Origin of the sequence: Rhodococcus sp. 06-462-5 (assembly GCF_002258315.1) — a bacterium.
Lineage (GTDB): Bacteria > Actinomycetota > Actinomycetes > Mycobacteriales > Mycobacteriaceae > Rhodococcoides.
Genome location: NZ_NOYD01000050.1, coordinates 1 through 57671, shown reverse-complemented (window position 1 = coordinate 57671; position 57671 = coordinate 1). Strand labels below are relative to the sequence as shown.

General features: G+C 65.1%; 48 protein-coding genes, 1 pseudogene and 1 riboswitch (1 of these 50 running past the window's edge). Of the genes and pseudogenes, 29 read left to right on the top strand and 20 right to left on the bottom strand.

The window, feature by feature from the left end:
* Positions 1-549 carry the final stretch of a cation:proton antiporter family protein gene (locus CH251_RS22060; RefSeq protein WP_094615088.1) on the top strand. The gene continues 1125 nt to the left of window position 1, outside the view, so only the last 549 of its 1674 coding nucleotides appear in the window; the start codon falls outside the window, past its left edge; the stop codon is at positions 547-549.
* Positions 546-1043: a DUF6328 family protein gene (locus tag CH251_RS22055; protein ID WP_094615087.1), complete on the top strand. Its 498-nt coding sequence runs from the start codon at positions 546-548 to the stop codon at positions 1041-1043. Before CH251_RS22060 ends, CH251_RS22055 begins: the two co-directional genes overlap by 4 nt.
* Before the next feature lie 36 nt (positions 1044-1079).
* Here CH251_RS22055 and CH251_RS22050 read toward each other — a convergent pair whose 3' ends face one another.
* The 4 genes from CH251_RS22050 to CH251_RS22035 form a co-directional block, all read right to left on the bottom strand.
* A complete protein-coding gene (locus CH251_RS22050) occupies positions 1080-2120 on the bottom strand; it encodes a diguanylate cyclase (RefSeq protein WP_143537808.1) in 1041 nt (346 codons plus the stop codon).
* A 545-nt stretch (positions 2121-2665) separates the two neighbouring features.
* A complete protein-coding gene (locus tag CH251_RS22045; RefSeq protein ID WP_094615085.1) occupies positions 2666-3817 on the bottom strand; it encodes a GNAT family N-acetyltransferase in 1152 nt (383 codons plus the stop codon).
* Positions 3818-3864: 47 nt separating this feature from the next.
* Positions 3865-4443 carry a hypothetical protein gene (locus CH251_RS22040; RefSeq protein ID WP_094615084.1) on the bottom strand — a complete coding sequence of 193 codons (579 nt, stop codon included), beginning with the start codon at positions 4441-4443 and terminating at the stop codon, positions 3865-3867.
* 207 nt (positions 4444-4650) lie between these two features.
* Positions 4651-5124 carry a hypothetical protein gene (locus CH251_RS22035; RefSeq protein WP_094615083.1) on the bottom strand — a complete coding sequence of 158 codons (474 nt, stop codon included), beginning with the start codon at positions 5122-5124 and terminating at the stop codon, positions 4651-4653.
* An 80-nt stretch (positions 5125-5204) separates the two neighbouring features.
* Here CH251_RS22035 and CH251_RS22030 point away from each other — a divergent pair, with 80 nt between their 5' ends.
* The 5 genes from CH251_RS22030 to helR all read left to right on the top strand — a co-directional run bounded on the left by CH251_RS22030 (position 5205) and on the right by helR (position 11622).
* Positions 5205-5699, top strand: a complete 495-nt coding sequence (locus CH251_RS22030; protein ID WP_094615082.1) for a hypothetical protein — start codon at positions 5205-5207, stop codon at positions 5697-5699.
* Positions 5696-6085 (top strand): transcriptional regulator, encoded by a 390-nt coding sequence (locus CH251_RS22025; protein ID WP_094615081.1) that lies wholly within the window; start codon positions 5696-5698, stop codon positions 6083-6085. Before CH251_RS22030 ends, CH251_RS22025 begins: the two co-directional genes overlap by 4 nt.
* 496 nt (positions 6086-6581) lie before the next feature.
* Complete coding sequence (locus CH251_RS22015; RefSeq protein WP_094615303.1) at positions 6582-8777, top strand: EAL domain-containing protein; 2196 nt, start codon at positions 6582-6584, stop codon at positions 8775-8777.
* Positions 8778-9147: 370 nt separating this feature from the next.
* A complete protein-coding gene (locus CH251_RS28005; protein ID WP_256979233.1) occupies positions 9148-9270 on the top strand; it encodes a hypothetical protein in 123 nt (40 codons plus the stop codon).
* Between the two features lie 174 nt (positions 9271-9444).
* Positions 9445-11622 (top strand): RNA polymerase recycling motor ATPase HelR, encoded by a 2178-nt coding sequence (helR, locus tag CH251_RS22010; RefSeq protein WP_094615079.1) that lies wholly within the window; start codon positions 9445-9447, stop codon positions 11620-11622.
* Here the strand turns inward: helR and CH251_RS22005 are convergent.
* Positions 11583-12482, bottom strand: coding sequence for a LysR family transcriptional regulator (locus tag CH251_RS22005; RefSeq protein WP_094615078.1), 900 nt, complete (start codon positions 12480-12482; stop codon positions 11583-11585). The two genes, helR and CH251_RS22005, sit on opposite strands and share 40 nt — an antisense overlap.
* A gap of 73 nt (positions 12483-12555) precedes the next feature.
* On the opposite strand from CH251_RS22005, the gene dapA reads away from it, so the two are divergent.
* From dapA to CH251_RS21975, 6 genes are all read left to right on the top strand, one after another.
* Positions 12556-13500, top strand: a complete 945-nt coding sequence (gene dapA, locus CH251_RS22000; RefSeq protein ID WP_094615077.1) for a 4-hydroxy-tetrahydrodipicolinate synthase — start codon at positions 12556-12558, stop codon at positions 13498-13500.
* 6 nt (positions 13501-13506) lie between these two features.
* Positions 13507-15891, top strand: a complete 2385-nt coding sequence (locus tag CH251_RS21995) for an excinuclease ABC subunit UvrA (protein WP_094615076.1) — start codon at positions 13507-13509, stop codon at positions 15889-15891.
* 6 nt (positions 15892-15897) lie between these two features.
* Positions 15898-16464, top strand: coding sequence for an isochorismatase family protein (locus tag CH251_RS21990; protein WP_094615075.1), 567 nt, complete (start codon positions 15898-15900; stop codon positions 16462-16464).
* A gap of 7 nt (positions 16465-16471) precedes the next feature.
* Positions 16472-17149, top strand: coding sequence for a GAP family protein (locus tag CH251_RS21985; RefSeq protein ID WP_094615074.1), 678 nt, complete (start codon positions 16472-16474; stop codon positions 17147-17149).
* A gap of 23 nt (positions 17150-17172) precedes the next feature.
* A complete protein-coding gene (locus CH251_RS21980) occupies positions 17173-17973 on the top strand; it encodes a HugZ family protein (protein ID WP_094615073.1) in 801 nt (266 codons plus the stop codon).
* Positions 17974-18070: 97 nt separating this feature from the next.
* On the top strand, positions 18071-19474 hold the full coding sequence (locus CH251_RS21975; RefSeq protein WP_037189268.1) for an NAD(P)/FAD-dependent oxidoreductase: 1404 nt from the start codon (positions 18071-18073) through the stop codon (positions 19472-19474).
* Positions 19475-19550: 76 nt separating this feature from the next.
* On the opposite strand, the gene CH251_RS21970 is transcribed toward CH251_RS21975, so the two are convergent.
* From CH251_RS21970 to CH251_RS21935, 8 genes are all read right to left on the bottom strand, one after another.
* Positions 19551-20219 carry an urease accessory protein UreD gene (locus CH251_RS21970; protein ID WP_094615072.1) on the bottom strand — a complete coding sequence of 223 codons (669 nt, stop codon included), beginning with the start codon at positions 20217-20219 and terminating at the stop codon, positions 19551-19553.
* A 6-nt stretch (positions 20220-20225) separates the two neighbouring features.
* Positions 20226-20930 (bottom strand): urease accessory protein UreG, encoded by a 705-nt coding sequence (ureG, locus tag CH251_RS21965; RefSeq protein WP_094615071.1) that lies wholly within the window; start codon positions 20928-20930, stop codon positions 20226-20228.
* 40 nt (positions 20931-20970) lie between these two features.
* Positions 20971-21627 carry an urease accessory protein UreF gene (locus CH251_RS21960; protein ID WP_094615070.1) on the bottom strand — a complete coding sequence of 219 codons (657 nt, stop codon included), beginning with the start codon at positions 21625-21627 and terminating at the stop codon, positions 20971-20973.
* Complete coding sequence (locus CH251_RS21955; RefSeq protein WP_094615069.1) at positions 21627-23348, bottom strand: urease subunit alpha; 1722 nt, start codon at positions 23346-23348, stop codon at positions 21627-21629. Before CH251_RS21955 ends, CH251_RS21960 begins: the two co-directional genes overlap by 1 nt.
* Positions 23348-23980, bottom strand: a complete 633-nt coding sequence (locus CH251_RS21950; protein ID WP_094615068.1) for an urease subunit gamma — start codon at positions 23978-23980, stop codon at positions 23348-23350. Before CH251_RS21950 ends, CH251_RS21955 begins: the two co-directional genes overlap by 1 nt.
* An 85-nt stretch (positions 23981-24065) precedes the next feature.
* Positions 24066-25325, bottom strand: a complete 1260-nt coding sequence (locus tag CH251_RS21945) for an aldolase/citrate lyase family protein (RefSeq protein WP_094615302.1) — start codon at positions 25323-25325, stop codon at positions 24066-24068.
* A gap of 5 nt (positions 25326-25330) precedes the next feature.
* On the bottom strand, positions 25331-25792 hold the full coding sequence (locus CH251_RS21940) for a PaaI family thioesterase (protein WP_094615067.1): 462 nt from the start codon (positions 25790-25792) through the stop codon (positions 25331-25333).
* 225 nt (positions 25793-26017) lie between these two features.
* The gene (locus CH251_RS21935; protein WP_094615066.1) at positions 26018-26779 is read right to left on the bottom strand and encodes a hypothetical protein; all 762 of its coding nucleotides are present in this window, start codon (positions 26777-26779) and stop codon (positions 26018-26020) included.
* Positions 26780-26961: 182 nt separating this feature from the next.
* Here CH251_RS21935 and CH251_RS21930 point away from each other — a divergent pair, with 182 nt between their 5' ends.
* From CH251_RS21930 to CH251_RS21920, 3 genes are all read left to right on the top strand, one after another.
* A complete protein-coding gene (locus CH251_RS21930; protein ID WP_094615065.1) occupies positions 26962-28437 on the top strand; it encodes an iron ABC transporter permease in 1476 nt (491 codons plus the stop codon).
* An 83-nt stretch (positions 28438-28520) separates the two neighbouring features.
* The gene (locus CH251_RS21925) at positions 28521-29531 is read left to right on the top strand and encodes an iron chelate uptake ABC transporter family permease subunit (RefSeq protein WP_256979268.1); all 1011 of its coding nucleotides are present in this window, start codon (positions 28521-28523) and stop codon (positions 29529-29531) included.
* Complete coding sequence (locus CH251_RS21920) at positions 29528-30397, top strand: ABC transporter ATP-binding protein (RefSeq protein WP_094615064.1); 870 nt, start codon at positions 29528-29530, stop codon at positions 30395-30397. Before CH251_RS21925 ends, CH251_RS21920 begins: the two co-directional genes overlap by 4 nt.
* Positions 30398-30407: 10 nt before the next feature.
* Here the strand turns inward: CH251_RS21920 and CH251_RS21915 are convergent, their stop codons facing one another.
* Both CH251_RS21915 and CH251_RS21910 read right to left on the bottom strand, forming a co-directional pair.
* Positions 30408-32975, bottom strand: coding sequence for a bifunctional lysylphosphatidylglycerol flippase/synthetase MprF (locus CH251_RS21915; RefSeq protein ID WP_373454980.1), 2568 nt, complete (start codon positions 32973-32975; stop codon positions 30408-30410).
* Positions 32976-33043: 68 nt separating this feature from the next.
* Entirely contained in the window at positions 33044-34345 is a 1302-nt protein-coding gene (locus tag CH251_RS21910) for an esterase family protein (RefSeq protein WP_094615300.1), read from the bottom strand.
* Positions 34346-34545: 200 nt separating this feature from the next.
* On the opposite strand from CH251_RS21910, the gene CH251_RS21905 reads away from it, so the two are divergent.
* From CH251_RS21905 to gndA, 4 genes are all read left to right on the top strand, one after another.
* A complete protein-coding gene (locus tag CH251_RS21905) occupies positions 34546-34962 on the top strand; it encodes a BlaI/MecI/CopY family transcriptional regulator (protein WP_032398122.1) in 417 nt (138 codons plus the stop codon).
* A gap of 23 nt (positions 34963-34985) precedes the next feature.
* Positions 34986-35942, top strand: a complete 957-nt coding sequence (locus CH251_RS21900) for a M56 family metallopeptidase (RefSeq protein WP_094615062.1) — start codon at positions 34986-34988, stop codon at positions 35940-35942.
* Between the two features lie 277 nt (positions 35943-36219).
* Complete coding sequence (locus CH251_RS21895) at positions 36220-37953, top strand: DEAD/DEAH box helicase (protein WP_094615061.1); 1734 nt, start codon at positions 36220-36222, stop codon at positions 37951-37953.
* 158 nt (positions 37954-38111) lie between these two features.
* Positions 38112-39563: an NADP-dependent phosphogluconate dehydrogenase gene (gene gndA / locus CH251_RS21890; protein WP_094615060.1), complete on the top strand. Its 1452-nt coding sequence runs from the start codon at positions 38112-38114 to the stop codon at positions 39561-39563.
* Positions 39564-39629: 66 nt separating this feature from the next.
* Here gndA and CH251_RS21885 read toward each other — a convergent pair whose 3' ends face one another.
* A complete protein-coding gene (locus tag CH251_RS21885) occupies positions 39630-40100 on the bottom strand; it encodes a DUF4262 domain-containing protein (protein WP_094615059.1) in 471 nt (156 codons plus the stop codon).
* Positions 40101-40246: 146 nt separating this feature from the next.
* Here CH251_RS21885 and CH251_RS21880 point away from each other — a divergent pair, with 146 nt between their 5' ends.
* The 9 genes from CH251_RS21880 to CH251_RS21840 all read left to right on the top strand — a co-directional run bounded on the left by CH251_RS21880 (position 40247) and on the right by CH251_RS21840 (position 52769).
* A complete protein-coding gene (locus tag CH251_RS21880; RefSeq protein ID WP_256979232.1) occupies positions 40247-41551 on the top strand; it encodes a DEAD/DEAH box helicase in 1305 nt (434 codons plus the stop codon).
* Entirely contained in the window at positions 41548-42441 is an 894-nt protein-coding gene (locus tag CH251_RS21875; protein WP_094615058.1) for a DMT family transporter, read from the top strand. Before CH251_RS21880 ends, CH251_RS21875 begins: the two co-directional genes overlap by 4 nt.
* Before the next feature lie 11 nt (positions 42442-42452).
* Positions 42453-43889: a GuaB1 family IMP dehydrogenase-related protein gene (locus CH251_RS21870; RefSeq protein ID WP_094615298.1), complete on the top strand. Its 1437-nt coding sequence runs from the start codon at positions 42453-42455 to the stop codon at positions 43887-43889.
* Positions 43890-44234: 345 nt separating this feature from the next.
* The gene (locus CH251_RS21865) at positions 44235-45614 is read left to right on the top strand and encodes a hemolysin family protein (protein WP_094615057.1); all 1380 of its coding nucleotides are present in this window, start codon (positions 44235-44237) and stop codon (positions 45612-45614) included.
* On the top strand, positions 45607-46743 hold the full coding sequence (locus CH251_RS21860) for a hemolysin family protein (RefSeq protein ID WP_094615056.1): 1137 nt from the start codon (positions 45607-45609) through the stop codon (positions 46741-46743). The genes CH251_RS21865 and CH251_RS21860 overlap by 8 nt, the downstream gene beginning before the upstream one ends.
* Positions 46744-47658, top strand: coding sequence for a 3-methyladenine DNA glycosylase (locus CH251_RS21855; RefSeq protein ID WP_094615055.1), 915 nt, complete (start codon positions 46744-46746; stop codon positions 47656-47658).
* 64 nt (positions 47659-47722) lie between these two features.
* Complete coding sequence (locus CH251_RS21850) at positions 47723-49897, top strand: malate synthase G (protein ID WP_094615297.1); 2175 nt, start codon at positions 47723-47725, stop codon at positions 49895-49897.
* Between the two features lie 67 nt (positions 49898-49964).
* On the top strand, positions 49965-51626 hold the full coding sequence (locus CH251_RS21845; protein WP_256979231.1) for a substrate-binding and VWA domain-containing protein: 1662 nt from the start codon (positions 49965-49967) through the stop codon (positions 51624-51626).
* 3 nt (positions 51627-51629) lie between these two features.
* Positions 51630-52769 carry a metallophosphoesterase gene (locus tag CH251_RS21840; protein WP_094615053.1) on the top strand — a complete coding sequence of 380 codons (1140 nt, stop codon included), beginning with the start codon at positions 51630-51632 and terminating at the stop codon, positions 52767-52769.
* Positions 52770-52829: 60 nt separating this feature from the next.
* On the opposite strand, the gene gcvP is transcribed toward CH251_RS21840, so the two are convergent.
* The 4 genes and pseudogenes from gcvP to CH251_RS21820 form a co-directional block, all read right to left on the bottom strand.
* Positions 52830-55682: an aminomethyl-transferring glycine dehydrogenase gene (gene gcvP, locus CH251_RS21835; RefSeq protein WP_094615052.1), complete on the bottom strand. Its 2853-nt coding sequence runs from the start codon at positions 55680-55682 to the stop codon at positions 52830-52832.
* A gap of 193 nt (positions 55683-55875) precedes the next feature.
* A riboswitch (glycine riboswitch) is annotated at positions 55876-55973 on the bottom strand.
* 11 nt (positions 55974-55984) lie between these two features.
* Positions 55985-56542 carry a MerR family transcriptional regulator gene (locus tag CH251_RS21830; protein ID WP_256979263.1) on the bottom strand — a complete coding sequence of 186 codons (558 nt, stop codon included), beginning with the start codon at positions 56540-56542 and terminating at the stop codon, positions 55985-55987.
* 397 nt (positions 56543-56939) lie between these two features.
* Positions 56940-57413 carry a bifunctional nuclease family protein gene (locus CH251_RS21825; protein ID WP_037189246.1) on the bottom strand — a complete coding sequence of 158 codons (474 nt, stop codon included), beginning with the start codon at positions 57411-57413 and terminating at the stop codon, positions 56940-56942.
* A 99-nt stretch (positions 57414-57512) separates the two neighbouring features.
* Positions 57513-57671, bottom strand: a pseudogene (locus tag CH251_RS21820) (MerR family transcriptional regulator); the annotation flags it as partial.

Here is a 57671-nt window from a genome sequence, read left to right as displayed (position 1 = left end):
CTGCATCCGGAGGAACGGTCCGGTGACGCCGGCGACGCCGAGGTCGTCGTGATCGGGATGGGGCGAGTCGGATTCGCGGCCTATCAGAGGCTCACCGATCACTACCGTCTCGATGTGGTGGGTGTCGACTACGACGGGCCCCGCATTCGTCGCCTCGCCGATCGAGGACTGCGAGTCATCGAAGGGGACGCAACCGATCTCGATTTCTGGAATCAACTGCGGCACTCCGAGTCGGTCCGCATTGCCGTGCTCGCGATGCCACGTCACGGTGCCAACGTCACAGCACTCGCCTGTCTGCGCGAATCCGGGTTCAGTGGAACAGTCGCAGCCGTGGCTCGGTACGACGACGAAGTGCAATGGGCCAAGGAGCACGGTGTGGACATCGCGTTCAATGTCTACGCAGGTGCGGGATTGGAGTTGGCGGATCAGGTGGGCACCACGTCCCCCAATCCCGTGGGCGAGAAATTCGACCCCGACCTCGGTACCTCCGAAACCGAGACGTTCCCTCGACCGGCAACGGAACCGGTACCTCTCGAGGAGCGTCCGTGACCGACGCGCCCGACCCACCCAACGCCGAGTGGAACACGCAGGCCAGGGGAGAGACGCCTACTCAGCAACTCGACCGCAACTGGCTCGGTCTACTCCAGGAACTGCGCGTCGAACAGACCGGGGTACAACTGCTGACCGGGTTTCTGCTGACCCTGCCGTTCCAACAACGTTTCGACGACGTCTCTGCGTTCGGCCTCGCGGTGTATCTGGTCACCGTGAGTGCTTCGATCATCGCAACCATCCTGCTGATCGCACCGGTGGGTATGCACCGAATTCTGTTCCGTCACAAAGAAGTCGGTGTACTCGTACGGGTCGGCAATCGACTCGCGATCGCAGGCCTGTTCATGCTCGGCATCGCACTGGTGGGAGTAGTGGCTCTCACGTTCGACTTCGTGGTAGGTCCGCTCGTCGGCATCGCAGCGGCACTGGTCGCGCTGAGCCTTCTCCTTGCATTGTGGGTGGCACTGCCACGGTGGTACTTGAAATCTCGATGACGTTGCGGTGGTGAGAGATTCGCTCGGGGTGCACTCTCATGTCGGCCAGCGACCACGTTTCGCGCGATACATCTCCGAGTCGGCGACACGGAGTACGTCGTACGCGGACTGTCGCACATCACTGTCCGCGTCGATGTGTACCGCTGCCGACCCGACGCTGACGGTGAGCCCAGACAACATCCGGGCCTGTTTCAGGCTATCTACGAGCTCTGCAGTTCGGGCAGCGAGGTCGGCAGGCCGACCGACGGCGATGCACGCGAACTCGTCTCCGCCCAGTCGTGCGACGATCCAGCGGTTGGCCGCCAGCGCCCGCAGATGCTGTGCCACATCGACGAGGACGGCGTCGCCGGTGTGGTGTCCGTAGTTGTCGTTGACGCCCTTCATTCCGTCGACATCTGCGGCGACGGCGGACATCACCTTCGGTTCGACATCCGGCGTTGTCATCGCGGTGGCAGCTACTGCAGCGAACAACCCGCGCCGATTGTGCAGACCGGTCAGCGGATCGACCAGCGACTCCCGTGCGCGAGATCGGAGCTCGCTCACGTACACCACCAGAATGAGTGGAGACGCGAACATCAACAGCATGGTCAGACTGTGTGCGGCGACGACCCAGCCGCTGGCGACGTCTGCGCGCACCGACAAAACGGCCACCACCGCAAGAACGACGGTGGCGAACACCATGTGCACGAGACAGGGGAGTAGCGGCACCGCCACCACGGCAAAAGTGGTGATGACGGCGAACAGAACTGTGCCGCCGATCGCTGTCAATGTCGTGTCCTTCAACAACAGACTGGCGGCGATCGACACATCCGAATACACGATGAACGCAGTCAGCAGACGCGGACCAGGCCATCGACCCAAGAACCAGCCCAACGCGACCGGAAAAGCGGTCAGACTGATCACGACCACCACATGAACTCGCCAACCGCTGTATTCCTCGGACGGTGCGCTGAGCAATCCGATGAGACCGATCGACAACGTGCCCAAGCCGACGAGTAGCCGAATGACGCCGGTTCGAGTCGCGTCCAGATCCAGCAGCCCCGACCCCGGGTTGTCCCTGTGCTGTTGTGACGACATACATCGACCCTTGGCCGAGACGAACGGACGAACGGCAGACATCGAGTGACCTTCGGCTGGTATTTGCACCGAGCAATTCCCGGACAGTAGCAGAAACATGCAATTCGACTACTGGATCGGTCGATACCGACCGAAATGACTGTTTGCGTCACGATCGCCGTGGAACAGGAACTAACTGTAGCCACCACTCACTACCGTAAATCGTCACTGTGACGTTTCGCGGTGATGCAACGGGAGTCCGAGCAGCGACCCGAGAGACGGCCCGGATTCGTTGGAATCCACGCGATCCATGCATTCACAGCGACGAGCCGCGCCGGACAACGACGGAGTGCCCGCCGCGACGATCGAGAAACTGCTTCATCGCGGGTAAAACGGTCGACGTAGGCGCATGCTGGGCATTTCAGCTCACGCCAACCAGATCACCACGTCGACCAGCAAAGCAGCTTCCGAGCTGCGGCCCATGTTTTGCCGATAATCAGCATTATGTCAACTAATCGACTGAACCCAGTGCCGGCGCTGCCCCACGACTGTTCAGACGGATCTGCCTAGACGGATCGCAGAAAACAGCGCGCAGACTCTTGCCGTTCAGCGTCGTAGTCTTCCCACTTCGCTGAAGGGACATCCTGATGCCCGACCTCGACGAAATTGCGTTTGACGAAGAACTCCGCGGCTTCACTGCTGACGGTGACCGCGAAAAGATTCGCGATGCCCCTTGTGCGGCAGACCTCCAGCAGTCCGTCCATCAGCAGGCCACCCGCTCCCAGTCCGGAGAACTCGGCGACTGTGATCAGACCCGACACTTCGCCGAATCCTGTTCCGGCGTAACGGTCTACCTCCAGCCCGACGATACCGGCGAGGTGGCCGGTGCGCAGCACCCGCGCACCGAGTCCTCCGACCGCCATCCTGGCAATCTCGATCCGACTGCGCTGCTTGAGAACCCCTTCTCGCACTCCCTGTGCGACCAACGCTTCTATCGCAGGGAAATCGTCGACCTGCAGCGAGGCCAAGTGAAGGTAGCGCCCCTGGGTGAGGACGGTCCCCCGGCCGTCGAACGTGAACAGCTCGAATTCGAGATCCTCGCCGCGGCACAGGTTTACGCTGTATGCACCGCCGGCAAGTGCCGCCTCGGCCGCGGACGGGAAATCGTCGAGACCCCGTTCGGCCAGATGAGCGACCAGTCGCTCGCGGTGCAGGTCGATGTCGGCGAAGCTACGAGGAGGATCGCCCCAACCTCCGCCCGGGTCGGTCAGGACCATCTTCGAAGCCCGCACGCTCGCAGACACAGTGCCTGCGGTGCGCGCGACGGCGGGCGCCTCCGCCCCGATCACGACGCATTCCGAGTCTGCGATAGCGAGCCACAAACGGGCGACGGACTCGTCGTTCCAGACAGCCCCACTCACCATGGCCACACCACCGACTGCAGCGGCGACTTCCGGAACGTAGTCGGCCGGAACCACGAAAATGAAGCGCGTATCACCAGTACCGAACTCCCCGACCGTTCGCTTCACCGCCTCGAGCGCCGCGATGCTCAACACGGGAAGGGCGATCACGATCGTGACCCCGCGGAACTCCTCGATGAAGAAGTCGCGCTCGGCGACAGGAACCCCACTGGACGTCAGCTCGATCGCCACCTCGCGCGGTACCGCTGGCCGCGGCCGCAATTTCCGTGGGTTCGCGCGTAGGTCGTAGTTCGTCATGGTGGGTCCCAGTGTGGACTGCTGGCCGACACCCCGCAACGTCCGAATCAGTAGGTGTAGTTGATACCTCGGGAGAACGTGAATCCGCCCGTTGGTGCTGTGCATCCGATTATGTCGTCGGGCCCTGACTGGCACACCACGCCCTCGACCGACAGCACCTGGCCGAATTCGAGCACCGGCGCGTTCGCATCCACGTAGATGCCCTGCGTCGTGCACATGCTTTCCGAGCCCGCCGCGGTGACGCGAACTGCGACCTTGTCGTTTTCGGCCATCGAGCACTGGGGTCCCTCGAAGGGATTCCTGCCGTCCACGGCCTGACATCCCACTCGCCCCTCGGGACCGTCGGCGTCCCAGATGCCGCAGTGGATGTTACCCGTCGGCGAAGTGAAGTTGTACTTATCGCTCCCCGTCCGGAACGTCGCGGGATCGACGTTGCCCGGTTGGTCTAACGACGGCTGCAAGGTCGCACCGCCACCACCCGGCACCAGATCCGCTGCTTCCTCCGGCGTTCGCGTCGGCGGAGCGACTGCTGATTCCTGTGGCGATTCGACCTCGCCCTGAGTCGGCGGCTCGGCCACAACCGACGACTCGGTGGTCGTCTCCACGGGCGAGGTCGTCGTCTCCACGGGCGAGGTCGTCGTCCCAGCGGGCACAGACGTAGTTTCCGGCGGGGCACTGGTGTCCGAATCGCCACTCGCACAACCACCGAGAGCCAACCCGCACAAAGTCGCAACCAGAACAACGGACTTACGAGCAATCGTCATATTTACTCTTCTCTTTTCGGTAGTCGACACGAACGTCTCGGCGTGAGCGACTGGTTCGATCGGCATCGTTCAGCGGGCCGGCACTTCGAAGGTGGGACTCGGTGAATGCGCGGCACTTGTTCTGAAGGTGACCGTAAGCGGCCCCTCCCCTGTCTCGATGTCCAGGTAAGGGTTTGCCACATTGGGGCCTTGGAACCGCCAGCTCGCCACACGATGCTCGACGGTTCCGCCGGCGCCGGTGTCCTGGTTGTGCCAGTCCGCATAGATCGTCAGATAGCACTCGTAGTCGGCTGATCCAGCCCAAGCCGGGCTGTACAGGTGGGTCGTGAAGTTCGCTCGAATCTCGTTGGGCGCGTATCCGCTCGTGACATCCACATCGACTGTGCCAGCACCACATTGGGGCACCTCGGCGAGAGTGTAGATTCGCTGCTGCGGCGAGAAGTACATTTCCTGGGCACTCGATTGCACGGTCCCCGCGCCGATCGCCGCCGTGACCGCGCTTGCGAGGACGAGTGACCGTGTGACGATCGGATGCTTCTTCATGACCCTCCGTGGATGTGCGTGGTGTACTGACAGGATCGAACGTAACACTTGCCTGTGCGGCAAGTGTTAGAGTTACCGATATGGAAAGCAAACAGTCGCCGGACGCCGTACGCGACCTGCTGGGTGCGCTCCACGCCGATCGCGTCTCACTCGCAGATCGTCTCGCCGCGCCGTCCTGGTTCTACCCGGTCTTCGCCGCCCTCGCCGCCCTCTACGTAGGCACACCGGCATTGCCGTACGGCAACGTAAGTGCAGCGTTCGGCACCCTTCCGGTTGCGGCAGCCGTGACACTGACTCTGCTGTACCCCCGCATATCCGGGGTGCGGCCAGCGGCGGTAGGCATGATGGGATGGGCTGTTCTCATTGGACTGCTGGTCAGCGTGCTCGGCCTGTTGAGCGTGTCCTACGGCGTGGTGGCGTCACTGACGGCGTGGTGGGTGCTTCTGCCGCAGGCCGTGTGCTTCGTCATCGTGCTGTTCGGCGGCCGCCTGTTCGACGGCGTGTACCGAACCCATCTGCACGCTGGAGGCGTCCGGCAACTCGCCGGTCGTCGGTCCAGAAGCAGCTGGTCATGACCGAAGATCCCGGTGCCCGACCGAGATTCGATTCCGTCATCCATGCTCCAGTCCGCTTGCGCGTCTGCGGACTTCTCCGCCGGATCGACGAAATCGACTTCGCGGTCATACGCGACACACTTCAGATCAGCGACGCGTCGCTGTCGAAACATCTCAGAGCGCTCTCCGACGCGGGCTACGTCTCGATGAACAAGACTGCGTCGCTGTCACGTTCGGACTCGAGGAGATTGACATGGGTGAAACTGACACGCGCTGGACGAGAAGCATTCGACTCACACATCGCCGAGCTTCATGTCATCGCCCATGGCCACCCGGAGCCATCGTCGTCACGGCCACCCCTCCGAACGTGGAGTCCGACCTTCGGCGCCACACCCGAATTGGGCTGAAACCCATGTCACCGGGCGACCTTTTCACCATCCAGCATCCGAAACAGCCGTCGCTCCACTCGTCCTGATGTGGGGTCCACCTGTGTGACGTCGGTTCCGATCCACCCTGCTTTCTCGTACACGCTGATTGGGGTTGGCAGCACGACGACGGAATCGACGTCCACTCCCCTGCGCTGAGTGCTCTCGTCGATGAAATCGCCGTACTTGTGAACAGCTACAACCACTTCGGTGACGACATTACCCATCGATTCTTCGGTCGCGTTCGTGTCGAGGACAGGACGGTGGTGTGGTGACGGTTCCGCTGTCCGACAGATTCGCGCAGGTCGAGGTGACGATGGTGGGCAATGTGGCGCTCTTCGTCGCTCGACATCCCCTCGTCGTACAACAACGGACAGGCTGATACGCGGCGAGGACTATTCGGGCACATGGACCGCGAACGGCGAATAACATGGGCGCGGTGCCGCTCGCATCCCGAGCGACACGGATCGGAGGGCCGATGTTCGATCTCCCGGACGATCCGGTGAGTCTTCGATCCTTCCTGGAACGGGCTCCGGACTTCGTTGCGCTCTCCGACTTCACGGGGAAGATTCTGTACATCAATCCGGCGGGTTCGGAACTGATCGGAGTCAAGGACGTGGCCGATATCGGCCAACTGTCGGCCCTGGAACTGCTGACCTCCGACGGACTCGATCTCACCGACGACATCGCCGCCGGTCTGCTCTCCGAAGGCAAGTGGGAGGGATACTGCGAGCTACGCCATCACGTGACCGGCACAGGCATGCCGGTGGTGGTGTCTGCCTATGTGATCGGTCGTGACGACGGCGGCCCCGACGTGGTCGTATCCACCATTCGGCACCGACACACGGTGGAGCAGCGCAATGCCAGGATCGCGGCCGATGCAGTGATCGCCGGTCGTCACGCTCAGGAGCAGAAGGCTCTGGCCGATCTGAGCCGATTCGCCGTCATCGCCGAGCTACCCAGATTGCTCACTGCAGCCACCGACACCGCCGCCACACTGATCGGCGTGGGAAACTCCGCCATCGCCCATCTCGAGCACCCTACCGACCCGTACTTGACCATGGACGCGGCCAGCGGTGCACTCGGCATGCGTCAGGACGTTCCGTCCGGGGACGGTTCGTTGGTGGGATTCACTCTGACGCTCTCGGAGCCCGTCGTGTGCAACGACAGTCACGCCGAGAAGCGCTTCCGTACCGACACGATGATCTCGCTCGGCCTCCGCAGCGGTGTCGGAGTTCCCATCTTCACCGCCGCCGGAAAAGCATGGGGAGTTCTCTCGATCCACAGCGTCGAGGCCCGTCTCTACCGCGACGAAGAAGTGTCGTTCCTCAGTTCGGTGGCCGGGATCGTATCCGCGGCGATACGACGCATCGACCTCGAACTCCAACTGCGACGACGAAGTACCCACGACGCCCTGACCGGTCTGCCGAACCGCACCCTCGCGTACGAGGTCATCGATTCGGCACTGGACCGCGCGAGACAACAGTCCGGCACCGTGGCACTGCTGCTGCTCGACATCGACGACTTCAAGATCATCAACGACAGCTTGGGACACGACGCCGGAGACAGGGCGTTGGTGAAGTTCGTCGAACGGCTCGCCTCGGCGATCCGAGACGCCGACACCATCGCGCGCCTGGGCGGCGACGAATTCTTGATCGTCTGCGAAGGTGTGGACAGCGTTGCTCATGCGGAGGAACTCGCACGACACATCACGAGCTCCATCGCGGTTCCCTTCTCCGCCGAGGACGTGCCCATTCCCTTGAGCGCCAGCATCGGTATCGCGGTGTCCGAACCGAATTCGACTCGGCACGAGCTGATCCACCGCGCCGACTTGGCAATGTACCGCGCGAAGGACAGTGGGACCGGCGGGCACGCAGTATTCGATCCCACCGATCTCTACGACGCGGATCGCATCAGGTCACTGTCGATAGATCTGCGAGCGGCGCTGCGCGCCGACGAGCTCACTCTCGCGTACCAACCGTTGGTGGACATCGCTTCGCGGAAAATCGTTGCGGTGGAGGCACTTGCCCGCTGGAATCACCGCGAGCTAGGACCCATCGAACCGAGCGAGTTCGTCGGCGTCGCCGAAAGAACAGGTCTTGCAACACCATTGGGCGCATGGGCACTGCGTACCGCATGCGCGGCCGCGGCGCGGTGGCGAACGTTCTCCGACATCGTGGTTCGCGTCAACGTCAGCGCGCTCCAACTCCGCGATCCCGACTTTCCCAACGAGGTCGCTTCCATACTCGCAGAGACAGGACTGCCTGCCTTCGCTCTCGGGCTCGAGGTGACCGAAACCGTGTGGGTCGCGGACACCGAACGGGTCGCCGACACCGTCTCTGCCCTGCACGCAATGGGTGTTTCTCTGCTGCTCGACGACATGGGTAAAGGCCACAGTTCCATGTCGTATCTCGACCGCTACCCCATGTTCGAGTGCTTCAAGATCGACAAGTCGTACGTTGCCCGGCTGCCCGCTCCTCGGGCTCGCGCGATCGTCTCGGCCATCGTTGCGCTCGCACGCGCCTTCGACGTCACCGTCGTCGGCGAGGGAGTCGAAACCGAGGAACAACTCGATGCACTGGCCGCTACCGGATGCGACTTCGCGCAGGGATATCTTCTGGGCCGGCCGGTCGGTGCCGGTGCCATCGCAGATCTGCTTCTCGGCGATCGATGAACCCCGGGTCGTCCCGACGTTCGTGATACCGTGCCGAACCAGAGCTACTCGCATAGCCACCCCATCTGCAGCAGGCACCCGCGCCGCCTCCGTCAGCGTTCCACGGGCAAGGTCCTTCACGGATCTGCGATCGATGATGTTGGACTCTTGTTGTACGCCGTGTTCATGACTTCCGACCGGTGCAGCAGTGCGCGGGACTGGTGCACACAGGGATTGGAACTCTCGTGACCAAGAATCACGCCGACAAGCGCGCAGCGCGGACCTTTGCGCGAGCGCATGCACTGCCCTACCGTCAGGCTCTGGCGTCGGTACGCGCCGCCCTTGCCGGTCGAATGTCGTTGTAGCGCTCTCCGATCGAAGAGTTCGAGGGATGCGGAATTTTCATCGGGCACGTGCCGACGAATGGGACGGCGTAGGCCGCGCAGAGGTCACCGACCTCGGCGGCATGATCTATCGACTCGAACTCCAACGCGGCAGGGGTCTGGTGGCCTGACCCGAGGCCTGATCAGCGATTGCGCACCCGTTTCGTCGGTGCTGGATGGGTTCGGAAAGCAACACTTCGCTCGTTTCCCCTTTCAATGTATAGCGCACCCCGGGGCTTGCGGCAAGACCCCGTGCAGGGCACAGAATGGCTCGCTGCAGCCACGTAGCAATCGATCGGAGTCCTGTGAAGCATGTGCACCCAAGCGTTTTCGCCCTACCCGACAACCTCGCACGCAAACGCGATCCAGCGCTGATCGCCCACGACGAACAGCACTTCTCCGCGATACGCGCGAGCATCGAGCAGTCTCGATCCGATACCGCCGCGAGGCTCGAGGCCGCGCAGAAGTCGTCGGGCCGAATGGGCCGAGAGGTGATGGAACGGGACTTCGAGATCCATCGCTTGGGCGGACGTCTCCGTTCACTTCGTCGGTACGGGATGGATCTGTGCCTGGGTCGCGTCGTGGCCTCCGGTACGGACGAGCCGGCGTACGTCGGACGACTCGGACTGTTGGGGACATCTGGTGAACAACTTCTCGTCGACTGGCGCTCCCCCGCTGCCGAACCCTTCTTCGGTGCTACGCACGCCAACCCCATGGGGCTACGAAGTCGTCGTCGATATCGGTGGACGAACGGCACCATCACCGACTACTGGGACGAGGTGTTCGACCTGACCGGACCGATCATCGACGCTGCGCTGGACGATCAGTCTGCCTTCATCGCCGGTCTGGGTACGGCACGTTCACCGCGGATGCGTGACGTGCTGGGCACCGTTCAAGCAGATCAGGACGCCATCATTCGAGCGGACGCCCGGGGCGCGCTGGTCGTCGACGGTGGCCCGGGAACCGGGAAAACCGTGGTCGCCCTGCATCGCACCGCGTATTTGCTGTACACGGAATCGCGTCTCGAACACAGCCGCGGCGGCGTGCTGTTCGTCGGCCCACACGAGCCGTACCTCGCCTACGTCTCCGACGTCCTACCGAGTCTGGGTGAGGACGGTGTGCAGACCTGCACGCTCCGGGATCTCGTCGCCGAAGGAACGGACGTGATCGAAGAGCCCGATCCTGTTGTGGCGCAACTGAAGGCGTCCGCCGATATGAGCGTGGCGATAGAGTCGGCCGTTGCGTTCTACGAGCAACCGCCGACTCGGAACATGATCGTGGAGACGGAGTGGGCCGACCTGAGGCTGACGCCGGACGATTGGGCCGAGGCGTTCAAGGCACCCGATGGTGGCACTGCGCACAACGAGGCTCGCGAACAGGTCTGGGACCTGCTACTGACGATTCTGGCCGACCGCTACGACGGTGAGGAGGACCCAACCGAAATACGAAAGTCGTTGCAGAACAACGAGCCTCTACGCGCGGAACTCGAACGATCCTGGACGATCATCGACGCTGCCGACCTCGTGGCAGATCTGTGGAGCGTTCCGGCGTATCTCCGAAGGTGCGCACCCTGGCTCGGCCCCGAGGAGATTCGTTCGCTCCAGCGACCCGATCCGACGCGGTGGACGGTGTCCGATCTGCCACTGCTCGACGCCGCACGAATGCGGCTCGGAGATCCCGAACATTCACACCGCACTCGGCGTCGCGAGGTGGCCGCGGCTGCGGCGCGTGCGCGAATGGACCGCGTCGTCGACGAACTCATGGCCGCGGACGACGACGAGATGATGGCTGCACAGTTGCGGCAGGACGGAATTCGCGATGCCCTCGTCGATTCGGCGGGCTTCGAGGAAATCCCGACGGATCCCTCGGCGGGGCCGTTCGCACACATCGTCGTCGACGAGGCACAGGAGTTGACCGACGCGCAGTGGCAGATGGTCCTGCGACGATGCCCGTCGAGCAGCATCACCATCGTCGGAGACCGGGCGCAAGCGCGGGAGGGGTTCGCCGAGTCCTGGGCCGAAAGGCTTGGACGGGTCGGGCTCGACCGGGTGAGGATCGCCACCCTCGGTGTCAATTACCGCACCCCGCGGGAAGTCATGGCCGAGGCCGAGCCGGTGATTCGCGCGGCGCTGCCGGACGCCAATGTTCCGGTCTCCATCCGCAGCACCGGTGTGCCCGTCGAATACGCCGACGCGGCAGACCTGGCATCGATTCTCGACCGATGGCTGGACTCGAATGTCGACGGAGTCGCCTGCGTCGTAGGCAGTCCCGCGTTTCCACCCTCGGATCGCGTCCGCTCGCTGACACCAGAGATGACGAAGGGACTCGAATTCGATCTGGTCGTCCTGATCGACCCGGACTCGTTCGGATCGGGAATTGCCGGTGCCGTCGACAAGTACGTGGCCATGACGCGCGCAACCGGACAGCTGGTGGTTCTGACCACTCAGTGCGAGGCCGCATCGAGGACGTCCAGCACGGCATGAATTGCCGGGCTGGCGTCGGCGCTGCGCCGCCAGGCGGCCTGCACCTCACGAGCGGGAGCGCGCTCGAGTGGGACCGCGACGAGTCCGGCACCGAGCAACGGCCGCGCGAGGCGAGGCACCAGAGCGAGAACATCGTCCGCTTCGACCAGCGCGAGTTGCGTGGAGAAGTCGTCCACGAGATGGCGAACGTCGACCTCGGCGGACGTCTCGGCGAACAGCCGACGAAACCACTGATGACACACCGTCCCGGCCGGGCTCGTCACCCACGGGTACCGAGCGAGTTCGACAGGGGTCAATGCGGCCTCGCGTCGGGCGAGGGGGTGACTTCGCTTCATGATCACGTCGCCGAAGTCCGTGTGAATCGGTTGCCGAACGACCGAGGGAGGAGCGGGCACCGATACTCCGTCTGCGTCGTGCACCAGCGCCAGGTCTGCGGTACCGGCATGCACGCTGTGCAGTGCACGGTCCGGATCCTCCTCGCTGATGTGCACCGTCAGATCGGGACACCGTCGATTCAGCTCGATCAGCGCGGGTGCCAGCAAGCCGCGTACCGCGGTCGAGAAGCCGACCAGCCGAACGACCCCACGTGCGACGCCCTCGTCGGCGGATCGAGCCGCCTCGAGGCACCGTTCGAGAGCGTCGAACACCTCTCCCGCGGACTCGACCACCGCCCGACCTGCGGGGGTGAGCACAACGCCCCGACCGGCCTGTGCCAGCACCGGGGTGCCGATCTGCCGTTCGAGTCGTTTGATCTGCTGGGAGATCGCCGAGGAGGTGTAGCCCAGCTCGTCGGCGGCCCGAGCAAGAGTGCCGAGAGCTGCAACCGCACGGAGGGCGTGCAGGGCACCGACGTCGATCATGAAGCAACAGTACGCAGTAATGCGGAGAATGCATCGCTGGACCTGATGTATCGAACAGGTCCACACTCGGACCATGAGCACCACAGCGTCGCCGGCCTCGACAGTCTTCGGCACGAACATCGTCGCCATGGCGACCCCAATGCACCCCGATGGATCGCTCGACCGAGCGGGCGTCGATGCCCTTCTCGCGCACCTGTCCGCGACACGATGCGATGGCGTCGTCATCGCCGGAACGACCGGTGAAGCACCTACCCTGACGGGCCACGAGATCTCGCAGCTGATCGCTCGGGCTCGCAGCCACTCGGATCACGCTCTTCGAGTGATCGCGGGAGTAGGCACCAACGACACCTCGACGGGGATCGAGATGGCTCGGTCCGCAGCGACAGCCGGTGCCGACGCACTGTTGATCACCGCTCCCTACTATTCGCGCCCCACCCAGAACGGCATCGCGGAGCACATCGTCGCCATCGCCGAGGCAGGTGCACTGCCCGTGATGGTCTACGACGTCCCGGCTCGCACAGGTGTGTCCATCGAGGCGTCGACCCTCGTGGAACTGTCCCGTCACCCCCTCATCGGGGCCGTCAAGGACGCGAAGGGTGATCTGTACGAGGCCATGACCGTCATGTCCTCGACGCACCTCGCCTACTACTGCGGGATCGACGAACTCGCGCTCCCCTACCTCGCTTCCGGTGCAACAGGATCGGTCAGCGTCACCGGAAACGTGGTGGCAGACCGCTACGCCGAGCTGATCGCTGCAGTCCGCGCGGGCAACCTGGACCGGGCGAACGCAGTGCAGCGATCACTGCTGCCGTTGACCGACGCCGTCATGCGCACGACGCAGGGAGCCGTCATGGCCAAGGCCGCGCTCGCCAGGATCGGCGTCATCTCCGACGCGGCCGTGCGACGCCCACTTCTCGAGTCCTCGGCGGCCGATCTGAGACGACTCGACGCTGCCCTGTCGGCCACCGGAATCGATCAGGAATCGAGAAGCGAGCGCGTTCCGGTACGACTAGCCTGACTGCTCATGGCGACGAAGAAGGTCACGCAGGGCTCGGCACCGCATGCTGCCGACAGTCACGATTTGATTCGTGTGCAGGGAGCGCGGCAGAACAATCTTCAGGACATCGATGTCGAGTTGCCCAAGCGCCGATTGACCGTGTTCACCGGCGTCTCCGGCTCCGGCAAGAGCTCACTGGTATTCAGCACGATTGCGGCCGAATCACAGCGGATGATCAACGAGACCTACAGTGCCTTCGTTCAAGGATTCATGCCCACGCTCGGCCGCCCGGATGTCGACGTCATGGACGGACTCACCACAGCGATCATCGTCGATCAACAGCGTATGGGCGCCAATCCCCATTCCACCGTCGGCACCGCAACCGATGCCAACGCCATGCTCCGAATTCTGTTCAGCCGAATCGGAAAGCCGTACATCGGCTCCGCCCAGGCCTTTTCGTTCAACGTCGCGTCGGTGTCCGGTGCGGGCGCGTACAAGGTGGACAAGGGCGGTAGGCAGACCACCGAGAAGAAGTCGTTCTCCGTGACCGGCGGTATGTGCCCGCGCTGTGAGGGCAGAGGCTCCGTCAGCGATTTCGATCTCACCGCTCTCTACGACGCGAGCAAGTCACTCAACGAGAGCGCGATCACGATCCCCGGGTACAGCATGGAAGGCTGGTACGGCCGAATATTTCGCGGCTGTGGGTATTTCGACCCGGACAAGCCCATCTCGAAGTACACCAAGAAGGAACTCGACGATCTGCTCTATCGCGAGCCGACGAAGATCAAAGTCGAGGGCATCAATCTGACCTATTCGGGACTCGTACCTCAAATTCAGAAGTCGTTCCTGTCCAAGGACGTCGATGCCATGCAGCCCCACATCCGCGCTTTCGTCGACCGCGCGATCACCTTCACCACCTGCCCGGACTGCCTCGGAACCAGGCTCAACGAAGGTGCTCGGTCGTCGAAGATCAAGGGCGTCAACATCGCCGACGCATGCTCGATGCAGATCAGCGACCTGGCGGAGTGGGTGGGCGGCCTGAAGGAACCGTCGGTGGCACCGCTGCTGACCACGCTCGGGGAGACCCTCGACTCGTTCGTCGAGATCGGGCTCGGTTACCTGAGCCTGGATCGTCCCTCGGGAACATTATCCGGCGGAGAGGCCCAGCGCACCAAGATGATTCGTCACCTCGGATCGTCGTTGACCGATGTGACGTACGTGTTCGACGAGCCGACCACCGGTCTGCATCCCCACGACATCGAGCGAATGAACAACCTGCTGCTTCAGCTGCGGGACAAGGGAAACACCGTTCTGGTGGTGGAGCACAAGCCCGAGACGATCTCCATCGCAGATCATGTCGTCGATCTGGGTCCCGGTGCGGGAAGTGCAGGCGGGCACGTCTGTTTCGAGGGCACCGTCGACGGGCTGCGCCGGAGCGACACCGTCACCGGTCGGCATTTCGACGATCGGGCATCGCTGAAAGAGTCGGTACGCGAGTTCTCCGAGGTGCTCGAAATTCGCGGCGCGGACTCCCACAATCTGCGCGAAGTGGACGTCGACGTTCCACTCGGTGTGTTGGTCGTCGTCACCGGCGTCGCAGGCTCGGGCAAGAGTTCGCTCATTCACGGATCGCTCTCGGGGACAGACGATGTGGTCTCGGTCGATCAGGGGGCGATACGTGGATCGCGGCGAAGCAACCCCGCGACGTACACGGGCTTGCTCGAACCGATCCGCAAGGCGTTCGCCAAGGAGAACGCCGTCAAACCCGCGCTGTTCAGCTCGAACTCCGAAGGCGCGTGCCCGACATGCAACGGCGCGGGCGTCATCTACAGCGACCTCGCGATGATGGCCGGGGTCGCCACGGTGTGCGAGGAGTGCGAGGGCAAGCGATTCCAGGCATCGGTACTCGAATACCACTTCGGCGGTCGCAACATCGACGAGGTGCTGTCGATGTCGGTCGCCGAGGCCGAGGAGTTCTTCTCCGACGGCGCAGCGAAATTGCTCCCGGCACACAAGATTCTGCAGCGACTGAACGACGTCGGGCTCGGCTACCTGAAGATCGGCCAGCCGTTGACCACACTGTCGGGTGGAGAACGCCAACGCCTGAAACTGGCGACGCACATGGCCGACAAGGGTGGGATCTACGTGCTCGACGAACCCACCACCGGACTGCATCTCGCCGATGTGGACAAGCTCCTCGGGCTGCTCGACCGGCTGGTCGACTCGGGCAAGTCCGTGATCGTCATCGAGCATCATCAGGCCGTCATGGCCCACGCCGACTGGATCATCGATCTCGGACCGGGTGCCGGCCACGACGGAGGCCTCGTCGTGTTCGAGGGAACGCCGTCCGATCTGGTGGCGGACGGATCGACTCTGACCGGCCGGCATCTGGCCGCGTACGTAGGGAGCTGAGTTCGCGTGACCACCCTGGCGCACCGGCCCGCAACCGCACTGGTGATCATCGACGTGCAGAACGACGTGATGGTCGGCGTCCACGAGCGGCAGCGCGTGGTCGAGAACATCGTGGCCCTGGTGTCCCGCGCACGACACACCGGTACTCCGGTGATCTGGGTGCAGCACTCCTCCGAGGAGGAGCTGGCTTACGGAACGGTGGGGTGGAAACTACTCGACGAGTTGCCTGTCCATCCAGGCGATCCGATCGTCCACAAGAAGCACGGCGATGCCTTCGAGGACACCGGTCTCGAAGCCGACCTCGCCTCGTTCGGCGTGGGGCACGTCGTCATCGCCGGCGCGCACACGGATTTTTGCATCAGGTCCACGATGCACGGAGCCTTGGTCCGCGGATACGACGTGACGCTCGTGAGCGATGCCCACACCGCCGAGGACCTGACCGAGTGGGGCGCGCCGCCGCCGGCCCAGGTCATCGCGCACACGAACATGTACTGGGACAACCAGACCGCTCCCGGCCGGACCGCCGAGGCCGTCGTCACCGAGAAGGTCGATTTCACCCGACCGATACCCTGAACCCTCCATGGTGACCTTGCTGCTCGCTCTCGTCGGATTCGCGATACTCGATTCGCTCGACGTGTTGTTGATCGGCGTGACCGCAGCCATCGCAGTGCACGCGAGAACCACCCGCCGGTCCCCGTTCCGAGCCGGGCTGGCCTTCGTCGGCGGAGTGTTCACGGCGACGACCACATTCGGCATCCTCACCGTTCTCGGCATCGACTTCTTCACCGATCTGTTCGACATCACCATCACTCCCACGGTGCGGTATCGCACGGAACTCGCGATCGGGCTGGTACTGATCACACTCGGAGCTCTGCGCACCACCGATCGCCGCCCACCGGAGTGGGCAGCTCGAGCCGGCTCCAGCATCCCCGTCGTCGCCCTGACCGGACTGACGATCGGTCTGGTGCAGGGCCCGACGGCAGTGCCGTACCTCGCGGGGCTGACGATGCTCTCGACCTACGATCCCCGTCCGCCGTGGTGGCCGGCCATCGTCGTCGTCTACTGCCTGATCGGGCTCCTACCGCCCGTCCTCGTGCTGATTCTTGCGTCGAGGAAGAGTCGACGCTCGAGGCGCGCGTTCACCGCGACCGTCCGAGCCCTGATGCGGTACGGTCCGCCGACGGTGCGCGTCATCTTCGTCGTGCTCGGCGTCGCACTCGTCGCCGACGCCCTGATTCATGCCGGAGACCTCCTGTAGGTCGCCGTCGTAAGCTTCTGCGCATGGCACTCGATCACGGCGATCCCGGTGACGCACCGTCCGTTCCCCCTCCCCTGGCCCCGGTCGTCGACGACCGTCGTCCTTCCGCGGCCGAGGAAGCGCGCACGATCGCTGCGTCCACCAACACCGCAACTCTTGCGAGCCTGACCGCGGACGGCGATCCCTGGGCTTCGTTCGTCACGTACGGATTGCTCGACGGCGCGCCGGTTCTGTGTGTCTCGCGCATGGCCGAGCACGGACGCAACCTCGCAGGCGATCAACGGATGAGCCTGTCGATCGTGGCACCGCAATCGCAGACCGACCCGCTGGCGTCGGGCCGAATCACGCTGGCAGGCGTGGTCGAGCGGCCCGAGGGTGACGAGTTGGCCGCAGCACGCGCTGCGCATCTCGACGGCGTACCAGCGGCGAAGTACTACCTGGACTACAGCGACTTCACGCTGTGGATCATGCGCGTGCATCGGGTCCGGTGGGTCGGCGGATACGGTCGGATGGATTCGGCAACTGCCGAGGCGTATGCCCAGGCCGCGCCCGATCCGGTGTCGCCGACCTCCGGATACGCGATAGAGCACCTCAACTCCGACCACTCGTCGTCGCTCACTGCGATGGCCCGCGAACTCGGCGGCTTTCCCGATGCCACGTCCGCCGAGTGCACGGCCGCGGACCGCTACGGACTGGATCTGAAGGTGCTCACTCCGCGCGGAATCGCGTACACCAGGGTCGGTTATGCGACTCCGATCGACTCGGCTACCGAACTGCGGGCCGCGACCGTGGAACTTGCGAAGCGAGCAGCAGCCGGCCGATAGGTGTGCGCTGCCATCACAGACACGACGACCTTGTCGAGACGTCGCGATGGATGGCGACTACCGTTGACCTCACACCGCAATCGTTAGGGAGCAGGTAATGAGCATCCAACCGCTCGAATCGAAGCGTCACCGCGTCGTCGTCATCGGTTCCGGGTTCGGAGGTCTGTTCGGCGTCAAGGCACTGAAGAAAGCCGACGTCGACATCACCCTCGTCGCCAAGACGACACACCACCTTTTCCAGCCTCTCCTCTATCAGGTCGCGACAGGCATTCTGTCCGTCGGCGAGATCGCTCCCACCACCCGCGTCATTCTGCGCAAGCAGAAGAACGCAGAGGTGCTGCTCGGAGACGTGCTGAACATCGATCTCGAGGCCAAGACGGTGACGTCCAAGCTCCTCGAACGCATCACCGTCACTCCGTTCGACAGCCTGATCGTTGCAGCGGGCGCACAGCAGTCCTACTTCGGCAACGATCACTTCGCCGAGTTCGCGCCCGGCATGAAAACCATCGACGACGCACTCGAGCTGCGTGGACGCATCCTCGGTGCGTTCGAGCAGGCCGAACTCTCCGACGATCAGGAGGAGAAGGACCGCCTCATGACCTTCGTGGTCGTCGGAGCGGGTCCCACCGGTGTGGAGCTCGCCGGGCAGATCGCGGAACTCGCCGATCGCACCCTCGACGGCGCCTTCCGCAACATCGATCCGCGTGACGCCCGCGTCATCCTGCTCGATGCCGCGCCCGCCGTACTGCCGCCGATGGGCGAGAAGCTCGGTCGTAAGGCCGCCGAACGGCTCGAGAAGCTCGGCGTCGAGATCCAGCTCAACGCGATGGTCACCGACGTCGACAACGACGGCCTGACCGTCAAGGAGAAGGACGGCACGACGCGCCGCATCGAGGCGCAGTGCAAGGTCTGGTCCGCAGGCGTGCAGGGCAGCCCCCTCGGCAAGCAGCTCGCCGACCAGTCCGGATCGGAGACCGACCGCGCCGGACGTGTGCTGGTCGAACCGGACCTCACCGTCAAGGGCCACCCGAACGTGTTCGTGGTCGGCGACCTGATGTCGGTCAAGGACGTTCCGGGCATGGCGCAGGGTGCCATTCAGGGCGCGACCTACGCTGCCAAGCTGATCAAGGCGTCGGTCAAGGGCCAGGACGATCCCGCACAGCGGGCCCCGTTCAAGTACTTCGACAAGGGTTCGATGGCAACGGTGTCGCGATTCAACGCGGTCGCCAAGGTCGGCAAACTCGAATTCGGCGGATTCATCGCCTGGCTCATGTGGCTCGCGCTGCACCTGTACTACCTCGTGGGCTACCGCAGCCGCATCACGACCGTCATCTCGTGGTTCGTGACCTTCCTCGGCAAGGGCCGCGCACAGATGGCGTCGACCGAGCAGCAGGTGTTCGCGCGACTTGCCATCGAGCAACTCAATTCGCTCGAACGCTCGGGTGCCGTCGATGCGGCCGCGGCCGATTCGGAACAGGAACGCGAGAAGGCAGCGGGCTGAAACCAGCTCTCACACAACGCATCGGCCGACGGGACACCGTCGGCCGATGCGTTGCTCGTTGCCCGAACGGTCGGTCTCACACCCCTGATTCGCTGGGCTGAAGGCGACGGCCCACCGATGTGCTCAACGAACCGCCGCCGGCCAACGCCAGCCGGACGGTCCCGTCGACCAGATCGACCTCGGACGCCCGGGTATCGGGATATCGCAGCGTGCTGGACATCGACAGCGGTGCCGACAACGCGTCGTGCGCAACCGATCCCGCGCCCAGTTCGACTCGATGACGTAGCAACGGGCTGCCTCCGACATCGCATCGCATCGCACTGCTCCAGAGCCCCGACGCTTCCTCGAAGCGGCCGATCTGCGTACGCTCACGCAGCCGCAGGGTCGAATCCTGTTCCAGCACAACGGTGTTGATCACCGAATGCGAGGCGTCGGAGACGACGACCATCGGTTCGGGATCGAAGATCAGCGACGCGCCTGCACCGACCTCGAAGTGCCACTGCGCGGACGAGTGACGGTGCAGCCCACCGGGCATCGCCAACGATGCCGCGACACTGCGCACCTCCAGGTGCGCCCCGGCCGCCACCGATATTCTGACCACGATGGTGTCTCCGCCGAGAGGAGTTGCCGCCGTACCGATCAGGTGAACCGTGTCCGGTCCCGTCTGGCGGCCGGCGAGTCCGCCCACCGAGGTGATACGTGGGCTCCGGCTGCGGCTCGCGTCGATGCAGAGCTCTGTGTGCATCGACGCTCAGTGCGTGTGGGCATGCGCGTCGGCGTCGGCGATCACCTTCAGCTGCTCCCGCACCCACTCGAGCACCGTGGTCGCCGCGGGATCGTCGGTGAGCGAGATCAGCGCAGTCGGTCGTCCCTCGCGCACCTGGGCCGCGTCTCGCTCCATGACACCGAGGTCGGCTCCGACGTACGGGGCGAGATCGGTCTTGTTGACGACCAACAGGTCGGAGAACGTCACACCGGGACCGCCTTTGCGCGGTACCTTGTCTCCCCCGGCAACGTCGACGACGAATATCTGAACATCGATCAGACCGGACGAGAACGTCGCCGTCAGATTGTCGCCACCGGATTCCACGAGAATCAGATCGAGGGGCGGATTGTTCTCGATCAGATCGTCGATGGCGTCGAGGTTGGCGGTGATGTCATCACGAATCGCCGTGTGCGGGCAGCCACCGGTCTGTACCGCGGTGATCCGCTCGTCGGGCAACACCGCGTGCCGACGCAGGAAGTCCGCATCCTCGGTGGTGTAGATGTCGTTGGTGAGCACGGCGAGTGAGAGCTCGTCGCGCAGCTGACGGCACAGTGCCGCCACCAAGGCGGTTTTACCGGAGCCGACTGGCCCACCGATCCCGACGCGCAGTGCGTCGCCTGCCACCCGTGCGCGCTTGGGCCGATCCAAACCGTGGTCGTGGGGCTCACCGTCGATCAGGTGCGGGGGCATGTCGAACTCCTTGTCGCTAGAGAAAAAAATGGATCCGTATTCAGGATACGAACAACGGTCGATCGCGGACGGCGTGGGCTTCGGCGAACATGTCCAGCAACGGATCCGACAACTCCATCAGCTCGGGCAGGCACTGGCACACCGCGGCGGTCACGTCGTCGCAGAAGTCGCCCAACCGGATGGTGCACGCCGCGACCTCGGCCGGATCGAGCGCGAGCAGACGCTGCGCGGCGATCGCCGACCCGGTCATGGTGATGTACACCTGCACTGCGGCCGTGTCGGCAACCGACAGGCCCGCCGCGAGTCCGACGTGCCCAGCGGCAACAGCGAGGTGCGGCTTCCGCCCGATCGACGTCCAATCATGATGCGGCCAAGCGGACTTGGCCAACCGGAGCAGTCCGCGGCCCTGAGCGCGGGAGGCCGACCTGGCAGCCGGGGACGGGGTTCGTGCGTCGGATTCGGCATCGGCCCGGTCCGTGCTCGACGACCCGTGCACCAGCGATGCGGCGATGGACGCCGTCGTTGCCCCGGAGGTTCGGACACGGCGTCGCAGAAACGCTTCGAGCGTCGTGATGTCTCGAACGAAGCCCGAGGCGATCGCCTCCTCCACGCCGCCCGAGTGCACGTGGCCACCGGTGGGTAGGCGTGAATCGGCAAGCGAGAGAAGCGTCGTCACCTGCAGTCGGGCATCGGGCATCAGAAGAGGAAGTATCGCTGCGCCATCGGCAGTTCGGTTGCCGGCTGCTCGGTCCATACGTCGCCGTCGATCCGCACGGTGAACGTATCGGGATCCACGCGGATATCGGGCAGAGCATCGTTCAGCGCCATGTCCGACTTCCTGACACCACGCACGTTCTTGACCGGAACCAACGTGCGATCGCAGTTCAGACGCCCGGCCAGTCCGTCCTCGATCGCCTGCGGGGCAACGAAATGCAGCGACGTCGCGGCCGCTGCCTTCGGCGACGCCCCGAACATCGGACGAGGTAGTTCGGGTTGCGGGGTCGGGATGGACGCGTTGGCGTCGCCCATGGCAGCCCACGCGATCATGCCACCCTTGATGACCATGTGAGGACGGACGCCGAAGAATGCCGGATCCCACAACACCAGGTCGGCGAGTTTGCCCGGCTCGATCGAACCGATCTCGTCGTCGAGTCCGTGGGCGACGGCCGGGCAGATGGTGTACTTCGCGACGTAGCGCATCACTCGGTTGTTGTCGGCTCCGTTGTCACCGGCAAGGAAGCCCCGACGAGACTTCATCACATGCGCCGTCTGCCACGTGCGCAGAACCACCTCACCTATGCGGCCCATTGCCTGAGCGTCGCTGCCGATCATCGAGATGGCACCCATGTCGTGCAGCAGATCCTCGGCTGCAATGGTCGACGGCCGAATTCGACTCTCGGCGAAGGCCAGATCCTCCGGAATCGATGGACTGAGGTGGTGGCACACCATCAGCATGTCGAGATGTTCGTCCAGGGTGTTGACGGTGTGGGGACGCGTCGGGTTGGTCGAGCTGGGGAGCACGTGCGGCTGCGCCGCCACGGTGATGATGTCGGGTGCGTGCCCGCCGCCCGCACCCTCGGTGTGGTACGCGTGTATTCCGCGTCCCCTGATCGCATCGAGGGTGGTCTCGACGAATCCGGCCTCGTTCAGGGTGTCCGAGTGCAGTGCGGCCTGAACTCCTGCGTCCTCGCACACTCGCAGGCACGCGTCGATCGCGGCAGGGGTCGATCCCCAGTCCTCGTGCAGTTTGAATCCCGATGCGCCGGCGCGCAATTGCTCCCACATCGAGTCCGGATTGACCGTGTTGCCCTTGCCGAGCAGCACGATGTTCATAGGCCAGTCGTCCAGCGACTCGAGCATCCGGGACAGGTGCCATGCGCCGGGGGTGACGGTGGTGGCCTTGCTGCCTTCGGCGGGGCCGGTACCGCCTGCGATCACGGTGGTGATGCCGCCGCCGAGAGCCTCCTCCTTGATCTGCGGACAGATCAAGTGGACGTGACAGTCGATGCCGCCGGCCGTGACGATCTTCCCGTTGCCCGCGATGATCTCGGTGGACGGGCCGATGACGAGATCGGGATGCACCCCGGTCATGGTGTCGGGATTGCCTGCCTTGCCCAGTGCCACGATGCGTCCGTCGCGAATACCGAGGTCGGCCTTGATGATTCCCCAGTAGTCGACGACGACGACCCCGGTGATCACCGTGTCGGGAGCACCGTCGGCGCGGGTGGCTCGCGACTGCCCCATCGATTCGCGGATCACCTTGCCGCCGCCGAACACCGCCTCCTCACCGGCGATGCCGGGACCACCGCTGCGGTCCTCGGTGACCTCGATCAGAAGATCCGTGTCCGCCAGGCGAATTCGATCACCCGTGGTCGGGCCGAACAACTGCGCGTATCGACTGCGACTCATGCGCGCCATCAGCTGTCCAACTTTCCGGGAGGTGTCATGCTCAGTCCGTATACCTCGCGCGTGCCACCGAGTGGCACGAGCCGAATCGTCTGTTCGATGCCGGGCTCGAACCGCACCGCCGTGCCGGCGGGGATGTCGAGGCGGCAGCCGTGCGCCCGCTCGCGGTCGAACTGCAGAGCTGCGTTGGACTGCGGGAAATGCACGTGGCTGCCCACCTGGACCGGGCGATCTCCCGCGTTGACGACGGCCATGGATATCACCTCGGCACCGTCGTTGATCTCGATGTCGCCTGCGACGGTGATGATCTCGCCCGGAATCAGATGCCCGTCACCCCGCTTCGGCGAGATCGGCTCGTGCACCGTGATCAGCTTGGTGCCGTCCGGAAAGGTCGCTTCCACCATCACCTCGGGCAGCAACTCGGGCACACCGTCGAGCACGTCGTCGGCACCGAGAATCTCACGACCCGAGGACATCAGGTCGGCTACCGATCGGCCGTCGCGGGCACCCTCGAGGAGGTGATCGGTGATGACTGCGATCGCCTCGGGGTGATTGAGTTTGAGGCCGCGTGCCTGGCGACGCCGAGCGAGTTCGGCCGCATAGCTGACGAGCAGTCGGTCCTGCTCGTGCGGAGACAACCGCATTGGAGTTCTCCGTCCCGATCGGTGATGGTGCTCGGCAATTCTGACACGCTTGCGACCCGTCGGCAGCGGAGCGCGCCGACGCACCTCATCCGAGCGGCACGGTCACCGATCGATCGAGCAGTCCCCGCAGCACGTCTCGGTCGATGCCGGCAGCCACGTTCTGCAGCTCGGTGATGCCGAACGCGCCCGAATCCAGGCCCCGCACCAGAACGCTTGCCAACGCCTGCGCCGTCGCCGGCTCGTCCATCACCTCACCACCCTGGCGATCGAGGTAGCTGCCCAGCCGAGCAGCAGCGACCGGCATGGCCTGACGGAAGAACCCGAAGGTGGCAAGCCATCGCGTCACCAGATGGCCGGGATGCATGTCCCAACCCTGATAGAAGCCGCGTTCGAGCGATCTGGTCACCAGCTCGAAGTGTCGACGCGCGGACGCCGCCACCTGTGTGGAATCGCCCGTCGGCACCACCTGGGTCGAACCGTCGCACACCCACACCCCGGTCTGTGCCGCCGCCACCAACATGACGTTCTTCGCGTGGTCCGCCACCGGATGGGCCAATGATTGCTGCGCAGAAGTGATTCCGCAGGCGGCGCTGTAGTCGTAGGTTCCGTAGTGGAGGGAAGTGCAGCGGCCGTCCGCCCTGGTGATCGCCCGCGCGAGCGTCGCCGTACCGTCCGCCCCGATCACCGCCTGTGGGCTCTCGATCTGCAGCTCGAATCGCAGGGCTCGATCGGGCAGGCCGTGCGCACGCTCGAGTTCCTCGCACAAGGCGACGACGGCAGCCACCTGCGCGGCGGCACGGAGCTTGGGAACGGTGAACACGAAGCCGTCGGGCACTCCCCCGGCTCCGTCCAGGACCAGCTCCAGGGTGCGGATTCCGCGCCGACGCTCATGTGCGGCAAGCCCTTTGGCTCGAATTCCCAGCCACGTCGGACCTGCCGAATCTTCGGCCAAGGCCGACAGTGCCGCCCCGGCCGTCCTCGCATGGCTGTCCTCGACGGCATCCGATCGCCACCCGTAACCGTCCTCGAAGTCGAATCTGAGGTCCTGGATGGGCGCACTGTCGAGTCGGTCGCGCACGAGCGGTAGTGCGTTCTCGGTGTCGAGTCCGGCGAACGCCTCGGGGTGGGCGTCCAGGATCGCCAGGGCGGCGACACCCCATTCGGCGGGCACAGCCGCCGACGCGTCAGCAGCCGATACGTAGACGGTGTGAGAGGGCTGGCCACCGACTCGGTCACCCGGATAATGCTGCGCGAGTTCGTCGTCGATGGGACCGAACAATGATTCGAGGCGATCGAACGCGTCGGAAGTCAGTGCGGAAGCAGCATGGTCGTTGTGGCCCGTCATGCGCATCACTGTCCCAGATGCGCCGTGTTTTCGATATTCGCCAGCCGCACCTTGCCCTGAGCAACCAGGCGTCCATTCTCGTCCGTCATGTCGACCTGCCAGAGCTGCTGCGTGCGTCCCCGATGAATCGGATGTCCGTGCGCGCTCAGGGTTCCCGACCGGGTCGCGCGCAGGAAGTCGGTGTTGTTGTTGGTTCCGACGACGTGGCCGCGCGAGCCGAACCACGCCGATCCACCGATACTCGCCACCGACTCGACCACCGAACACAGCACGCCCCCGTGCATGATTCCGGCCGGTTGATGAAGCTGCGGGGTGACGGTCCATTCTGCGCGCACGTCGTCGCCGGACACCTCGAGGTATCGCAGGCCAACGACCCCGTCGAACCCTCGTGCACACAATTCGGTGAGCTGTTCCGGCGTCATGGTGTCGAAGGTGCTCTCCCCCGTGGTGCCGTTCGAGTCCGTCATAGCGTGCCTTCCGGTTGCGTCGAGATGGTCCGGCCGACTCGGCTGTCGACTCTCGTTCAGAGATACACGACGATCGACCCACAAAAATCGGTGGGCCTCTCGTTCGTCGATAGAACGAGAGGCCCACCGTGGCAAGGACCGGGAGTCACTGCAGCCCTCAGGACTCCGGCGCGGTCCGTTGGTACGAAGTCAGCATAGGCAAACCTTAGTTCGCGCGCAAGGCCTTCACGACGCCCTGAGTCTCGCTCGCCCCGGAACCCCGACGCGTGTGCGGACGGGAGCCCCAGCGGCCACCATGGCGTCGAGGAGCAGCTGTCCCCGGCGAGCACCTGCCGACGCACTCGCCCCCGCCAGAATCGGCACGTACGTCGAAGCCCCGAGGATGGCGTCGCCGACCAGAGCCCAGAAGACACGCGCGTCCAGCGGTGCGCGCTCGGCGATCGCACGGAACACCGCGCCGAGCGAGGTCGTGCAGCGATGCGCGGTCCAGACCAACAGAGCCTGTTCGCACGGAAGCGTGACGGTGCCGGGCTCGCCCGCGGCAGGATCCTCGGGGAGCACTCGCAGGATCGGCGATGCCACTCCCGCCCAATCGATTCCCCCGTCGCTGTCCATGTGGATCCACAGATTGTCGATGCCCGGATCCCAGGCTCGTGCTTCCAGGACCAGGAGCGCGGCCACGCGGCCGACGACGGCGTGAATCAGGGCCGTCGCTACCTGCACTGCCGCGGCTTCGGGAACATCGAGATCCTCGAGCGATCGTCGGTACATCTGCTCGACGCGACCGTCATCGAGCCCTACCGCCAGCTGCCACCAGCGGCGTTTGCCCTCGTTCGCCATGGCGGCCACCGCGTACATCCGCGGGTAGTCGGGATTGAGTGCACGCAGGGTCGCGCACGAGTCGGCCAACAGCGCCGCCCCGCCGGATCGATTCGAGAATCGATGCACATCGGCCCAGCCCGTGTACGACGCTGTTGCAACTGACACCTGATCGCTCCTTAGGTTCTCGGCGGGTGCACGCGTCGCACCCCTACCCGGTCAATGTAGGTTAGCCTAACCAGATCGTAAAGCGGGTCAGGCACCGCTACCCTTACCTCACCTCTCGTGTCGAGCAAGGGTTCCGTAACCTAAACCGTGTCCCTTCGAAACAGCGAGGAGTCACGAGCACTGTGACCACAGCTCCGCTACTCGGCCCGCACGGCGCACGACGGTCGTCCGACGAGTCCTACGGGACCGAGGACGTGCCCACCGGGCCGCCGCCGCGTGGCTCTCGCATCGCTGCAGCCGCGATCGACGCACTGATCGTGCTGGTCCCCTTGTTCGTCGGCTGGTCGATCGTCGACGCGCTTCGTGACGACAACGGCGGCGGCCAGGCCGACCGATTCGTGTTCGGCACCATCGCGGTGTGCGTCGCGCTGGCTCTGTTCGTCTGGAATCGCGGCTTCCGCGACGGCAACGAAGGCCAGAGCACCGGTCGACGCTGGATGGGTCTGACACTGCGCGACGGCGCCACGCACGGTCCGATCGGTGCTCGTCGTGCCCTTCGCCGGCAATTCCGGATCGACGCTGCATCGTCGGAGGTGGTGCGTCAAAAGACTGCTGCGGCAGAAGGATTCGAGCCCATCCCGAAGGACGGTTCGGTCGCGGCCATTCGGCGGCGGAGGTTGCTCGGTTTGGCCGTCCTGGTCGCCGCCCTCGTCGCCGGCATACTCGCCAGCATCGCCATCGGCGCGCGTCCCCTGACGTTCGCCGAAATTGCGCACGCGCTGTTGAATTCGACGGGCACCGACACCGACATCATCGTGCGCACCCTGCGAGTTCCCCGCACGGTGCTCGCATTGGTCGTCGGTATCGCGCTCGGTATCGCGGGCGCTCTCATTCAGGGGCACACCCGCAACCCTCTCGCCGACGCCAGCCTGCTCGGCCTCAATTCCGGGGCAGCGTTCTTCGTCGTGATGGCCATCTATCTGTTCCGCTTCACCTCGCCGAGTCAGTACCTGTGGTTCGCATTCGCCGGTTCGGCGGTGGCGAGCATCGTCGTCTTCGGTCTCTCGTCGATCGGGTCGGGCAGATCGAGTCCGGTCAATCTCGCCCTGGCCGGGGCGGGCGTCGCGTTCTTCCTCTCGGCCATGACGAACGCCGTCGTACTGCTCGACCAGACCAGCTTGGACGGCTACCGCTTCTGGGTGGTCGGATCCGTTGCCGGACGCGGCCTCGACGTACTGTGGCAGGTCTTGCCGTTCCTGGTGATCGGCGTCCTGATCGCACTGGCGAGCACACCCGGCCTGAACGTCATGAGCCTCGGCGAGGATGTCGCACGATCGCTCGGAACCAACATCGCGATCACCCGTACCGTCGGGATCCTCGCCATCACCTTGCTCACCGGTGCCGCGACCGCGGCATGCGGGCCCATTGCGTTCGTCGGCCTCGTCGTTCCGCACATCGCCCGTGCGGTGACCGGACCCGACTACCGCTGGCTCGTGCCCTATGCGGGACTCATGGGCGGAGTGATGCTCATGCTCGCCGACGTCATCGGCCGGGTCGTGGTGCGCCCGGGCGAGCTTCAGGTGGGCATCGTTCTGGCACTGATCGGGGCGCCGTTCTTCATAGCTCTCGTTCGACGCCGGAAGTTGGTCAGCCTGTGACCGCCGACCTGCAGTCCCCCACACCGGCGCCCGGCCCTGCTGTCGTGCGCACCCGGCCTGCGTTCCGGCTCGGTCCGATCTCGATGGTCCGACGGCCGGTGATGGTCCTGACGACCGTCCTACTGGCTGCGGCGCTGGTGCTGGTCATGTGCGTGAACATCGGACGCGGCGACTTCCCACTGTCGATCCCGGCGGTCCTCGACGTACTGCTCGGCGGCGGTTCGAGAATCGAACGGTTCATCGTGATGGACCTGCGACTGCCCCGATCACTGACCGGCCTCCTGGTCGGGGCTGCCCTCGGTATCTCCGGCGCGATCACTCAGTCGATCTCTCGCAACGCCCTCGCCAGCCCCGACATCCTGGGCATCACCGCCGGTTCCAGTGCCGCAGCCGTCGCCTTGATCGTGCTCGGCGGTGGCAGCTTCAGCGGGCTGCTCGCCACCCTCGGTCTTCCTCTCGCAGCACTGATCGGCGGGCTGCTCACCGCGATCGCGATCTACGCCCTCGCCTGGCGCAAGGGCGTCGGCGGGTTCCGCCTCATTCTGGTCGGGATCGCCGTCAACGCCATGCTCACCGCCGTGATCGGCTGGCTGCTGATCAGCGCCGACATCAACGACGTCTCCCGCGCTCAGGTCTGGCTCAACGGATCGCTCAACGGAGCGGACTGGGCCGCTGTCTGGCCGGTAGCCGTTGCCGTCGTCCTCGTCGGCGGCGGCACCGTCGTCGCAACGTTCACGCTCGGTGCCCTGCGACTCGGCGACGACAACGCACGATCGCTCGGCATTCGGCTGCAACACAGTCAGGCCATGATGCTGCTCGCTGCCGTCGCGCTCGCCGCGATCGCCACCGCCGCCGCGGGACCGATCGGATTCGTGGCGCTCGCCGCTCCTCAGATCGCGCTGAGGGTGCTGCGAACGCCTGGCCCGCCGATCATCGCGTCGGCCTTGCTCGGCGGATTGCTCGTCGTGGCAAGCGATCTGATCGCTCGCACGATTCTGCCGGTGGAGCTCCCGGTCGGCATCGTCACCTCGGCCCTCGGCGGACCGTTCCTGCTCTACCTACTCGTTCGCAGTAATCGAAAGGCCTCCGTATGACAACCAGCCACACCTCGCGTCTGATTGCGAACGATCTGAGCCTCGGTTACGGCGACCGCACCATCGTCGAGCATCTCGATCTCGAGATACACACCGGTGTCATCACCACGGTCATCGGACCCAACGGCTGTGGAAAGTCGACGCTGCTGCGCTCGCTCGGTCGACTGCTCAAGCCCAAGGCCGGCAGCGTGATGCTCGACGGTCGGGCGATCTCCTCGATGAAGACGAAGGAGGTCGCTCGCACCCTCGGGATGCTGCCGCAGGCACCGACCGCCCCCGAAGGGCTGACCGTCGCCGATCTCGTCTCACGCGGTCGTCACCCGCACCAGTCGTGGATCCGGCAGTGGAGCTCGGACGACGAGGCCGAGGTGGCGAACGCACTCGAACTGACCGGAGTCGGCGACCTCGCCGACCGACCCGTCGACGAGCTGTCCGGTGGCCAGCGGCAACGCGCCTGGATCTCGATGGCACTGGCCCAGGGCACCGATATCCTTCTGCTCGACGAGCCGACCACCTACCTCGATCTGGCGCACTCCATCGAGGTCCTGGATCTGGTCGACCGCCTGCACGACGAACTGGGCCGCACCATCGTCATGGTCCTGCACGATCTCAACCTGGCGATTCGCTACAGCGACCGGTTGATCGTGATGAAGCAGGGAGAGATCGTCACCTCGGGTCGGCCGCAGGATGTCATTTCCGAGCAGCTTCTGCTCGACGTGTTCGGCCTCGAGGCCGCCGTGATCGACGATCCGATGTCAGATCGTCCGCTCATCGTTCCGATCGGCACCCGGCACGTCTACGGGTCGGTCGGCGGGCCGGTGAAGTCACAGAATCGTTCTGCGGCAGAACCGTCGATCACCGACTGACGATCACGAGTCACCGCTCGATCATCGTGCGCACCAGCTTGACACCCTGACCGATCGACACGTCCGGCAAATATGCCCGGCCGATCGCGTTACCGATACTGGGCAGTGCGGCCGGATCCGCGAACGTCATGTGCATCGGCTCGTAGCGGGGCTGGAACTTCGACTTGAACGCCAACAGCGAACGGAATCCGTAGACGGGTTCGAGGGTGCGTCCGAGAACGTCGAGCAACCGCTCGAGCAATCCCGACAGCGTCGACTGCTCGGCACTCGAGACGTGTTCGGGTTGTTTCTCGTCGACCTTGGCCAGGGGTGCGCCCGACAGACTGAGGAATCGAGCCCCCTCCTGTTCGAGCAGCAGAGCGGCCGAAGCGATGAGAAACTCCATCGTGGGCCGGAAGCCCTCGGATCTGCGTCTCATGAAGTCGAGTGTCCATCCGACGATGACGCCGTCCTCGTACACCGGCATCCACGAGGTCACGCCGTGCACGGTCCGGTGCTCGTCGACGGCGATCAGGCACCGTACGTTCTCGTCGTCGACCTCCTCGAGACCGCCGAGAGTGAAGCCCATCTCGGGCATGCCCTTGTCCGCGACCCATTCCTCCGAGATCGCAGTGATCTGGTCCGTGATCGCCAGCGGGGCAGAAGGAAAGCGAATCCACTCGGCGACGACGCCGGCCTTCTTCGCTCTGTTCAGTGCAGTTCTTACGTCCTGGAATCGCTTGCCGGTGAATGCAATTCCGTCGAGGTCGAGAACCGTCTCCTCACCGACCTGGATTCCTCCCCAGCCGAGGGAGTCGGTGATGCGGCGGACGTCGGGCGTGACGGAGTAGAAGCACGGGATCCATCCGTTCTCGGAGGCGAACTCGGCGAAGTCGACGACGTTGTCCCGCAGGGACTCTCGCGGACCGACGGGATCACCGGTGGTCAGTGCCACGCCGGAGATGACCCGGTAGGCGACATAGCTGCGGCCGTCGGGACCGAACCAGTACTTGTTGCCGCGCCAGGTCGTCATCCACGACAGAGCAGACCCGCTGCTCGACATCAGCAATCCGCGTGCCCGTTCGGTCGCGTCGGTCTCGGTGCCGTACACCGGGGTGAGGAAGGTGCTCGCGGCGAGCACACAGACCACCACCCAGAACACCACGCCGGTCCACTCGAAGAGCAGTGTGGTCGGTGTGCTCTGCGGGAGCAGGGCGGGCTCGAGCCACTGCAGGTAGACCGGGGGGATCAATCGTTGTGGGAAGTCCGCCAGCAGGCCGCCGAAGGATGGCGAATCTGCGAAGCCGTCTCGGGCCAGATACCCGCCGATCGAGTAGACGAGGGCGAGTCCCACCGCAACCCCGACAACCGAGGCCGCCCATCGACGATAGGTACCCGACGGTGCCGACACGTCGAAGAACTTGCGGGTGACGATCAGGACCAGCAACACGATCAGCGGCAACAGGAACGGCACCGCAGTGCGGTATGCCGTGGGCGACTCCAATCCGTAGAACAGGGATTGGTCGTCACCGGACTCGAGGAACCGGATTGCGAAGTTGGCCACCGACAGCGCGAGCAGAATCCCCTGCGAGACCACCGCCATCGCCCATGCGAAACGCCTGCCTCGACGCAGGCCGTCGCTGACCACCAGAAGAAACAGCGACGGCATGATGCTCAGGATGGTCGGGCCGACTCCACCGAGTCTGAGATCGAGCAGACCACGACGGCATTCGACCGGGTCGGTGGTCGCATCGGCGCAGATTTCGCGCACCTCGGCCGCCGTGTACGGAACCCCACGCACCACATCTCGAAGTACCGCGAACGGCCCGACAGCGTTGGGGCTCAGTGCCGCCAGCACCGGACCCAGGGCGCTCGCGGCGACGATCAGCGCGACCAGCACTCGGCCTTCTCGTTGGGTACCCGCCAATCGAGGGCCACGTGCCGATCGGCCGACGATCCACGGGCCCACGATCAGACCGATCACCGCCGCAGCGAGCCGAACGACGTCCTGCAGGTGCCCACCGAACAGTGCCAACGTCACCAGCAAGGCCAGCACCCCGACACGGAGACGTCTGCGCCACAACGTATCCATCCGCGAGGTCGCGACCAGCACGACACCGAAGATCCAGGTCGTCGGGCCCACCGCGGTTCCGACGTGCAACCGGAATCCCCAGTCCGCGTCGAACGTCTTGGCCAGGACTGCGAGACCGAGGCCGAACAACGAACCGGCGACCTGCGTCACGAACGCCGCGACGGCGAAGCGACGGGATCCGATACGGCGTTCGATCGGTGCGGCGGCGAGCAGCACCCCGACCGTGGCCACCACGCATCCCGCGATATTGGGTGCCGCCAGCCCCGAGGTGAGCGGGGTCCACAGGTGCCAATGCTCGAACGGCATGATGCCCACGGCGAAGTACTTGTCCATCTCGCCCCGGTTGTCGACGACAGCGGCGACGATGCCCATCACCCAGACGACGGCGAGCAAGGTGAAGCTGACCGGTGCTCCCACGGCACCGAACACGATGAGCGCCCACACCCGGCGAAGCTGGCGCATCACTGCAGACGCACCGGACCTCACGGATTCGGTGCGCTTGGACATCCACGACGGCTCGGCCGGTGTGGATGGTTCGGCGTCCGCCGCAGACGGTCGTTCCGGATCGGTCACGTTCACGAAATCAACCCTGTCCTCGTTGCCAACCACGGGAGCTCACGTCGAAGGCCTTCCGACCACACCGCGAAGCTGTGTCCGCCCGGTACCTCCACGTACTGCACGTCCATTCCGGCGGCCTTCGCCGCGTCGTACATCTCCTGTTGGCCCGGCTTGTAGTCCTTGTCGTCCGAGCCCACGACGAAAATACCGGCCGAGTCGGGGTACTGACGTGATTTCAGCAGGTCGAGCGGGTTGACGGCGGTGAATGCCGCGGAGTTTCCCCCGAAGGCCTGCTGCACCGTGCGGTCTCGATCGCCGAGAGTCGGCTCGCGCTGGCCGGAGAGGTCGAGAAACGTGGGATAGACATCGGGATGATTGGTCGCCATCTGAATCGAGCACGTACCGCCGTAGGACAATCCACCGATCGCCCAGTGCGCGCGATTCGGGTCCACCTGCAGCGCACTGTCGATCCAGTCGGGCACGTCGCGGGAAAGATACGTGTCCACGTTGCCCAGGGGTGAGTCGACACAGAGCGGATTCGCCATCGACGACCCGGTTCCGTCCGCTACGACGACGACCGGCGCGAGACCTGCATGATCGCGAGCGAAGTTGTCCATGGTCTCGGCGAGCTTCCCGCCGTTGAGCCAGTCCTCGGGTGCTCCCGGCTGACCGGCGAGCAGCACGAGAACCGGAAGGAGCGGACGAGGGTCGGCGAAGTAGGCGGGCGGCAGGTAGATCTCCGCATCTCGTGCAGAGAAATTCGACGCAGTGGCCGGAATGGAGGCGGAGGTGATTCTTCCGGCGGCCGCCAGATCCGAGGGCGCGGTCCAGACCGACTCCAGCGGCGTGCCCGTGACGGTCTGTTCGACCGCAGCGGGCACATCCGAGAACTGAATGCGCGCCGCGGACTCGGCCCCGAGAGCGTTGCCCACGGTGGGATAGGCGTCGAACTCGAGGTTGACGTGCAGGGCCGACGTCGCGACCACGAACACCGTCGCGAGCACGGACGCCGAGGTGCCCAGCACCCCTCGCGCGGCGAACGACCTGGGCAGCACAGCGAACAGCGCAGCGAGGCCGACTCCGATCCACACGTAGATCGCGGTCTCGATCGGGTCCGGGAACGGTCGCCACACCTTCTCGACCACCACGTAGCCGACCGCTGTGGCGACGATCGCCGCCGTCGCCGCGATCGGCAGCGCGCGCGTGGCGTATCGCCGCGATCTCGAGAAGAGCAGCCACAGACCACCGAGGGCACCGAGAACGGACACGATCACCGGTACCGGGCCGTCGATCAACGACAGGGAATCGAACCAGTCCACGCTTTCGTCTCCGCTCACTTCTCGAAAGTCGGGCCGAGGGGCGGCACGATCACAGCACAGAATATTCGCCCCGGGATTCCTGCGGTCGAGACCCGCCGATTCGCCGCGACCGCGTCTATGACCGATCCCACACCCGTTGACCGGTCGGTACTACTACGAGTAGTACGCATCCGCGTCGGAGTAGCCGTAGACTCGGACGAATGGCTGGTCTTGGTGAACTAGAGCGTGCAGTGATGGACCATCTGTGGGAGTCGTCGGATCCCCAGACGGTTCGACAGGTGCACGAGGCGCTGGCGACGCATCGCGAACTCGCGTACACGACGGTGATGACGGTGCTGCAGCGGCTGGCGAAGAAGAAGTTGGTCGTGCAGCAGCGCGATGACAGAGCGCATCGCTACGCCCCGTTGCACGGCCGCGACGAGCTGGTCGCCAGCCTCATGGTCGACGCGCTGTCGCAGGCACCGGCGTCGGGTGGACGCGCAGCGGCACTCGTGCACTTCGTCGGTCAGGTCGGGGCCGACGAAGCCGCCGCCCTCCGTGAGGCGCTCGCCGCGTTGGAAGTGGCACAATCGACATCGAAGTCCCCTTCGGCTGGAGATGGCCGTCCGACGGACTGACGCTCGCGGCAGTAAGTGAGGACATGAACTCGACGACTGCGCTGGTATTCGCAGTACTCGCGCTGATCCTGGCTGGGCCGGTTCCGGCAGTGCTCGCTCGCGCGAGTTGGCCGTACCGGTCACCACGCGCGGCACTGGTGCTGTGGCAGGCAATTGCCCTTGCTGCTGTGCTCTCGGCTTTCAGCTCCGGCCTCGCCATCGGCGGACTGCTCCTGGTCCCCGGCCCGGACGGTCGTCCCACGACGGCACCGACCGACGAGATCGACGCACTCGGCCTGCCCCTGTGGATCCTCTACGTCGTCGTCCTCGCCATCACGCTCGGTATCGGCGCCAAGCTCATGTTCTCCGTCGTTCAGGTAGCGGTCAGAACCCGTCGTCGACGTTCCAGGCACCGTGTGCTCGTCGATCTGCTGGATCGAAGCGACTTGGGCGAGAACCCTTTCCGCGGTCTTCGCGATGCAGACATTCGCGTGCTCGACGCGGCCGAACCGATCGCGTACTGCCTACCCGGTCTGCGTCAGCGGGTGGTTCTCAGCCGTGGAACACTGGCCAACCTTTCGGAGGCGGAAGTCACCGCCATCCTCAGTCACGAGCGGTCACACCTACGCGCCCGCCACGACCTGGTCCTCGAAGCATTCACCGCCGTCAACGAAGCGTTCCCGCGGATCGTCCGCAGCAAGTCGGCACTCGGCAGCGTGCAGCTGCTGGTCGAGCTGCTCGCGGACGACTCGGCGGTCAAGGTCACCGGGCCCACTCCGTTGGCCAGGGCACTGGTCACCTGTGCCGGGTCCACCGCACCGCGTGGTGCGATGGCGGCCGGAGGGCCGCACACCCTCATTCGAGTTCAGCGCTTGAACGGCCCGGGCGCCGATGTGCGTATCGCTGCGGCCGCCTACGCGGCGGCCGTGGTGATCCTCGTTCTTCCCACGATCTACGTCGCCATGCCGTGGCTCGAGGAACTGAGCAAGCTCGTCGGGTGAGTCCGTACGCGATCGGGGTCGCACAGGTCACATCGACTCGAGTCGAACAATTCGCGGTACGTCCCGTACAGTAGAGACCGGTCGCCATCGCGGCCTAGCAATCGAAATGGCACAAACAGCCCCACTTTATGCAGTTCTCGTCTGCATTCTGATGGCCAGGTGACAGTGCCCTGGCTCGTATCAATGTGTTCTGGCTGTTCTTCGTGTTTCCCGGTTCTTCGGGTGCTCTCAGCTTCGGGCTTATTGGCGTGCCCGCAATCCGGAGAGGCTTTACTGCGTGACCCACGCTGTTTCCAACACACCCGTTTCCACCACTTCCGACGCCACGGCAGTCCCGACGCCCGTAGCGGCACCGGCATTCACCTTCGCCGATCTCGGACTGCCCGAGGCAGTCGTCGCCGCATTGGCGCGCAACTCGATCACCGTGCCCTCCCCCATCCAGGAGAAGGCACTTCCCGACGCCATCGCCGGTAAGAACGTCCTCGGTCGTGCGCAGACCGGCTCGGGCAAGACCCTTGCCTTCGGCCTGCCGATCTTGCAGCGCCTGTCGCTGCACACCGACCGCCCGGCGGCCAAGCGCCCGCGTTCGCTCGTGTTGGTCCCCACCCGCGAGCTCGCGTTCCAGGTTGTCGAATCCCTCGCTCCCTACGCCAATGCGCAGGGCCTGCGAGTCATGCCCGCCGTCGGCGGCACCCCGTTCAACAAGCAGGTCGAGCAGCTCCGACGCGGAGTCGACGTCCTCGTCGCCACCCCGGGCCGCCTCGCCGATCACCTCCGCCAGGGCACTTGCATCCTGGACTCCATCGAGATCACCGCGCTCGACGAGGCCGATCAGATGGCCGACATGGGCTTCCTGCCCGAGGTACGTGCAGTCCTCGCCGACACCCCGGCAGACGGACAGCGCATGCTGTTCTCGGCCACCCTCGACCGTGAGGTTCAGTCGCTGGTCCGCCAGTTCCTGCCCGATCACGTCGAGCACTCCACCCAGGACGGCAAAGCCAGCGTCCGCACCATGGATCACTACGTCCTCATGGTCGACCGGGGTCAGAAGGATCTCGTTCTGTCCGAGATCGGCGCCCGCGAAGGCGGTCGCACCATCATGTTCGCGCGTACCAAGCTGGGCTGCGACGGAATCACCGATCGCCTGCGTGCGCTCGGCATCGCCGCGGAGTCACTGCACGGTGGCAAGGCACAGAATCAGCGCACCCGCGTTCTCGAGCGCTTCAAGAACGGCCGTACACCCGTCCTCGTCGCCACCGACGTTGCTGCTCGCGGAATCCACGTCGACGGTATCGACCTGGTCGTCCACGTCGATCCGCCCGCAGACCACAAGGACTACCTGCACCGCGCAGGACGCACGGCACGCGCCGGGGAGAAGGGCACCGTCGTCGCGATCGTGCTCCCCAACCAGCGTCGTCAGGTTCTGCGCCTGACCGGTATGGCCGGCGTCAAGGCCACCGCCGTCAACGTATCGCCCGGTTCGGCCGAGCTGAACAGCATCACCGGAGCGAAGAAGCCGACCGGTGAGCCCTTGCGCGCCGAGTCCGCTCCCCGCGACCGGAACAGCCGTCCCGGATACCAGGGCTCCAACCCGCGCAGCGGCGGCGGATACCAGGGCTCGAATCCCCGCAGCAGTGGCGGATACCAGGGCTCCAACCCGCGCAGCAGCGAGGGCTACCAGGGAGACCGTCCCCGCACCGGCTATCAGGGCTCGAACCCGCGCGGCGAGGGCTACCAGGGTTCCAATCCCCGCAGCGGCGGCGGATACCAGGGCTCCAACCCGCGCAGCAGCGAGGGCTACCAGGGAGACCGCCCGCGTCGCTCCGACTCGAGCTCGTACCGCGGCTCCGAGGGTCGTGGCTACGAAGGTCGCGGCTCCGACAACCGTGGCTCCGACAACCGTCGTCCCGCGTCCGGCCCCCGCCAGGACGAGCACCGCTCGGGAGGCTTCCGCAGCCGCACGGAACGCCGCTCGTACGACGGTTTCGACGGTCCGGCTCGCAGCCACTGATCGCTTCGTCACCGTGAGGTCGTGATCCGACCGAACCTGCAACAACGGGTGCCGCATTCTTCGCGAATGCGGCACCCGTTGTCGTTGCGGGTGGTCGGGTTCGACACCGGCCGGGGGGTTGGCTCGCGCGAAATCTCGCGGCAGGGAAAGCTGTCTGTATGACCTCAGCAGCAGAACCGACAGAACTGGCTCAGATCGGAGTCACCGGACTCGCCGTCATGGGCTCCAACATCGCCCGCAACTTCGCCCATCACGGCCACACCGTCGCATTGCACAACCGCAGTGTCGCCAAGACCGATGCCCTGATCGCCGAGCACGGCACCGAGGGCAACTTCGTTCGCACAGAGACCATCGAGGAGTTCGTCGCCGCTCTCGCGAAGCCGCGCCGAGTGCTCATCATGGTCAAGGCAGGCGATCCCACGGACGCGGTGATCGAGGAGCTTGCAGGCGCGATGGAGGAGGGCGACATCATCATCGACGGTGGTAACGCCCTCTACACCGACACCATCCGTCGCGAGGCGGCCATGAAGGAACGCGGACTGCTCTTCGTCGGTGCCGGCATCTCCGGCGGCGAAGAAGGCGCTCTCAACGGGCCGTCGATCATGCCGGGTGGTCCGGCCGAGTCCTACAAGGCCCTCGGACCGCTGCTGGAATCCATCGCAGCGCAGGTCGACGGCACGCCGTGCTGCACCCACATCGGACCCGACGGCTCCGGACACTTCGTCAAGATGGTCCACAACGGCATCGAATACGCCGATATGCAGCTCATCGGCGAGGCCTACAATCTGTTCCGCGACGCTCTCGGTTACACGCCGGCTCAGGTAGCGGACGTGTTCACCGAGTGGAACAACGGTGATCTGGAGAGCTACCTCGTCGAGATCACCGCCGAGGTTCTCCGCCAGGTCGACGCCAAGACCGGTCAGCCTCTCGTCGACGTGATCGTCGACGCTGCGGAGCAGAAGGGCACCGGTCGCTGGACCGTCAAGGCGGCCCTGGACCTCGGCGTTCCCGTCACCGGTATCGCCGAGGCGGTGTTCGCTCGGGCTCTGTCGGGGTCGCGCGCTCAGCGCAAGGCAGCCGTCGGGCTCGCCTCGGGAACACTCGCCGACAAGCCGACCGATGCGGAGCAGTTCACGCACGACATCAGTCGGGCTCTGTACGCGTCGAAGATCGTCGCCTACGCGCAGGGCTTCGACCAGATCGCCGCGGGCAGTGCCGAATACGACTGGAATCTGCATCCCGGTGACCTCGCCACGATCTGGCGCGGGGGCTGCATCATTCGTGCTCGGTTCCTCGATCGCATCAAGGACGCGTACGACGACAACGCCGAACTGCCGAGCTTGATCCTGGCCCCGTACTTCCGGGACGCCATCGAGAACGCCATCGACAGCTGGCGTCGGGTCGTCATCACCGCAGCCTCGTTGGGCATTCCGGTCCCCGCGTTCGCGTCCTCGCTCTCCTACTACGACGCGTTGCGGGCAGAGCGTCTACCGGCCGCACTGACCCAGGGACAGCGCGACTTCTTCGGGGCGCACACCTACGAGCGAACCGACTCGGAAGGAAAGTTCCACACGCTGTGGAGCGGCGATCGTTCCGAGATCGAAGCCTGACCGACAATCGTCCGCCGGTGGCGCTGCGTTCACCACGCAGCGCCACCGGTACAGCACGGAATCCGGTCAGACGGGCACCGGCCCGAGGACCGGTTGGACCACCGTCGACGGGATGCCCTCCCACGGCAGTGCACCTTCCAGGTCCTTCCACACCGCCTGCACGGCACTGAAGCACCCTTGACCGTAGACGTCGGACGCGGTGTAGAGAATGTCCGCGCAGTCCGGCACGTCGATGGTGAACAACTCGAATCCTGCTGCGATGCAACCAATTCCGGATTCGAGCTCCAGCATTCCCGAAGCCACCGAGGCACCGAGCGAATTGAGAATTCGCGAGGACTCGTGTGGCCCGCGCCCCGTGACGACGATCTCAGGGCTGCCAAAATTCGTGAGACCGACCGTGTAGCAGAAGGCCGGGTGGATACCGTCGGGATCGACTTCCGATTCGACGTACTGCAGAGCCCACCCACACTTGTCGATCGTGCGTTTCACACCGTCGATGTACTCGTCGACGCTGTAGCCCTGACACATCTTGCACATAGCTCCCCCACACTCTGCGTGCGATCGCCCCCTCGGCAATCACGGTCTCGAACGCCCATCGAACACGCGTTCTATCGGCGAGTATTGCGCGGGGCACCGACAAGAAGATTCCGACGCCTGGTCGACGCAGCGGTAGGGTCACAGCCATGCCGGGTCAATCCGTTCGATCGTTCGCAGAACTGGGACTGCCCGTGGTTCTCGTGCACTCGCTGAGGAAAGCGGGTGTCTCCGAGCCGTTTCCGATCCAGTCCGCCGCCCTGCCCGATGCGCTCGAGGGCCGCGATGTGCTCGGTCGTGCTCCGACCGGATCGGGGAAGACTCTCGCGTTCGGGCTTCCGCTGCTCGTACGGCTCGCCGGCCGCCGCAGTCAGCCCGGTGCACCGCGCGGACTCGTACTCGCCCCCACTCGCGAACTCGCGCTCCAGATCCAGGAAGTGCTCGACCTCCACGGTGCGACGTTCGGCCTGCGCAGCGTCGGTGTGGTCGGCGGCGTTCCTCTCGAACGCAACGTCCGAGAGATCCAGCGCGGAATCGACATCGTGGTCGCCACCCCCGGTCGCCTCAACGACCTGATCCAGCGCCGCTCGATCACGTTGGATCGCGTGGAGGTGACCGTGATCGACGAGGCGGATCGCATGGTGGACATGGGATTTCTACCCCAGGTCGATTCACTCCTCGCCGCGACACCGGCCGACGGGCAGCGGCTGCTGTTCTCGGCGACCCTCGACGCCGACGTCGACCGCCTGGTCGAGAAGTTCCTGAACGATCCAGCCGAACATTCCACGGCGGAATCGGTCAGCGAGCCCGACATTGCGCACTACGTGTTCAGGGTCGATGCTGCCCGCAAGACCGAAGTAGCTGCCGCACTTGCCAACAGAGACGGTCGCACGTTGCTGTTCGTCCGGACCACTCACGCCGTCGACAGACTCACCGACGACTGTCGCCGGCTGGGCGTATCGGTATCGTCGCTGCACGGCAACAAGACTCAGGCTCACCGCACACGCTCGCTTGCCGCTTTCGGCGCCGGCGGATCGACTGCACTGATCGCGACCGATGTCGCAGCACGTGGGGTTCACGTCGACGACGTCACCCTCGTGGTCCACGTCGATCCACCGTTGGACTCCAAGGACTACGTGCATCGCGCAGGTCGCACTGCACGCGCCGGTGCCAGCGGAACCGTCGTGACGTTGGCCACCGCCGAGCAGCTGGATCACGTGTGTGCGATGGCCGGCGATGCCGGTGTCTCGGCAACGGTGGTCGACACCGAGACCGATCCCACCTCGTGGCGTCGATTGACGGGGGCTCGTACACCCATCGGCCGCCCGATCTCGGCCGAGGCGGCGGAATCGCCTGCTCCTCGCAGTTCTCGACGCGGTGCCGCACCCGTCCGACACGAGCGAAGCGGGCGGGCCGGAGGCAGGCGGGGCGGCAGCCGAGGACGACGCGGGTGACCGCCTCCTGGTTGTCGATCGCGCTGGCGCTGATCTCGGCATTCCTGTTCGCCTGCGCTTCGGTCGCACAGCAGAGCGCAGCAGCTTCGGTTCCGGAGGGAACGGCGCTGCTCTCGGCTCTGATTCGAAGTCCGAGATGGTGGGTGGGTGTACTCGGCGACGGGGGCGGTTACGCAGTTCAGATCGCTGCGCTGTGGGTCGGCTCGGTTTTGGTCGTGCAGCCGCTGCTCGTCACTGCCCTGCTGTTCGCACTCCCGATGTCGGCGAAACTGGCGGGCCGTACGCTCCCGGCCTCGACGTGGGCGCTCGCCTTTCTCCTGGCCGCCGCCCTCGCGATATTCATCGTGGTCGGCGATCCCAGCGAGGGCAGCACCGACGCACCGATCTCACGATGGCTGGTCCCGCTGGTCGTAGCAGCCGTTGTGATCGGCGGCGCGGCACTGTGTGGGCTGCTGCTCACCTCTCCTGGAATGCGAGCGCTCCTACTCGGCGCCGCAGGGGGGTTGCTGTTCGGCCTGGCTGCGGCTCTGACCAAATTCGTCACCGATCTCGTCGACGGTGATCCCCTGGCAGCTGTGACGGCGTGGCAGACCTACACGATCGGATCCGGCATGCTCGGTTTCTACCTGCAGCAACGCGCGTTTCAGGTGGGTCCGCTGTCTGCATCGATGCCGGCCATCACGATCTGCGAGCCCCTCGGTGCAGCGTTCATCGGAGTGACGGTCCTGGACGAGCGAATCAGGAGCGACGGTGCTTCCCTCGCGATCATCGCCGTGGCGGTGTCCGTCATGGTTGTCACGACGATTCGACTGTCTCGGACCCAGGCGTCGACCCGCATCGAATCGGAGACGGTGGACGGGGCTTGGACCCCGACTGCGCCCGACCGGTAGTCTCGATCAACGTGCAGTTCCTCGATGGTCACCATCCGCCCTACGATCTCACCTACGACGATGTCTTCCTCGTCCCCAACCGAACCGACGTCACGTCGCGGTTCGATGTCGATCTGAGTACGGTCGACGGTTCGGGCACCACGATTCCGATCGTCGTGTCGAACATGACCGCGGTGTCCGGCCGTCGGATGGCCGAAACCGTCGCACGTCGCGGAGCTATCGCAGTGATCCCGCAGGACCTGCCCACCGAGGCCGTCGCCGAGACCGTCGCATTCGTCAAGAGTCGTGACCTGATCGCGGACACACCTGTCGTCCTGGGCCCCAATGCGTCCGTGTCCGACGCCTTGGCACTGGTGCACAAGCGCGCGCACGGGTCGGTCGTGATCGTCGAGCACGGCAAGCCGATCGGAGTGGTGACCGAGAGTGCCTGCGCCGACGTCGACCGATTCGCTCGGCTCAGTTCCGTGGCGTCGGCCGATTTCGTGCGAGCTCCTCGCCATGCGTCGCCCCAGGAAGTCTTCGAGCTGATGGAAGCGGCACATGCCCACCTCGCCGTCGTCGTCGAGAACGACGGCTCCCTGGCAGGTGTCGTGACTCGTACCGGTGCCGTGCGGACCGGTATCTACGCGCCCGCAGTAGACGCGTCGGGACGGCTCCGCATCGCTGCCGCCGTCGGCATCAACGGCAATGTGGCCGAGAAGGCGACCGCACTGGTCGAGGCCGGTGCCGATGTGCTCGTCATGGACACCGCTCACGGGCATCAGCAGAAGATGCTCGAAGCCCTCGCTGCAGTGCGCTCTCTCGATCTCGGTGTACCCCTGGCGGCAGGCAACGTGGTGTCTGCCCAGGGGACGCGCGATCTGGTACAGGCAGGCGCGGACATCGTCAAGGTCGGCGTCGGACCGGGAGCGATGTGCACGACGCGAATGATGACCGGTGTCGGACGCCCCCAGTTCTCGGCTGTGGCCGATTGTTCGGCTGCGGCAGCCGAACTCGGGGCTTCGGTGTGGGCCGACGGCGGTGTCCGCCATCCTCGTGACGTTGCTCTCGCGCTGGCTGCCGGTGCTGCGAACGTCATGATCGGCTCGTGGTTCGCCGGCACCTACGAGTCGCCCGGCGACCTGCGAGTGGACGCATCGGGCAATCGGTACAAGGAGAGCTTCGGCATGGCGTCCAAGCGAGCCGTTGCGGCCCGTACCGCCACCGACGGAGCGTTCGACCGGGCCCGCAAGGCCTTGTTCGAGGAGGGCATTTCCAGTTCGCGGATGCGCCTCGATCCCGATCGGCCGGGTGTCGAGGATCTGATCGATCACGTCTGTGCCGGAGTTCGCAGTACGTGTACGTATGCAGGAGCCCGTTCACTCCCGGAGTTGGCCGAACGAGCAGTTCTGGGAGTCCAGTCCGCTGCCGGATTCGCCGAGGGACGGCCCCTGCCCTCCGGGTGGTGACGGTCGGGCACGGTTAGACTCGCTACAGCACACACAGCTGTTCACGCTCGTCACTCGTCGGGAAATCGAGCATTCGATTCCCGGCGTGTGGCCGAACGGTCCGCTTCTCACGGAGTGGGACCTCAGCGCGAACCGACAGAAGGGAATCAGGTGCCCGAGGCACCCACTATCTCGGTTGCCGTTGCGGCAACTGCGGAACAACACGACGACGGTTCCACTTCGGAGGGATCCTCTATCGAGCCGGGAGAGAAACCCGGCGACACAGATTTCGGCGGCCACGTGCACTCCGGCGGCGCGATGCTCCTGTCCCAGCTTCGACGGTCTCGGCTCAGGCGGAGTTGACGCGTGGCACTTCTCATCACCATCGTCAGCCTGCTCGGCTTCGTCGCCTTGACGGCCGGCACCGCGCTGTTCGTTGCGGCCGAGTTCTCCCTCACTGCTCTCGAACGCAGTGCGGTCGAGTCACAGGCCGACAACGGCGACCTGCGCTCGCGCCAGGTTCTGCACGCCCACAAGACACTGTCGTTTCAGCTGTCCGGTGCCCAACTCGGCATCACCATCACGACGCTGATCACCGGTTATCTCGCCGAACCGGTGCTGGCCGGGTTCATTCGGCCGGTGGCCGACGCGCTGGGCGCATCCGAGACCCTCTCTGCGGGCATCTCGCTCGCGGTGGCGCTGATTCTGGCGACCTCGTTCTCGATGATTTTCGGTGAGCTGGTTCCGAAGAACATCGCCATCGCGAAGCCGATGTCGACCGCGCGCGTCACCGCCGGTGCGATGGCCGGGTTCTCGCTGGTCTTCAAGTGGGCCATCAACGGACTCAACGGCTCGGCGAACTGGCTGGTGCGCCGGCTTGGGATCGAACCGGCCGAGGAACTGAGATCCGCTCGGTCGCCGCAGGAGTTGGGTTCGCTGGTCCGCACGTCGGCGCGGCAGGGGTCGATCGACGAGAACACCGCCCGACTGGTGGACCGGTCGCTGCAGTTCGGCGATCGCACGGCCGAGGAACTGATGACGCCGCGAGTGAAGATCGAAACGCTCGCCACCGACGCAACCGTGGCCGATCTGATCGAAACCGCTGCGCGGACCGGCTTCTCGCGCTTTCCGGTGGTCGACGGCGACCTGGACGACACCATCGGCGTCGTTCACATCAAGCATGCGTTCACCGTCGCCGGAGCGCACCGTCGCTCGACGACGGTCGAGTCCCTGGCGCGCGACGTTCCTGTCGTACCGTCCAGCCTCGACGGCGACGCGGTGATGGAACGGGTACGCGCCGACGGCATGCAGGTCGCGCTCGTCGTCGACGAGTACGGCGGCACCGCGGGCATGGTCACGATGGAGGATCTGATCGAGGAGATCGTCGGTGACGTGCGCGACGAACACGACGAGCCGGAACTCGACGTCTCCAGATCGGGCGACGGATGGGATTGCGCGGGTCTGCTGCGTATCGACGAGGTCGCGTCGGCCACGGGGTATTCGGCACCCGAGGGCGAGTACGAAACCATCGGCGGTCTCGTACTGACGGAATTGGGTCGCATTCCGACCGAGGGCGACGCCGTTCTGCTGCCGCCCCCGTCGAACGAGGATCCGCTCGAACGAGACGGCGGTTGGGTGGCACGGGTGATTCGCATGGACGGCCGTCGCATCGACCGGGTGGTTCTTCTGCCCGTCGACGCGGCAGCGGTGGCTCGGATGAGATCGGACGGTGAGATCGATGGGTGATTTCCTCGGCGTCGGTCTCGCCGTTCTGCTTCTCGCCGGCAACGCCTTCTTCGTCGGAGCCGAGTTCGCACTGATCTCGGCCCGCCGGGATCGCCTCGAAGCTCTGCTCGCGCAAGGCAAGAAGCGCGCTCAGAGCGTGATCGAGGCCGGCCAGAACCTGTCGCAGATGCTCGCCGCGGCTCAGCTCGGCATCACGATCTGCTCGATCCTTCTCGGGCGTGTGGCAGAGCCTGCGGTGGCACATCTGATCGAGGTTCCGCTAGAGGCAGTCGGCATTCCCGAGTCCTTCCTGCACCCGATCGCCTTCGCCATCGCGTTGACGCTCGTGGTGGTTCTGCACATTCTCATCGGCGAGATGGTGCCCAAGAACATCGCCATCGCGGGCCCGGAGAGCACCGCGATGGTTCTGGTGCCCATCCATCTGCTGTTCATCAAGGTGGCGCTGCCGCTGATCTCGTTCTACAACATGTGCGCCAACCTGACCCTTCGGCTGCTGCGAATCGAACCCAAGGACGAGCTCAGTTCCTCGGTGTCGGCGGTCGAGTTGTCGCAGATGATCGGTGAATCACGGTCCGAGGGACTGATCGACGCCGAGGAGCATCGCCGATTGCGGCAGGCGCTCGAGACGTCGGGACGGACGGTGGGTGAGGTTCTGATTCCCTCTCACCAGGTTCGCAGTATCGAGTTGTCCGGGCCCGATCACACACTCGGACCCACCCTGGGCTCCGTCGAACGCGCTGTCATCGAAACTGGATTCTCTCGTTATCCGGTCCGCGATGCCTCGGGGGCGCTCGTGGGCTATCTGCATCTCAAGGACGTGCTCGACGACATGGCCGACGAGTCGGCAGGACCGGACACGGTCATTCCCCGTAGCGATGTGCGGGCACTACCGGTGGTTTCCATCGACACGGTGCTCGACGACGCACTGACCAAGTTGCGTCGAGCCAGCAGCCATCTCGGTGCCGTGCACGACGCGACGGGTGCCACGGTCGGCATCGTCGCGCTCGAGGATCTGGTCGAGGAGTTCGTGGGTACGGTTCGGGACGGCACGCACCGGGTGGCCGGTCCGCGTCCGGGTCAATCGTCGTCCAGCTTCAAGTCCGCCGCCGCTCCCCCACGGAACGTGTGAATGCCCTACTCGACGTTGCTGAGTGAAGGGCAGTGGACCACTCGTCGCGCTGCCCATGCGGCGCGGGTAGAGAACCTCGTCGGTGACTATCTGACCGACCGGGGCCACGGCGGCGTACATCCGGTGCTCGATTTTCTGTTCACCTACTACAGTCACCGCCCGGGTCAGCTGCGCCGATGGAATCCAGGTCACGGCGTCGTGCTCACCGGTGATCATGCGCAGGATTTTGCGGCGTTCGCGTCCTACGAGCAGGTGGACACCGACGACGGCCCGGGCTTTCGGGTGCGGTCGGATCTGGTGGAGCGTCGTCGATCGAGCATCGAATTCACCCTCGGCCTGCTTGCCGCCACCCGAGACAGGCCACCGTTGCTCGGCTGTTTCGGACTGCACGAGTGGGCGATGGTCTACCGCGGGGGCACCTCGGCGCAGCGGCACGAGCAGGTGCCACTGCGCCTGGGGCACGACGGAACCGACGCCGTGGTCGATTCGATGACGTTGCGCTGCACCCACTACGACGCCTTCCGGTTCTTCACCCCCGATGCAGCGCCACGCAACGCCCTTCCGCTGTCCCCGGAGTCGCGTCTGACATCCGAGCAACCCGGTTGTATTCATGCCTCGATGGATCTGTACAAGTGGTGCTACAAGCTGGGACCACTGATCGATTCCGAGTTTCTCACCGACTGCTTCGAGCTGGCCCTGCACGCGCGAACGATCGACATGCGCGCAAGTCCGTACGACCTGAGCGGCTTCGATCTCGAACCCATTCGGATAGAGACGGCGGCCGGACGAGCCGAATACGTGCGCGCGCAGGGAGAGTTGTCGGCCGAAGCGGCACCTCTGCGCTCGGCGTTGATCGCTCGATGCCAGAATTTACTGGTCGGCGGCGAGTTCGGCGTCGGACCTACCGCCGAGTAACATCGACAGCGTTGTCGTGGGGACACCGTCACCGGTGTCCGTGACCGGAAAGAGTGAGGAATTCATGACCGATCGTGTGCAGGCTGGTGGACTTCAGGTCGCCAAGGTCCTATTCGATTTCGTCGAGAAGGAGGCGCTGCCGGGTACCGACGTAGATTCCGATGCCTTCTGGGCCGGTGCCGCGTCGGTGATCGCCGATCTCGCTCCCAAGAACAAGTCACTGCTGGCAGTCCGCGACGAGATCCAGGGCAAGGTCGACGCCTGGCACGGAGAGCACGCAGGCCCGAACTACGACCGCGCAGCCTACAAGGCGTTCCTCAAGGAGATCGGCTACCTGCTCGACGAGCCGGCCGACTTCCAGATCAGCACCTCCGGTGTGGACACCGAGATCACCACCACCGCAGGACCGCAGCTGGTGGTGCCGGTCCTCAATGCCCGGTTCGCGATCAACGCGTCCAACGCCCGGTGGGGCTCGCTGTACGACGCTCTCTACGGAACCGACGCCATTCCCGAGACCGACGGTGCCGAGAAGGGCACCAGTTACAACAGGGTCCGCGGCGACAAGGTCATCGCCTTCGCGCGGGACTTCCTGGACGAGGCGTTGCCCCTGAGCTCCGGTTCGCACGTCGGTACCACCGGATACGTCGTCGATGCCGCATCGCTGACGGTGACCCTCGCCGACGGCAGCACGGTCGGGCTGAAGGATCCGTCGCAGCTTCTCGGCTACCAGGGCACCCCAGACGCACCGTCGGCAATCCTGTTCGTGCACAACGGCTTGCACTTCGAGATCCAGATCGACCCCGAGAGCCCGATCGGCAAGACCGACGGCGCAGGCGTCAAGGACGTTCTGCTCGAGTCGGCGGTCACCACCATCATGGACTTCGAGGACTCCGTCGCTGCAGTCGATGCGGACGACAAGGTTCTGGGCTATCGCAACTGGCTCGGTCTGATGAAGGGCGATCTGACCGAGGAAGTCTCCAAGGGCGGCAAGAGCTTCACGCGTGCGATGAACAAGGACCGCACCTACACCTCCGTCGACGGTTCGGAACTGACGCTGCACGGTCGCTCGTTGCTGTTCGTCCGCAACGTCGGTCACCTGATGACCTCGGACGCGATCCTCGACGCCGACGGCAACGAGGTGCCCGAGGGAATTCTCGATGCTCTGTTCACCTCGCTGGCCGGTATGCACTCGCTGACCTCGGACAACGTGCTGTCCAACTCGCGTACCGGTTCGCTGTACATCGTCAAGCCCAAGATGCACGGACCGGACGAGGTCGCGTTCACCGCGGAGCTGTTCGGCCGTGTCGAGCAGGTTCTGGGGCTTCCGACCAACACGCTCAAGGTCGGCATCATGGACGAGGAACGTCGCACGACGGTCAACCTCAAGGCGTGCATCCAGGCCGCGTCCGAGCGGGTCGTGTTCATCAACACCGGCTTCCTCGACCGAACCGGCGACGAGATCCACACCTCGATGGAGGCAGGTCCGGTCGTGCGCAAGGGAGCGATGAAGGGCGAGAAGTGGATCGCCGCCTACGAGGACTTCAACGTCGACACCGGTCTCGCCGCAGGCCTCGAAGGCAAGGCACAGATCGGTAAGGGTATGTGGGCCATGCCCGACCTGATGCACGACATGCTCGAGCAGAAGATCGGCCACCCCAAGGCCGGAGCCAACACTGCGTGGGTTCCCTCGCCCACCGCTGCGACCTTGCACGCCCTGCACTATCACAAGGTCGATGTCTTCGCCCGTCAGCACGAGATCGCACAGGCCAAGCGCGCCACCGTCGACGACATTCTCGAAATTCCTCTCGCACCGTCCACGGACTGGACCGACGAGGAGAAGCAGAACGAACTCGACAACAACTCGCAGTCGATCCTGGGCTACGTCGTCCGGTGGATCGACCACGGCGTCGGCTGCTCGAAGGTTCCCGACATCAACGACATCGCCCTCATGGAAGATCGTGCGACGCTGCGCATTTCGAGTCAGTTCATCGCGAACTGGCTGCGCCACGGCATCGTCACCGAAGACCAGGTGCGCGAGTCGTTGAAGCGGATGGCCCCGGTGGTGGACCGTCAGAACGAATCCGATCCGACGTACAAGCCGTTGGCTCCCGACTTCGACACCAACATCGCCTTCCAGGCGGCCAGTGACCTGATCTTCCAGGGCACCAGCCAGCCCAACGGCTACACCGAGCCGATCCTGCATCGTCGCCGACGGGAGTACAAGGCCGTCAACGCCTGACGGACTTGTCGATCACGTGGGTGAACATCGGAACACAGGGCGCGGTCGTTCGATAGCCGCCGGACCCGTGATCGTCGTGATCACGATCGCGGTGCTGGCTGCGGCCGTGTTCGGGTGGTTTCAACTGCGGGATCGAATCTTCGACCAAGGGGTCGAAGCTGCCGACACCTGTGTGGAGGGATCGGCGGTGCTCACTGTCGCCGCCGATCCCGACATCTCCGGGCCTGTCGAACAGCTGGCTGCTCGGTTCAACGACACTGCACCGGTGGTACGGGATCACTGCGTGACGGTGCAGGTTCGGGCCACGGCCTCCGACGACGTGCGGACGGCGTTGAACGCCGGCATCGACAACTGGGACGTCGGAGCACTCGGCGCTCGGCCGGGTCTGTGGATACCTCAATCGTCCGGCGACGTCGAAGCCGTCACCGACCGCGGTGCCGTCGACGGCACCCCGCGGCCACTCGCGACGAGTCCGGTCGTACTCGCGGTGCCGTCCGCCGTGGCCGACGCTCTGACCACTGTGAGTTGGGCCGACCTGGTCCGACTGCAACGCGACCCGCAGGCATTCGGCCTCGGCGAGTGGGGCGCACTGCGTCTCGCACTACCGACCGGATCCGATGCCGGCGCAACCACCCTCGCGGTCACCGCCATCGCTGCCGGGGTAGGTGGAGATCCGACCACTGCACCGACCCTCGAACAGGCCTCGACGAGAGAACTGATCTCGGCTCTATCGGAGCTTGCCGTCACCGACACCGGAGCCTCCGCAACGTCTGCATCCACCACCTACGACGCACTCGCGGCCCTCGAGAACGCGCCCGGCCCCGACGGCCCCGTCCACGCCGTTCCGGTCACCCAGCAGCAGCTTGCATCGACCGATTCGTCGACGTTGACCGCCGTCGAGCCTCAGGGCCCCACTCCCGTTGCCGATCATCCCGCGGCCGTACTCTCCGGTGACGAGACATCGACCCGGGCTGCCGCCGCGTTCGTCGATTTCGTCCGGCAGCCGGACGGCGCGCAACTGCTCACGGATGCGGGCTTCGGCGTCGGCGAGACACAGGACGCCGACACCGTCGCTGCTCCCTCGGGACCCGTTGCCGACGCGCTGCTGGCCGTGCTGCGAAATCCGGTCCTGCCGCGGCGAGCCACGGTTCTGCTCGACGTATCCGAGTCGATGGGCACGACCGAAGGCAGTGCGACTCGGCTGCAGAACACCGTTCGCGCCCTCGGCGAGCAGTTCCAGCGGGTACCGGACTCCACCGAGCTGGGCCTGTGGAGCTTCAGCGAGGACCTGAACAACTCGCTCCCCTACCGCGTCGATGTCTCGACCGGCCCCATGACGGCTCAGGTCGGCGCGGCTCCGAGGCGCGCCGCGCTGGAGACCGGTGCGGCGGCATCGACACCGGAATCCGCGTCCTATTCCGCCGAGTCGTTGCTGGCCGCCTATCGCGATGCAGTGGCAGGCTTCGTACCCGGACGCGTCAATTCCGTGGTGCTGATCACCGACGGCCCCAACGACGACCCGTCGTTGTCCACCCAGGACCTGCTCACCGACCTGAACTCGGCAACCGATGCCGCGCGTCCGGTCGCAGTGAACGTGGTGATGATCGGCGACAACTCCGACGCCACCGCGTTCACCGACATATCGGCCCGGACGGGCGGCACCGCGACGACCGTGCCGACGTCGGATTCACCGGATTTCATCGACCTACTCGGAAAGTTGCTGTACTAGAACATGTCTCGCGTAATTTTTGTCGGGGTCTTCTTGCTCCTCGTCACCCTGTTCCTGCACTGGCGATTTCTTTCCGTCACCAGGATGCCGACGCGTCCCAAACGGATTGTCGATGCTGTGCTGGCGCTCCTGTGGCTGTGTGCGGTGATCGGCTTCGGCAGCGGCGTCGCGTTCGATCCGTCCTGGGCACGTGGACCCGCCTTCGTCGGGCTCAGTTGGCTGGCCGTGGTGCTGTACCTGTTCCTGGGAACGGTGCTGGTGGCCGTGGTCTGCACCGTCATGAGAGTGGTTTTCGCTGCGAGGCATCGCGATTCGTCCGCGGCTCGGCTGCGTGTGTCGAGGATCGGCTCAGCGGCGGTGGCACTCGTCAGCGTGGTGGCAGTGGGGTACGGACTCGTCGAGGCAGCAACTCCGCGGGTGACGAACACCGACGTCGCACTCGACCGGCTACCGGTCGAATTCGACGGCGTCCGAGTGGCGTTGGTGTCCGATCTGCACGCCGGGCCCTCCCGCGGCGCGGATTTCGTGCGCAAGGTCGTCGATTCGATCAACTCCCAGAATCCCGATGTCGTCCTGCTCGACGGCGACCTGATCGACGGGACGGTTTCGTTGGTCGGTGCCGACCTCGAACCGCTTCGCGACCTCGACGCCCCGCTCGGTGTGTTCGCCGTCAGCGGCAACCACGAGTTCTATGCGGGAGACGGTGGTGAATGGCTCGATCTGTGGTCGACGCTCGGAATCGACGTCCTACGCAACGAGCGCACAACCCTCACCCGTGGCGACGCCGCGATCGATATCGCCGGCATCAACGACGCCACTGCCCCCGCGCCGTACGAACCCGATCTCGCCGCGGCATTGGACGGGATCGATCCCGATCGATTCGTACTGTTGATGGCACATCAGCCGTTGCAGGCGGTGGAGGCATCGGACTTCGGCGTCGACATGCAGGTGTCCGGGCACACGCACGGGGGTCAGATCTGGCCGATCCGTTATCTGGTGCCGCTCCAGCAGCCGAGTGTCGAAGGGCTGGACACGATCGGCAACACCACGCTGTACACCACCAGGGGTGCGGGCGCGTGGGGTCCACCGGTCCGCGTTGCAGCTCCGCCCGAGATCGCGATGCTCGAGCTCACGCGAGGCTGAATCCACCGACTCGAACAGAACGGAGCCCGCCACGGCGTCGTGGCGGGCTCTGTTCTCGGCTCAGGCGAACGCCTCGATCGGTGGGCACGAGCACACCAGATTGCGGTCACCGTGAGCACCGTCGATGCGTCGCACCGCGGGCCAGACCTTCGGACGGTCGTAGCCCGCCGGGTAGGCAGCCAGTTCCCGTGAATACGGGTGATCCCACTCGGCGACCAGACTTCGAGCGGTGTGCGGTGCGCCTCGAAGTGGGTTGTCCTCGACCGTCCATTCCCCCGATCCGACGCGATCGATCTCTGACCTGATGGCGATCATCGCATCGCAGAACGCGTCGATCTCCTCGAGGTTCTCGCTCTCGGTCGGCTCCACCATCAGAGTTCCGGGCACCGGGAAGCTCATCGTGGGCGCGTGGAAGCCGTAGTCCGCCAACCTTTTCGCAACGTCGTCGACGGTGACACCGGTGTCCTTGGTCAAACCTCGCAGATCGAGAATGCACTCGTGGGCAACCATGCCGTTGTCGCCGGTGTACAGAACCGGGAAGTACTCGTCGAGGCGGCGGGCGATGTAGTTGGCCGACGCGATCGCAGTCAACGTCGCCTGCCGTAGCCCCGTCGCACCCATCATCGCGATGTAGGCCCACGTGATCGTCAGGATCGAAGCGCTGCCGTACGGGGCTCCGGACACCGTCGGTCCCGAACCGAGCTGCGGGGCCAGTGGGTGACCCGGCAGGTAGGGCTGCAGGTGCGACCGCACACCGATGGGTCCCACACCGGGCCCGCCGCCTCCGTGCGGGATGCAGAAAGTCTTGTGCAGGTTCAGGTGGCTCACGTCGCCGCCGAAGCGGCCGGGGCGCGCCAGACCGACGAGAGCGTTGAGATTGGCACCGTCGACGTACACCTGACCGCCCGCGTCGTGGACCGCGGCACAGATCTCGGAGATCTCGTGCTCGTACACACCGTGGGTCGAGGGATAGGTGATCATGATCGCGGCGAGGGTGTCGGCGTGCTCGGCGATCTTGGCGCGCAGGTCGTCCACGTCGACGTCACCGTTGGGACGGCAGGCGACGACGACGACGCGCATGCCCACCATCACCGCCGAGGCAGCGTTGGTGCCGTGTGCGCTCGACGGGATCAGGCAGACGGTACGTTCGACATCGCCGTTGCCGAGGTGGTAGCGACGAATGGCGAGCAGTCCCGCGTACTCGCCTTGGCTTCCCGCGTTCGGCTGCAGGCTGACCGCGTCGTAGCCGGTGATGTCCACCAGCCACCGTTCCAGGTCGGCGATCACCCGCAGCAGACCGGGCACGTCCGAGGACGGAGCGAAAGGGTGCTGACGCGCGAACTGCGGCCAGGTGATGGACTCCATCTCCGCGGTTGCGTTCAGCTTCATCGTGCACGAACCCAGCGGAATCATGCTGCGGTCGAGCGCAATGTCCTTGTCGGACAACGAGCGCAGGTAGCGCAGCATTGCCGTCTCGGTGCGGTACCGGGTGAATGCCGGGTGCGTGAGGTACTCGGAGGTGCGAGACATGGTCGACGGCAACGACTCGGCCCCGGAACCGGCGGCTGCTGCACCGAACGCGGCGAGCGCGTTCGCGATGTGCTCGGGAGTCGTCGCCTCGTCGCATGCGACGGCCACGTGGTCGGCGTCGACCAGCCGCAGATTGATGCCGCGCTGCTTGGCCTGGTCGACGACTTCCTGAGCCTTGCCCGGAATCGCCGCGAGGACGGTGTCGAAGAATTCCGTGTGCACCACGTCGATGCCTGCGTCCCGCAGACCTGCCGCCACGGTTCGAGCGTGCACATTCACCCGACTTGCTATGGCCCGCAATCCGTCTGCGCCGTGGTAGCTGGCGTACATCGCGGCGACGATGGCCAGCAGGACCTGAGCGGTACAGATGTTGGAGGTCGCCTTCTCGCGGCGGATGTGCTGCTCGCGGGTCTGCAGCGCCAGTCGGTAGGCGCGGTGGCCGTCCGCGTCGAGCGAGACCCCGACCAGTCGGCCGGGGAGCTGACGGGAATGACCGGACCGCACTGCGAGGTAGCCGGCGTGCGGTCCGCCGTAGCCCATCGGAACGCCGAACCGCTGGGTGGTTCCGAAGCAGACGTCCGCGCCGATCTCACCGGGCGGGGTCACCACGGTGGCGGCCAGCAGGTCCACTCCCACGGCAACCAACGCGCCACGCTCGTGCGCGGCCTCGATGATCGCCGTGTGATCGACCAGACGGCCCGACGCTCCCGGCAGCTGCGCCAGCACACCGAAGAATTCTCCGTCGGGCAGACCGTCGGTCAGATCGGCGTAGACCAGTTCGATCCCCAACGGCTCGGCGCGAGTGGCCAGTACCGCCTCGGTCTGCGGGAAGATATCGGAATCGACCAGCAGCCGAGGCGATTTCGATGCCCTGTTCGCGCGTCGCATCAAGGTCATGGATTCGGCGGCCGCCGTCGACTCGTCGAGCATCGACGCATTCGCCACGTCCATTCCGGTGAGGTCGGCGACCATGGTCTGGAAGTTCAGCAACGCTTCGAGTCGCCCCTGGCTGATTTCGGGCTGATACGGCGTGTACGCGGTGTACCAGGCCGGGTTCTCCAGAATCCCCCGGGTCAGCACCGGCGGGGTCAGCGTGTCGTAGTACCCGAGGCCGATCATCGACGTCGCCACGGTATTCTGCCCGGCGAGATCGGCCAGTGCAGCGAGCACCTCGTGCTCGCTCAGGGCAGGCGGCAGAGTCGCCAAGCCGTCGGGAACGCCGTCGACCACGGTGTCGAGGATGGAGGACGGAACGGCCTTGCGGGCCAGCTCGTCGAGACTGTCGACGCCGATCGTGTCGAGGATGCGGACCAACTCGGTGGCATCGGGGCCGATGTGGCGGTCGACGAAAGTGTGTGCGGACGAGGCGGTTCGGTCGGTCACGATGTGCTCCCAGGTGCCGGAAAGACGAGGCGTCGGACGACCGAGGCATGCGCTCCGGCCGCTCCTCCCCCTCTGTCGTGTGCCCGCTGACGCGCGCGCCTGAGAGATTCGGTCGGACACGGCGCGCAAGACGATCGCGCCGGCACCTTTCCCCTTGGGCGGGTGGGTGCTCCCACCACTTTCCAGAGTTGTCGAAGCCCACACGGTCCGTGTGCCTGAGAGATTGACGGGGAGGTGTTGCTCCTTCGGCGTCCGAGACTGGATGCCTCGGAACTCTCCCGCGCGGGCGCGACGAAGAAAGTCTAGCCGGTCTTGCGGCTCGCGCGATTCTTGCGGCGTGAGGCCAGCTCGTCCTCGGGGCTCGGCTGGCTTTCACCGCCGTCGGCTCGCTCGGCCGGGAAGTCGGCGATGGTGCCGGTGAGCTCGCGCATCGCGCCGTTCACGGCGATACCGAACACGCCCTGCCCGCCTTGGAGCAGGTCGACCACTTCTTCTGCCGACGTGCACTCGTAGACGGTGGTGCCGTCGGAGAACAGCGTGATGTTGGCGAGATCGCCGACGCCGCGCTGGCGTAGGTGATCGACGGCGACGCGGATGTTCTGCAGCGAGATACCGGTGTCGAGCAGCCTCTTGACGATCTTGAGGACGAGCATGTCCTTGAACGAGTACAGCCGCTGGCTTCCCGACCCCGCCGCGCCGCGGATGGATGGGACGACGAGCCCGGTGCGGGCCCAGTAATCGAGCTGACGGTAGGTGATGCCGGCGATCTGGCAGGCACTCGGCACGCGGTAGCCCACGAGTTCGTCGGGCACGGAGTCGTCGGGGAACAATCCCGGTTGAATGTCCTGGGGCGCGTGCACTCGGGCGCTCGACGCCTGGTCGGGGGTGTCGACCCGAGCATCGGCACCGACGGGGGTGTCCTCGGTCCGGCCTGCGGCTTCGGACTCTCGACTGCCGTGATGCTGCTGCGGCTGATCTCCCACTGACTGCTCCCTCTCGGATGTCTCACTGCGTTCGGATCGAGTCAGTACTGCGATCCGGCCGAGACACTGGAAATGTCTCGGTGTACTCGCGTGAAGTCATACCGTGTACCAGGCCAGAGTACGCCTCGGCAGCTGTCGAAGAGGCGTGAACTGCACCGGACAGGACCAGCAGCGGCGATGAACTTCACTGGCACGAACGTTATGGGGACGATCGTGCAGATTCAACGCAACGCGCCGTAAACCTGAACCTAAAGTTGAGGTTGAGACTCTTCTGTTACCCGTCGGTCGCTTTGAAGTCGTCCGGAGACACCGATTCGAGGAACTCCTTGAACTTCTCGACCTCGTCCTCGCGCTCGTCGGGCATGATCAACCCGGCTTCGGCGAGCACGGGCTCCTCGGCGAAGATCGGCACCCCGGCCCGAAGCGCGATGGCGACGGAATCCGAGGGCCGAGCAGAGACTCTGATGTCCTTGTCGAACACCAGATCGGCGTAGAAGGTGCCCTCCTGCAGATCCACGATGCGCACCTCTTTGAGCTGGTGCCCGAGAGCCGAGATCAAATTCTTGACCAGATCGTGGGTGAGTGGCCGAGCGGGTTGCACGCCCTGCTGCTCCAAAGCAATTGCAGCAGCCTCGGTTTGACCGATCCAGATCGGCAGGTACCGGTCGCCGTCGGCCTCGCGCAACAGCAACACGGGCTGGTTCTGCGGTTGTTCGACACGAATACCGACCACACGCATCTCACTCATCGTGTCTGCCTCTCACCTCGAGAAATCCGGGCTGCACTGAAAACGGGCTCGGCTCGTCGCTACCGAGTCTATTGGAATTCGAAACGACGCGAGCGAGCGTCACCGGTCGAGTGCACCGCGCACCGCCGCTTTGACGAGACAGGTGTGCAAGGTCAGAGACAGTGCAGCCAACTCGCGAATCATTTCTTCCGCGCGATCGCGCGCACCGGCGTCTCGGCCCTTGGCGACGGGTCCCGCTATCTGCGCAACCAAGCCGGC

Coding starts and splice junctions, on each gene's coding strand:
- CH251_RS22050 (WP_143537808.1), bottom strand. CDS start 2,120: ATGTCGTCACAACAGCACAGGGACAACCCGGGGTCGGGGCTGCTGGAT.
- CH251_RS22045 (WP_094615085.1), bottom strand. CDS start 3,817: ATGACGAACTACGACCTACGCGCGAACCCACGGAAATTGCGGCCGCGG.
- CH251_RS22035 (WP_094615083.1), bottom strand. CDS start 5,124: ATGAAGAAGCATCCGATCGTCACACGGTCACTCGTCCTCGCAAGCGCG.
- CH251_RS22030 (WP_094615082.1), top strand. CDS start 5,205: ATGGAAAGCAAACAGTCGCCGGACGCCGTACGCGACCTGCTGGGTGCG.
- CH251_RS22025 (WP_094615081.1), top strand. CDS start 5,696: ATGACCGAAGATCCCGGTGCCCGACCGAGATTCGATTCCGTCATCCAT.
- CH251_RS22015 (WP_094615303.1), top strand. CDS start 6,582: ATGTTCGATCTCCCGGACGATCCGGTGAGTCTTCGATCCTTCCTGGAA.
- CH251_RS28005 (WP_256979233.1), top strand. CDS start 9,148: ATGCGGAATTTTCATCGGGCACGTGCCGACGAATGGGACGGCGTAGGC.
- CH251_RS22005 (WP_094615078.1), bottom strand. CDS start 12,482: ATGATCGACGTCGGTGCCCTGCACGCCCTCCGTGCGGTTGCAGCTCTC.
- dapA (WP_094615077.1), top strand. CDS start 12,556: ATGAGCACCACAGCGTCGCCGGCCTCGACAGTCTTCGGCACGAACATC.
- CH251_RS21995 (WP_094615076.1), top strand. CDS start 13,507: ATGGCGACGAAGAAGGTCACGCAGGGCTCGGCACCGCATGCTGCCGAC.
- CH251_RS21985 (WP_094615074.1), top strand. CDS start 16,472: ATGGTGACCTTGCTGCTCGCTCTCGTCGGATTCGCGATACTCGATTCG.
- CH251_RS21980 (WP_094615073.1), top strand. CDS start 17,173: ATGGCACTCGATCACGGCGATCCCGGTGACGCACCGTCCGTTCCCCCT.
- CH251_RS21975 (WP_037189268.1), top strand. CDS start 18,071: ATGAGCATCCAACCGCTCGAATCGAAGCGTCACCGCGTCGTCGTCATC.
- CH251_RS21970 (WP_094615072.1), bottom strand. CDS start 20,219: ATGCACACAGAGCTCTGCATCGACGCGAGCCGCAGCCGGAGCCCACGT.
- ureG (WP_094615071.1), bottom strand. CDS start 20,930: ATGCCCCCGCACCTGATCGACGGTGAGCCCCACGACCACGGTTTGGAT.
- CH251_RS21960 (WP_094615070.1), bottom strand. CDS start 21,627: ATGCCCGATGCCCGACTGCAGGTGACGACGCTTCTCTCGCTTGCCGAT.
- CH251_RS21955 (WP_094615069.1), bottom strand. CDS start 23,348: ATGGCGCGCATGAGTCGCAGTCGATACGCGCAGTTGTTCGGCCCGACC.
- CH251_RS21950 (WP_094615068.1), bottom strand. CDS start 23,980: ATGCGGTTGTCTCCGCACGAGCAGGACCGACTGCTCGTCAGCTATGCG.
- CH251_RS21945 (WP_094615302.1), bottom strand. CDS start 25,325: ATGACGGGCCACAACGACCATGCTGCTTCCGCACTGACTTCCGACGCG.
- CH251_RS21940 (WP_094615067.1), bottom strand. CDS start 25,792: ATGACGGACTCGAACGGCACCACGGGGGAGAGCACCTTCGACACCATG.
- CH251_RS21925 (WP_256979268.1), top strand. CDS start 28,521: ATGGTCCGACGGCCGGTGATGGTCCTGACGACCGTCCTACTGGCTGCG.
- CH251_RS21920 (WP_094615064.1), top strand. CDS start 29,528: ATGACAACCAGCCACACCTCGCGTCTGATTGCGAACGATCTGAGCCTC.
- CH251_RS21915 (WP_373454980.1), bottom strand. CDS start 32,975: ATGTCCAAGCGCACCGAATCCGTGAGGTCCGGTGCGTCTGCAGTGATG.
- CH251_RS21905 (WP_032398122.1), top strand. CDS start 34,546: ATGGCTGGTCTTGGTGAACTAGAGCGTGCAGTGATGGACCATCTGTGG.
- CH251_RS21900 (WP_094615062.1), top strand. CDS start 34,986: ATGAACTCGACGACTGCGCTGGTATTCGCAGTACTCGCGCTGATCCTG.
- gndA (WP_094615060.1), top strand. CDS start 38,112: ATGACCTCAGCAGCAGAACCGACAGAACTGGCTCAGATCGGAGTCACC.
- CH251_RS21885 (WP_094615059.1), bottom strand. CDS start 40,100: ATGTGCAAGATGTGTCAGGGCTACAGCGTCGACGAGTACATCGACGGT.
- CH251_RS21880 (WP_256979232.1), top strand. CDS start 40,247: ATGCCGGGTCAATCCGTTCGATCGTTCGCAGAACTGGGACTGCCCGTG.
- CH251_RS21860 (WP_094615056.1), top strand. CDS start 45,607: ATGGGTGATTTCCTCGGCGTCGGTCTCGCCGTTCTGCTTCTCGCCGGC.
- CH251_RS21855 (WP_094615055.1), top strand. CDS start 46,744: ATGCCCTACTCGACGTTGCTGAGTGAAGGGCAGTGGACCACTCGTCGC.
- CH251_RS21850 (WP_094615297.1), top strand. CDS start 47,723: ATGACCGATCGTGTGCAGGCTGGTGGACTTCAGGTCGCCAAGGTCCTA.
- CH251_RS21840 (WP_094615053.1), top strand. CDS start 51,630: ATGTCTCGCGTAATTTTTGTCGGGGTCTTCTTGCTCCTCGTCACCCTG.
- CH251_RS21825 (WP_037189246.1), bottom strand. CDS start 57,413: ATGAGTGAGATGCGTGTGGTCGGTATTCGTGTCGAACAACCGCAGAAC.